Raw genomic sequence first — 41,779 nt, 5'->3', positions numbered from 1 at the left:
CCGCCCGCCAGCAACTGGTCGAGAAGCTCATTCGGTATCGCAGGTTCTTTGCGTCGGGACATATGGGATCTCCTCTTTACCCATTATGCCCGCCCACACACGGAAATCCTGACAGTCCCCCGGTGCCGGTCAGCGATACGCGGCCGCCGCTCGACCGGGATGGGGTGCGCAGGCCAGGTCAGTCGCACGACGTTCTTCCACACCCCTAGCGTATCGGCGGGTCGGCGTTTACATGGACCGCCACGACTCGCTCCCCACTACGCGCAGGACACGGCATCCCATGGACATTCGACTCGGCTTAACCTTCGACGATGTCCTGCTGGTGCCGGCGGAATCCGACATCGTACCGAGCCAGACCAACACCGCGACGCACGTGACCAAGGGTATCGCGCTCGATATCCCGATCCTGTCGTCTGCAATGGACACCGTGACCGAGGCGGACATGGCGATTGTGATGGCGCAATTGGGCGGCATCGGTGTGCTGCATCGCAATCTCGAGATTGACGAACAAGTCGCCGCAGTGCGAGCGGTCAAGCGCTTCGAAAGCGGCATGGTCGTCAACCCGATCACGATCGCGCCCGGTGCGACGCTCGCCGAGGCGCAGGCTTTGATGGTGCGCAACCGCATCAGCGGTATCCCCGTGGTCGAGGCCGATGGCAAACTCGTCGGCATCCTTACCAATCGCGACGTGCGCTTTGCCGAAAACCCGCATCAGCCGGTGTCGGAGCTGATGACCCACGAGAATCTCGCGACCGTCTCGACCGGCGTCGGCAAGGAAGAGGCGCGCCGTCTGCTCCATCAGCGCCGGATCGAGAAGCTGTTGGTGGTGGACGAGCAATATCGCTGCGTTGGCCTGATCACCGTCAAGGATATCGAGAAAGCTGTCACCTATCCCAACGCTACCAAGGATGCTGCCGGGCGCTTGCGCGTCGCCGCCGCAACGACGGTGGGCGACAAGGGGTTTGCCCGCACCGAGGCGCTGGTCGATGCCGAACTCGATCTGGTGGTGATCGACACCGCACACGGCCATAATCGCGACGTTGCGCGCGCGGTCGAGCGGGTGAAGAAGCTCAGCAATTCGGTGCAGGTGATTGCGGGCAACGTCGCCACTGCCGAGGCAACGCGCGCGCTGATCGATGCGGGCGCGGATGGCATCAAGGTCGGCATCGGGCCGGGCTCGATCTGCACCACGCGCGTGGTCGCAGGCGTCGGCGTGCCGCAATTGACGGCAGTGATGGATTGCGCCGAAATCGGCCTGAAGGCGGGCGTGCCGGTGATCGCCGACGGGGGCCTGCGGACCTCGGGCGACCTCGCCAAGGCGCTGGCGGCGGGTGCTTCGGCGTGCATGATCGGGTCGCTGCTGGCGGGCACCGAGGAAGCGCCGGGAGAGACCTTCCTGTATCAGGGGCGCGCGTACAAATCGTATCGCGGCATGGGTTCGGTCGGCGCGATGGGTCGCGGATCGGCTGATCGCTATTTCCAGGGCGACATCAAGGACCAGATGAAGCTGGTGCCCGAGGGCATTGAGGGCCAGGTGGCGTTCAAGGGCCCGGCCAAGGACGTGATCCATCAGCTCGTCGGCGGGATTCGCGCGGCGATGGGCTATACCGGCTCGGCCACGCTTAAGGACCTGCAGGAGCGCGCGCGCTTCGTGCAGATTACGGGTGCGGGGTTGAAGGAAAGCCACGTCCACGACGTCGATATTACGCGCGAAGCACCGAATTACCCGACGCGCTAACTGCATCTCCCTCTCCCCGCTTGCGGGGAGAGGGCTGGGGAGAGGGGCAATGTTGCGCCGCCTTCCCGTTGCGTCCCCCTCTCCCCGACCCTCTCCCCTGAAGGGGAGAGGGAGAAAGATGCCATGACCCCATCTGCCCGCACCCAAGCCGCGATCGAACTGCTCGACCAGATCATCGCGGGCGCACGCGATTCGGGGGCGGCGGCGGATACGATCGTCGCGCGCTACTTTGCGACGCGGCGTTATGCTGGATCGAAGGACCGGCGCGCGGTGCGCGAATTGGTCTATGCCGCGATCCGGGCACTCGGCGAACGTCCGGCCTCGGGCCGCGCGGCGTTGCTGGCGCTGGCCAAGGCGGACCCGGAACTTGCCGCGACCTTTGACGGCGTCGGCCACGGCCCGGCAGTGATCGGACCGAGCGAAACCCCGGCCAAGACCGGCATCGCGCCCAACTGGATCCTCGATCGCTTGCGCCAATCGGGGCTGGATGATTCCGAATTTCCGGCCCTGATCGACCGCGCGCCGCTCGATGCGCGGATCAACCGCGTGATCGACGAAGTGATCGAGATTGAGGGAGCCGAGCCGATTGCCGGGTTGCCAAACGGGTTGCGTCTGCCCTCTGGCACGCAGGTCGAACAACTCCCGGCCTACAATCATGGTGCGATCGAAGTGCAGGATGCAGGCAGCCAGTTCGTCACGCTCGCTGCGCGGGCCCAGCCGGGCCAGCGTATCGTCGATCTGTGTGCAGGCGCAGGCGGCAAGACGCTGGCGCTTGCGGCGGCGATGGGCGGGCAGGGGGCCCTGCTCGCCACCGATACTGATCGCGCCCGCCTCTCCCGCCTTGCCCCGCGGGCGGAACGCGCGCGCGCCGGGATCATCGAAACGCGGCTGCTCAATCCCGGACGCGAAGTCGAGATGCTCGACGATTGGCTCGGCAGCGCCGATTGCGTGCTGATCGATGCCCCCTGTTCGGGCACCGGCACGTGGCGGCGCAATCCCGAGGCGCGCTGGCGGCTGACCCCGGACAGGATCGAGCGGCTGGTCGAGACGCAGCGCCATGTCCTCGAAGTCGGCGCGACGCTGGTCAAGCCGGGCGGCACCCTCGTTTACATCGTCTGTTCGCTGCTCGACGAAGAAGGGGCTGGGCAAGTCGCGGCATTCCTCGCGGCCAATCCGGGGTGGCGCGCGCAGTCGGTCGATCTGGGAGCAGGACGCGCGCATGGCGCGGGCACGCGGCTGACTCCGGCACACGATGCGACCGACGGGTTTTTTGTCGCGCGATTGCAACACGCGTGATAGCTCTGTCGTCGTGCCAAAGCTGGAGTATCTCATGCGTTATACGTCTGTCGCCGTCGCCGCTGCGCTGACGCTGCTCACCGTTGCGACTGCGGTGCAGGGACAACGCGGTGAGGATACGATCGACGGGCGGTCGATGGCGCTGCTCGCGCGCGGTCGGGCGCTGCAGGCGGCGGGCAATCTCGACGCCGCGACCGACACGCTGGAAAGCGCGCTTGCGGTCGATCCGCGCAATCGCGGTGCGTTCGTGACGCTCGCGGAAGTGGCCAAGACACGCGGCCTGCCGGGCAAGGCGATCCGCTTGTATCGCGAGGCGTTATCGCTTGATCCCAATGACGTCGTTGCCTTGAGCGGGCAGGGCGAGGCGCTGGTCGCCAAAGGCGCAGTCGCGCGCGCGCGCGAAAATCTCGCGCGGATCAAGACGGTGTGTGGCAAGCGGCCTTGTCCCGAGGTAGCCGCGCTGACGGCATCGATCGCGAAGGGGCCACCCATCGTAACGGCCGCAGCAGCGGCACCGGCGGCAGCTCCCAAGAAAGACTGAACCCCGGAACGGGGAGGAGCGACTAGCCCAGCGCGCGCGCCAAGGCGACGAACTCGGTGACGCTGACGGTCTCGGCGCGCCGCGTTGGGTCGATGCCAACGCGCTCCAGCGCCTCAAGCGCGCCAGTAACGCCTTTGAGGCTTTGCCGGAGCATCTTGCGACGCTGCCCGAACGCAGCGGCCGTCAGCCGCTCCAGCGTCGCGAAGCGGACGCCCTCAGGCGCATCTGCGGGCACGATATGCACCACCGCCGACATCACCTTGGGCGGTGGGGTGAAAGCCGAGCGGTGGACCGGCATCGCCAGCGTGGCACGCGACCGCCACTGCGCGAGCACCGCAAGCCGCCCATACGCCTCGCCGTCGGTTGGCGCGACGATGCGGTCGGCCACCTCGCGCTGGAACATCAAGGTCAGGCTTTGCCACCACGGAGCCCACTCCGCCGACAGCCAGCGTACCAGCAACGCCGTGCCGATATTATAAGGCAGGTTGGAGGCGATGTGCGGCTTGCCCTCGAACAGCGATGCGGCGTCGATCTCCAGCGCATCGCCCTCGATCACGCGCAGCTTGCCGGGAAACGCCTCGCCCAGTTCAGCCAGCGCGGGGATACAGCGATGATCGCGTTCGATCGCCGTGACGCGAGCACCCGCCGCCAGCAAGGCGCGGGTCAAGCCGCCGGGGCCGGGGCCAATCTCCAGCACTTCGGCGTCGTTCAAGTCGCCGGGAATCCGTGCGATCCGCGCCAGCAATTGCGCATCGAGCAGGAAATTCTGCCCAAGCGCCTTGCTCGCATTCAGACCGTAGCGTGCAATAACGTCGCGCAGTGGTGGAAGGTCGGGGCGCGGGGGCACCGAAGCGGGCTGGCTCACGCGTCGGCGGCAGCGCGGCGCTCGGCTGCCTCGCCCGCCAGCCGGATCGCGGCGATCGTCGCGCCGGGCTCGGCAATGTTCTTGCCGGCAATGTTGAACGCAGTCCCGTGATCGGGCGACGTGCGCACGATCGGCAAGCCGAGCGTGATGTTCACGCCCGAGTCGAAATACAGCGTCTTGATCGGGATCAGCGCCTGATCGTGATAGCAGCACATCGCAGCGTCATAGGTCGCGCGGGCGCGGGCATGGAACATCGTGTCGGCAGCAAAGGGCCCGGTCGCGTCGATCCCTTCGCTTTGCAGGATCTCGATCGCGGGGGCGATCAGGTCGATCTCCTCGCGACCGATCGCACCGCTTTCCCCGGCATGGGGGTTGAAGCCGGCAAAGACGATGCGAGGCTTGAGGATCCCGAAATTGCGCATCAGCCCGCGCGCTGTCGCGCGCGCTTTCGATACGAGCAGTTCGATCGACAACAATCCGCTCACTGCAGCAAGCGGAACGTGGGTGGTGATCGGAACGACGCGCAAGTCAGGGCCAGCCAGCATCATCACCGCATTCTCGCCCGCTATGCCGCAACGTTCGGCCACGAACTCGGTCTGCCCCGGATGGTTGAAGCCGATTTTATACAGTTGCGCCTTCGACACCGGCCCCGTCACCAATGCGCGCGCGGCACCGGAACGCACCAGGCCCGCCGCGAGCTCCAGCGCGCGCAGCGCACAGCGTGCACCCTCGACATCGGGAATGCCGGGCATGATTTCGCCGCCATCCTCGACCGTCAGCACCGGCAACGCAGTCTCGAACACGCGGTTGGTATCTTCCGGGTGCGAGATCGGCTCTACCGGTCCATCCCACACCGCCGCGATCGCCCTGGCGTCGCCCGTGGCAAAGAACGGCGGCAATCCCTCCGCAACGCGCTGCGCCCAGGCTTTGGCGATGATCTCGGGGCCGATCCCGGCCGGATCCCCCATCGATATGGCGAGCGGCGCGAGCATGGCGTTTTCTCCCCGGTCAGCGATATTCGATGATCGCGTCGCGTCGCAAATCGCGGAGCAACTGGTTCGCGCGCAGGTTCACGCGTGAATTTTCCATCGAAGTTCGGACCTGCTCGACGCCGGGAATGCGCGGCCCAGTCGCTTCGTCGCGCCCGCACAGCACCAGCGAGCGGATGCCGTCCTTCGCCGACCCGAAGGGCGGGGTCGATTCGCCGACCTGCAGTTTCAGCATGATCTCGCGCAGCGGTCCCGGCAGATCCTTGATCCGCACCGAATCATTGTCGACCACGTCGGCACCGAGCGCGGTCGCAACCTTGGCGACTTCACCGCAACCGTGAATCGTCTGGCTCAGCTTGGCGAACTCGGTAACGCGCGCATCGGCCTGGGCCTGCGTCGTGCCGTCGGCAAAGCGCACGCTGAGCTGCTTGAGCGTCAGCTTGGCGTCCATCGGATCGGCGACGCCGACCTTGCGCGTGTCGACCAGATAGATGATCGAGAAACCGCCCGGCACCTCGATCGGGCCAGCCAGATGCTCGGGCGTCATCGACTTGATCGCCTCAACCAGCGTCGGCGGCAATTGCGCCAACTGCGTTTCGCTCAACCAGTCGAGATCGCCGTCGGTCGCACGCGTGGTGGCGTCGGACAGGCGCGCATAATAGCCGAACGTGTCCTCGCCCTTTTCGCGCTTCTGGATCGAACCGATAATCTGTTGCGCCTGGTTGAACACTTCCTGCGCGCGATCCGGATCTGCCTTCAGGTAGATTTCGCGCACGTGATATTCGGTCGTGCCCTGCTGCTTCTTCAGCTTCTCGATGATGGCGTTGACCTCTTCGTCGCCGACTTTGATGTCGACCTTGCGCCGCAAATAGCGGTTCCACGAAAGCTCGGCTTCGATCTGGCGCTTGAGCGACCGCTCCGAGGAACCGATACCGCGCAGATAGGCCCGCATTTCGGCGACGGATTTGCCGAAGTTGCGCGCGACGGTCTCATAGCTCTTGTTGACCTCGTCGGGCGCAATCTTGACCTCGGCGGTCTTGGCCTGCTGGATCTGCAACGTTTCGTCGATCAACTGGCGCGCGGTCAGCAATTTGTACTGCGCCATTTCCTCGGGCGACAGCTTCAGGTCGCGCGCCGCCACCAGCAAGGCGACGCGCTGGTCGATATCGGTGCCGGTGATGACCGCCCCGTTGACGATCGCAGTCGGCTTGCGAACGTTGGGATCGACCTTGCCGAAAATCTGCAGGTTCTTCGGAATGTCGAGCCCCACGGCGGGCGTCGCATCATCGGGTACGGTCTGAGCGATCGAACCGCCGCTGCTCGAAACAAGCGCGACGAGTGCCGCACCGAGCGCCAAACGGCGGCCGAGCGAACCGAGGCCGGTGGTGGTTGCGCCGGTCTTCTTGGTGATATCAGTCTTCACGTAGTTAAAATCCCATCCCGCGCGGTCTGCGTTTCTGCTCAGCCCAACGAGCCCTTGGAAAAGGCCGTGCAACAGGCCGCCTGAACCAGTGCTTAGCGGCCAAGATTTTTGAATGCCAGCGTCAACAGGAAGCTGTTGCCGGCACGCGCGTCGCCGGTGTCCTGATAATCGCGCTTCCACGTCACCCCCAGGCGGAGGCAATCATCCTCATATTGGAAACCCAAACGGTGCCGGACCGGATCGAAACCGTTGGCCAGCGACAGCGGATCTTCGTTGCGGTCGGTGAGGTCGATCACGGTCGATCCGAAGACCGACCAGAATTTGGTGACCTGCACGCGTGCGCCCAAGCGCACTTCCTCGCGGTCGCGCAGATCCTCCAGCGTCGGGTCGATGTTGCGATTGAGCCGGAGATAGCCGATGAGAACATAGGTGCTGCGCGAGCCGACCCTTGCGTCCACCTCGTTGCGGCGAATCGCCAGATTGCCCTTGTCGAGGCGATAGCGATGCGTGATCGAGACGAAATCACGATAGCGAATTTCCGTGCGCCCGACGATGTCGGAGACCCGGCCCGAAAGCCCCGTCCCATCGGGAAACAGCGTTTCGCGATTGTTCAGGCGATAGCTCTGACCGATATTGGTCGAAATCGAAAAACCGGGAAGATCGGCCGACCAATCGACCCCATAAGTGAAGCGAGTCGAATCCTCGAACCGGTCGTATCCCGGGAAGCGGTTCAGGGCGAACAGGTTGGAATCCTCGAGATCGACTGCCCGGGAATCTTCGTTCGGCACGGCAAGATTGGTCGTCTGCGGCGAAGCGACCACTTGAAACCGCGGGGTCAGGCGCTGCGTGCCGCCCAGGAAGGTGCCGATGAACGGCCACTTCACATCGATTGCGAATGCGCCGATCGCGCGCGCACTGATCCCTTCATTGCCGCGATAGCTCGCCACCGTCGTGGCCAGCGTGTCGTTGGCATTGTACACATCGCCGCGACCGAACGCTGTGAATGTCACCTCCTGGCCCCAGGGCGTCAATTTGCGCAGATCCCACTGCGCGCTGGCAAAGGCGCGTTGCGTATCCTGGCCCGCCGGACGCGAAATCGCGAGGCTGTTGGCTTGCAGTTCGAACGTGCCGCCCAGCAAGCTGTCGGTAAAACGGTGGCGGTAATCGATTTCGGGCAGCGCGATCGGTTGCAGGCCCTGGCGATCGCCGACGCGCATCGTCTGGACGTACCAGCCGGCGATCGAGAAATAGCTGTCGGTATCGATGCGCTCGACATTCGCGGTGGTGCGCAGGCGATCGTCCTGCGAAATGTCATAGCGACGCAGGAAGGTGCGATCGGTGGTCAAGCGCAGCGATCCGCTGACGCTCCAATTCTCATCGAGCTGGAAGCGGGCCACCCCATCCAGATAGCCGCGAAACGAATCGGGCGTGCCGGGCGCGGTCGGGGTGAGCAGATCGGCACTGCGCGGGCTGGCGGTGGCGTACGCCTTGATCGAATAGGAACCGAGCGTGTTGAGTTCCTGATACTCCGCCTTGAGCATCGGCAGCACCGCGCTGAAAAAGCGCGGGGTGATCGTCAGCCCCTTATTGGGGGCCAGCGCGAAGTGATACGGCTGCGCAAATTCGAAGCCATTGACTCGGCCGTAGCGGAAATCGGGTGAGAGCAGGCCGCTATTGTTGCCTTCGCCGACAGGATTGGAAAAGGCGGGCAGCGGCAGCGTCGGCAAGCCGAACAGGTTGATGCGCGCGCCCGTATAATAGATCCGGCCGCGATCGGGGCGATAGAGTACGCGAACCGCCGTGATCTTCCATGTCGGCTCTTTCGGGCAGTTGCTGGAATCGGTCACCGCGCACGGCGTGTACGCCGCATCCTCCAGCACGACGACTTCATCGAGCGAGCGCGTGCCCTTGCGTGCCGCCAGGCGTCCGCCCTTTTCCAGCACCAGCAACATATTGTCGACGACGCCGTCCTTCAGCGCATCGGTCAGTTCGATCGAATCGCCATAGGCCGTATCGCCACCCGGATTGACGACCGCGATGTTGCCGCTCGCGTGAACCTTCCCGGTCTTTCGGTTCCACACCACCTTGTCGGCGCGCAGGCGGTCGCCGGAGCGGTACATACGGACATCGCCCGTTGCGGTGACGATGTCCTCCTTGCTGTCATATTCCAGGTTGGTCGCGGTGAACTGAACCTGATCGTCGCTCGCGCTCGGCGTGCTCGATGGGGGCGGGGGCGTTACCGGACGCGTTTGCAAATCCTGCGCACACGCCGGATTGGCGAGCAGCACAGCGGGAAACACACAAGTGGCAAGGAGAACGGCACGCTTCACGTCGGAACAAGCACCCTGTTGCGAGAAGGCCCCGGATGTACCCCGGTTGCCGCTGGTCGATCCCGCCCTATCGCATCGACACCGCTTTGCTGCAATCGTGCTGCGGCGAATTCGGTGCCCCCGCTTTGCCAGCGACGCGTCGCTGTCCTAAGAACGCGCGACTCATCGCATTTTTTTCGTAACCGAGGCCTCCCCATAATGCAGATCGATTTTTCCAGCGCCGCCCCCGCGTCGGGTGCCGCCATCGCCCTTCTTGTCGAGAAAGAGGGGCTCGCGCGTCTCGCGACAACGCTGATCGACGCGGCTGCGCTCGATCTGGTGAAGGCGGCAGCGCAGGCGAGCCGGTTTGACGGGGAAGCGGCCGCTGTGGTCGAAACTTTTGTTGCCGATGGCACCGGTGGCGTGCGGCGTGTCCTGTTGCTGGGCACCGGGGCGGCAGGAGAGGCCGAGTATGAGCGGGCCGGTGGTGCATTGACCGCGCGCTTGCTGACTTCCGGCGTGCAGACGGTCAGCGTCGATTTCGGTAGCGCCGGGGCCACGCCAAAGGCGGCGGCGCGTTTCGCGGCGGCTGCCGCACAGCGCGGCTGGCGGCATGACATCTATCGCACCAAGCTGCCCGAGAAATCCAAGCCGACTCTGACCACGATCGTGCTGCACGGCGCGCCTGAGGGCACCGATGCGGCGTGGAGCAAGCAGAAGGCGCTGACCGAGGGCCTGGAACTGACCCGCACGCTGGTGGCCGAGCCGCCAAACGTGATCTATCCCGAAACCTTCGTCGCCAAGGTGCGCGCCGAGGTCGAGGGGCTGGGCCTGGAGATCACCGTGCTGGGCGAAGCCGAGATGCGCGAACTGGGCATGGGCTCCTTGCTCGGCGTGTCGCAGGGTTCGGCCAAGCAGGCGCAGTTGCTTGCGCTCAAGTGGAATGGCGCGGGCGCGGGCGATCCGGCGCTGGCGCTGGTTGGCAAGGGCGTGACCTTCGACACTGGCGGCATTTCGCTGAAGCCCGGGCCCGGCATGGAAGACATGAAGTGGGACATGGGCGGCGCGGGCGCGGTGGTCGGCGCGATGAAGGCGCTCGCCGGGCGCAAGGCCAAGGCCAATGTTATCGGCGTGTGCGGCCTGGTCGAGAACATGCCCGATGGCGACGCGATCCGCCCCGGCGACGTGCTAACCTCCATGTCCGGCCAGACGATCGAAGTGCTCAACACCGATGCCGAGGGGCGGCTGGTCTTGTGCGACGTCATCACCTGGGTGCAGCGCACGCACCACCCCAAGACGATCGTCGATCTCGCCACGCTGACCGGTGCGATGATCGTAAGCCTCGGCCACGAACATGCCGGCTGCTTCGCGAATGACGATGCGCTGGCAGACCAGTTGCTGGCAGCGGGCAAGGCCTCGGGCGACCTGTTGTGGCGCTTCCCGTTGTCGGATGCCTATAACAAGCTGATCGACAGCCCGATCGCCGACATGAAGAATGTCGGCCCGCGCGGGGCGGGGTCGATCACCGCGGCGCAGTTCATCCAGCGCTTCGTCGAGCCGGGCGTGAAATGGGCGCATCTCGACATTGCCGGTATGGTTTGGGCGGACAAGCCGGGTGCGACCTATGACAAGGGCGCGACGGGGTATGGCGTGCGTTTGCTCGACCGGTTCGTTGCGGACAATTTCGAGGGCTGAGCGTGTGTTCCCCTCCCGCTGTGCGGGAGGGGTTAGGGGAGGGCGGTGTTTCGGGTCGAACGGGTGCCAGCGATGGATTCCCCTCCCCCAGCCCAGTTCGGGGTCGGATGTGCCCCCAGCACATCCTCGACAGCGCGGGGCGCTGTCGACCCCGAGCTCGCAAGCGGGAGGGGAGTAGGTGCAAGTCGATTTCTACCATTTGACGCTCCAGCCGCTCGACCGCGTGCTGCCGCGCATTGCCGAGCGCGTGGTCGAGGGGGGCGGGCGGTTGCTGGTGGTGGCGGAGAGCGTCGACCAGCGCGCCGCGCTCGACCGCTTGTTGTGGACCTATGCCGCCGACAGTTTCCTGCCGCATGCGCAGGCCGACGGGGAGGGCGATGCGGCGCAACCGATCCTGATTGCCGAGCAGCCGGTCGCGGCGAACACCGCACGCAACATCGCGATTGCCGATGGCCTGTGGCGCGAGGAAGCGCTGGGCTTCGACCGCGCTTTCCATTTCTTCGACGAAGACCGCATCGGCGCGGCGCGGGTGGCGTGGAAAGCGCTGACCGATCGTCCCGGGATCGAACGGCGGTATTGGAAGCAGAATGACAATGGCCGTTGGGAGCAAGCGGCCTGAGGGTTGCCCAGAGGCTTGCCCAGAGACTTGCCCAGAGACTTGCTTTGCCGCGCCCCCGCGACTAGGGACACGCGACTTTCCAAATCCCCCACCTATCAACACAGGAGCTTCACGGTCATGGCCGCGAACCGCACGTTTTCGATCATCAAGCCCGACGCCACGCGCCGCAACCTGACGGGTGCCGTCACCAAGATGCTCGAGGAAGCCGGCCTGCGCGTCGTCGCCTCCAAGCGCATCCACATGACGCGCGAGCAGGCCGAAGGCTTCTACGCCGTCCACAAGGAACGCCCGTTCTTCGGTGAGCTGGTCGAGTTCATGATCTCGGGCCCGGTCGTCGTGCAGGTTCTCGAAGGCGAGAACGCGATGCAGCGTAACCGCGACATCATGGGCGCGACCAACCCCGCCAATGCCGAGCCGGGCACGATCCGCAAGGAACTGGCCGAATCGATCGAAGCCAACACCGTTCACGGTTCGGATTCGGACGAGAATGCGGCGATCGAAATCGCCTATTTCTTCAAGCCCGAAGAAATCGTCGGCTGATCATCTGATGCAATGGCGCGTGCGACAGGCAGGTGTGGCGGATGCCGACCTGCTGTCGCTTGTCGCCAATGCGACCTTCCTGGATACCTATGCGCCGTCTTTGGAGGGCGCGGACTTGCTCGCGCATTGTCTCAAGAACAATCGCGCTGAGGCCTTTGCGGTGTGGCTCGCCGATCCCGCGACCATCGTGACCGTTGCCGAGATCGAGCCGGGCCACGCACCGCTCGGGTACGCCGTTCTCACCGCACCGAATTTCCCGATTGCGCTGGAGCCGACTGATATGGAGCTCCGCCGCATCTATTCGTTGCGGCAGGCACATGGGACCGGCCTTGGGCCTGCGCTGATGGCGCGCGCGATCGAGGATGCGACGCGGATCGGCGCGCGCCGGCTGTTGCTCGGCGTGTGGGAGCAAAATGCGCGGGCGCGCGCTTTTTACGAACGGCACGGCTTCCGCGTCATCGGCACGCGCGAATTTCAGGTCGGCAGCGAAGTGCATATCGATCCGATTTACGCGCTGGACCTCTCGTCTAGGGTTTCGGCTTCGGCTTGACGTTGGCCCACACCGCATCGAGGCTCGCTTGCGTGCCGCCGAGTTCGTGCAGGTGCAGGCTTTCGAGCTTGAGCGAACGGCCGAACGGGAAACCGCCCTCTGCCTTCCAGCCAATATCATAGATGCCGCGCGTGGTGCGCGGGGTGTCGCCGTCCCAATAGGTGAGCGCGATGAGGACGGGCAGGCGGCCGGTTTTCTTTTCCGTGGCCCCATCGGTTGCCTTCAGCACTTCATGCTCGAACCAGCCGCGCTCGATCGTATCGCCGACGGTATCCTTGCTGCCGATGCCGAGCTCGCTCGGGAAGGTAACGGTGGCATCGCGGATCGGGTGGCGGTCGTCATGCTGGAGCAGCAAAGCCGTGCCGTTGGCCGCAGGCACCGCGCGCACGTCGAAGCGCGAGGAGTCGCGCTGCGCCTTGACCGCGGCGACCTGCTTGTCGGCCTGGTCGGCGCGGTGATCGGACCAATTGAGATACAGGCTACCGCCCGCGATCAGCAGGCCTGCGACCGCGATAAATTCGCCGAGGTTGATCCAACGCCGCCGCGTTGCTGCGGCTTCCGCCTTGGCGACGGCTTCGGTCGCCGCGATCTGGATCGCGGGATCGTGCGGGGGCGGGGTTTTCGTCATATCGTCGGTCATCGTCCACCCGCTTCCAGCAAGCGCCGCGGCGCCACCAATTCCCAACTGATCGCGATCCGATCGCCAACGCGGTCCCAATCGACCTCTTCGCGATCGAGCCGCATCGCAATCCAGCCAGATGGCCCGAGATAGGGCGGGCTATAATAACACTCCGGGTCCAGCTCGATCAGTATCGCTTGCTCGTCGCGGCCATTGGTCTTGACGATCACCACGGTTTCGCCGTCGCCATGATGGTTATGCCAGAAATAGGCGAAGAACTTGCCCTTTTCGAGCAGGAAGCCCGGCGACCCGTGCGATGCTCGCTCGACCGTTTCCGGCAGCGCGAGGGCGAGCGCGCGGACCTTGGCGAGCGGGATATCGGGATCGGGGCTCATCGCGTGACGAAGTCTGCCAGAACCGACGGGTAAAGACCATGCTCGGCCGCGAGCACGCGCGCGGCGAGGGTGTCGGCGGTGTCGCCGGGGAGGATCGGCACTTCGGCCTGGCCGAGCACTTCGCCGCCATCGAGCTCCTCGGTGACGACATGGACCGAGCAGCCCGCCACCGCATCGCCCGCCGCGATCGCGCGGGCATGGGTGTCGAGGCCCTTATATTTGGGCAGCAGCGAGGGGTGGATGTTGATGATCCGCCCACGCCAGCGCGCGACGAAATCATCGGACAGCAAGCGCATATAGCCAGCGAGCGCGATCACCTCGACCCCGGCGGCGCGGAGCGCAGCGTCGATCGCGGCTTCATAGTCGGCCTTGGGAATGCCCTTGGGCGATTGGGTGAAGGTGGCAAGGCCCCGGTCGCGCGCCCAGGCGATGCCGACGGCATCGGGCTTGTCGGACGCGACCAAAGCGACGTCATAGCTGCGTGCGTGCTCGACCAGCGCCATCATGTTGGAGCCGCGGCCCGAGAGCAGGATGCCGACCTTCCGGTTCAAGACTCCCCTCCCGCCTGCGGGATGGGTTGGGGGAGGGGCGTGTCTTCACGCGATGCGATGCTGTTGGAGGTCAGGCCCTCCCCCAGCCCCTCCCGCGTGCGGGAGGGGAGCAGGCGCGCGTCACCCATGATTGTGCGTCGCGGTCCAGGCGCTACGACCGCCCCAGGTTTCCAGCGAGCCCGTCACGGTGCAACCGCGCACGCCCGCTTGGACCGCGCCGATGGTGAACACGGTTTCGCCCGCCGCAGTCAACGCTGCCGTCACCGCCTCGACCTGATCGGGCGCGACGGCGGCGACCATGCCGATGCCGCAATTGAAGGTGCGCGCCATTTCCTCGGGCTCGATATTGCCCTGCGCTTGCAGGAACGCCATCAGCCGTGGCTGCGGCCAGGCATCGGCATCGATCCGCGCGTGGACGCCTGCGGGCAGCACGCGCGGCACATTCTCGAGCAAACCGCCGCCGGTGATATGGGCAAGGCCCTTGATCCGGCGCTCGGCCAGCAAGGGCAGCAGTGACTTCACGTAAATGCGCGTGGGTGCCATCAGCGCGTCGATCAGCAGCACGTCGGCATCGAACAGCGCCGGGCGTGCCAGCTTCCAGCCCTTGTCGGCAGCGAGGCGACGGACCAGTGAGAAGCCGTTCGAATGCACGCCCGACGAGGCAAGACCCAGCAGCACGTCTCCCGGCGCAATGTCCTGCCCGGTCAGCACGCGGTCCCGCTCGACCGCGCCGACGCAGAAGCCAGCGAGGTCATAGTCATCCGCGGCATACATGCCGGGCATTTCCGCAGTCTCGCCGCCGATCAGCGCGCAGCCCGCCTGGCGACAGCCTTCGGCAATCGAAGCGATCACGCGCTCCGCCACCGCCGGATCGATCTTGGCCGTCGCATAATAATCGAGGAAGAACAGCGGCTCGGCACCCTGCACGATCAGGTCGTTGGCGCACATCGCGACCAGATCGATTCCGACTCCATCATGCGCATTGTGGTCGATCGCCAGTTTCAGCTTGGTGCCGACGCCATCGTTCGCGGCGACCAGCAACGGATCGACGAAACCCGCCGCCTTGAGATCGAAAAAGCCACCAAAACCGCCGAGTTCGGCATCCGCGCCCGATCGTCGGGTCGACTTGGCGAGCGGCGCAATCGCCCGGACCAGGGCGTTGCCCGCTGCAATCGAGACGCCCGCTTGGGCATAGGTGTAGGACGTCGCGTCCGGGTTCGTATCGCTCATGATGACCGCCTAGCCATATCCTGCTTGGATTTCCACGCCTCCTTCGCCAAAAGGGCGCCGACATGTCGATCCGCCGCTTTTCCCGCCCCCTGCAGTTCGCCGCTGCGCTTGCCCTTGCGGCGACCGGTGGGCTTGTGCTCGCGCAAGTCGACGATCCCGATCAGGGGCTGGCGGCTGCCGACAGCTCGGGCAGCTATGAGGTCAGCGGCATCGCCGTGGATGTTGTCGGCAAAACCGCCGATGCCGCGCGCTATGCCGGCTGGCGGATCGCACAGCGCAAGGGCTGGGCAATGCTCGCGCAGCGCATGGGCCAAAGCGCCACGGCACTCTCCGACGGTGCGCTTGACGGAATGGTGTCGGGGATCGTCGTCGAGGACGAGCAGATCGGCCCCAACCGCTACGTCGCACGGCTCGGCGTGCTGTTCAGCCGTGCGAAGGCCGGTGCAATCCTGGGGATTGCGCCCGAGGCGGCACGATCGGCCCCAATGCTGACGATTCCGATCGAGATCAGCGGCGGCGTCGCCACGGGCTTCGAGCAAAAGACGGCGTGGCAGGACGCGTGGCGGCGCTATCGCACCGGCAACAGCACGGTGGATTATGTTCGGCCGAGCGGCACCGGCGGTGACGCGCTGTTGCTGACGCTGGGGCAGGTCGAGCGGCCCGGTCGCGGCTGGTGGCGCGTGGTGCTCGATCAATATGGCGCGAACGACGTGCTCATCCCCAAGGTCACACTGCGTCGGGAATGGCCGGGCGGGCCGATCATCGGCATGTTCGAGGCACGGCACGGCCCGGATAACCGGTTGCTCACGCAATTTTCGCTCCGCGTCGACCGGGCCGATGCGTTGCCCGTGCTGCTCGACGCCGGGGTCAAGCGGATCGACGATACCTATCAGGCGGCGCTGCACGCGGGGCTGCTGGGGACCGATCCCGGCCTCGCTTTTGTTGCGCCGGTCGTTGCCGCGACACCGACCGATACGCCAAGCGATGTCGGTACCGGCGACGTCGCGGCTGGCACTCAACCGGGTGCGAGCGGCAGTGTGATCACGATTCAAGTCGATACGCCCAGCGCGGGCTCGGTCACCGCGACCGAATCGGCATTGCAAGTGGTGCCGGGGGTGCGCTCGGCCGTCACCACCAGCCTTGCCATCGGTGGCGTGTCGGTGATGCGAGTCGGCTTCGATGCCGATCCCGCTGTGTTGCGCGCTGCGCTGGAGGCGCGCGGCTGGACCGTGGTTGCCAGTGGCGCGACGCTGCGCATACGGCGCTCGGGGCAGCCATCCGCAGGTGGGCAAGCAGCCCCGCCGGCTGATAACACGACGGGTTGACGGGATGCTTCCGGCCCAAATGGCATTGCCGCTCGACTGGCCTGCCGATCCGCGTGACGACGAATTTCTGATTGGTCCATCGAACGCCCGCGCGGTGCAGCAGCTCGAGCGCTGGAGCACCTGGCCGGTGATGGCCGTGGTGGTCACAGGCCCACGCAAATCAGGCCGGAGTCTGCTCGCCCGGATCTTCGCCGCCAAGACCGGTGGCGGTTTGATCGACGATGCCGAACGGCAGAACGAGACGGCGATTTTCCATGCCTGGAACCGCGCACAAGAGGATCGCCGCCCGGTCGTGATCGTCGCCGATGCGCCGCCGCCGGAATGGTCGATCAAGCTCCCCGATTTGCGCTCGCGGCTGAGCGCAAGCCCGACGATCCGGATCGGCGATCCGGACGAGAGCCTGATGCGCGCGCTGTTCGAGCGGCAGTTCCTGCGGCGCGGGCTCGATGCCCGGCCGGAGTTGATTCAATGGCTCGTGGTCCGGGTCGAGCGCACGCATGTTGCGCTGCTACGCGCGGTCGATGTGCTCGATCAAGTCGTGCTGGAAAGCCACAAACGCTTGTCGATTCCGCTCGCGCGGGCCACATTGGAGGAAGCGGGGTTGATCCCCGGTCGCGCACCCGAATCGATGGAAAACCCATGACCCGACCCGCCCATATTGCGAGCCTGGACCACGACGACGACCCCTTTGCGGGGAGCGAGGGTAGCGACCGGTATTTCAATCGCGAGCTGTCGTGGCTCGCCTTCAACCGGCGTGTGCTGGAGGAAGCGTGCAATACGGCGCACCCGCTGCTGGAACGGCTGCGGTTTTTGTCGATTTCGGGCTCGAACCTCGATGAGTTCTTCATGGTCCGTGTGGCTGGCCTGAAGGGGCAGCAGCTTCAAGATGTCGCCCGCTTGTCGAGCGACGGGCTCACCTCGGGACAGCAACTCGCCGCGATCGTCGCCGAAGCCGACGCTCTGGTGACGAGCCAACGCGACGTGTGGCGCGACCTGCGTCGCCAGTTGGCCGAGACCGGCATCGCCGTGCTCAGTTCGCGCACGATCGACGAAGCGCTGTCACCCGAAGACCTGCACTGGCTGGAAACGCAATTTCGCGAACAGCTCTTCCCGATCCTCACGCCGCAAGCGCTCGATCCGGCACATCCCTTTCCGTTCATGCCCAATAAGGGGCTGGCGGTGATGTTCGATCTGGTGCGGATTTCGGACGAGCAGCCGATCCGCGAACTGGTGATGATCCCGGCACCGATGCCGCGCTTCATCCGCTTGCCGGGGGAGAAGGCCCGCTATGTCGCGGTCGAATCGCTGGTGAAGCGCTTCGCGCCGTTGGTGTTCCCCGGCTACCGCGTCATCGGCGGTGCCGAGTTCCGCGTGCTGCGCGACAGCGACATCGAGATCGAGGAAGAGGCGGAGGATCTCGTCCGCTATTTCGCCAATGCCATCAAGCGCCGCCGCCGTGGCCGGGTCATCCGGCTCGAGCTGGAAAGCGGGATGCCCGAGGGGCTGGGCGCGGTACTGCGCGACGAGCTTGGCGGATCGGATGCCTTCGTCACTGAAAGCGGAGCGTTCCTGGGCGTCGGTGACTTGGAGGCGATCGTCGATGAGGATCGTCCGGACCTGAAATTCACGCCCTTCTCGCCGCGCTTCCCCGAGCGCATCCGCGAATATGGCGGCGACTGTTTTGCCGCGATCAGCGCCAAGGACATTGTCGTCCACCACCCGTATGAAACCTTCGACGTGGTGCTGGCCTTCCTCAAACAGGCCGCAGCGGACCCCGACGTGGTCGCGATCAAGCAGACGCTCTATCGCGCCGGCAAGCAGCCCGCCGTCATCAACGCGCTGATCGCCGCCGCCGAGGCCGGCAAATCGGTGACTGCGGTGGTCGAGCTGAAGGCGCGCTTCGATGAGGAGCAGAATCTGCTCTGGGCGTCGGCGTTGGAGCGGGCCGGGGTGCAGGTCGTCTATGGCTTCATCGACTGGAAGACCCATGCCAAGGTCTCGATGGTCGTCCGCCGCGAAAACGGGCAATACCGCACCTACTGCCATTTCGGTACGGGCAACTATCACCCGATCACAGCGAAGGTGTATACCGACCTCAGCTTCTTCACCGCCGACCCGCGGCTCGGGCGCGATGCCGCGCAGATGTTCAACTACATCACCGGCTATGTCGAACCCGAGAATATGACGCTGATCAGCCTGTCGCCGCGCGATTTGCGCCCGCGCCTGATGCGGTTGATCGACGCCGAGATCGCCAATGCGCGCGAGGGCAAGCCTGCCGCGATCTGGGCCAAGATGAATTCGGTGGTCGACCCCGCCGTGATCGAGAAATTGTACGAAGCCTCAAACGCAGGGGTCGAGATCGACCTGATCGTACGCGGAATTTGCTGTCTGAAGCCCGGCGTCCCCGGCATGTCCGAGAATATCCGTGTTAAATCAGTGATCGGGCGTTTTCTGGAACACAGTCGCATCTGGGCGTTCGGCAATGGCAAGGCCTTGCCCAATGACGGTGCCAAGTTGTTCATTTCCTCCGCCGACTGGATGCAGCGCAATTTCGACCGGCGGATCGAATATATGCTGCCGATCGAGAATCGGACTGTTCACAAACAGATTCTCGACCAGGTGATGGTCGCCAATCTGATCGACAATGAGCAAAGCTGGGAATTGCAGGCCGATGGCAGCTATGTGCGCGTCCAGCCGGGCGAGCGACCATTCAACCTGCACCGCTATTTCATGACCAATCCGTCGCTGTCCGGTCGCGGTGCCTCGCTCGCCGCAAGCGGGTCGGTGCCGAAGCTTTCGCTGCGAAACCGGCGTTAGTCGCCCGATGGCGACGCTTCTGTTCCGCAAGGCGAAACCCGAAATCACGGGAGAACCACGCACCGGCATCATCGACATCGGGTCCAACTCGATCCGTCTGGTCGTCTATCAAGGCCCGGAACGCTTGCCCGCGATCCTGTTCAACGAAAAGGTGATGGCAGGACTCGGTCGCGGCCTGGCCGAGACCGGGACGATCGCCGAATCGGGGCTTGCGGTTGCCAGTGACGCCCTGGCACGCTTCGCCGCCGTCGCGCGCGAGATGGAGGTGACGCGGCTGCGCACCGTTGCAACCGCTGCTGTGCGCGATGCGACCAACGGCAAGGTCCTGCTCGACACGGCGCGCGATCTCGGGCTTGAGGTCGAGCTCCTGTCCGGCGAACAGGAAGCGACGGCGGCCGGACACGGTGTCTTGTCGGCGATCCCGGCGGCCGATGGGATCGTCGGCGACCTTGGCGGCGGCAGCCTTGAGTTGATCCGCATCAGCGGCGGCAAGGTGGGCGAGCGCGTCTCTTTCCCGCTTGGCGTGCTGCGGCTCGGCGCGCTGCGCGACAAAGGGCAGGGCGCGCTGCAACGGCAAGTCGCGCGCTTGCTCGATGCCGCCGGGTGGACGGGCAAGGGCGCAGGGCTGCCGCTGTATCTGGTGGGCGGATCCTGGCGCGCGCTGGCGCGGCTTGACATGCATTTGGGCAGCTATCCGCTGCCCGTCATCCACGAATATGCGATGTCGGCCGAAGCGGTCGCGCGGATGGGGCGCACGATCAGCCATGTGAACAAGGCCTGGCTCCGCGCGATCCCGGGCCTGTCGGCGGGGCGCGCCGCGACGCTGGGCGATGCGACCGCCTTGCTGGTGGTGTTGCTCAAGCATTTGCAGATCGAGACGACGATCGTCTCGGCCTTCGGCTTACGCGAGGGGCTGCTGTACGGCGCGCTCGACGAAAGCGTGCGCGCGCAGGACCCGCTGATCGTCGCAACGCGTGATGAAGGGCGGCGGCATGGCCGCTTTGCCGAACATGGCGATTTGCTCGATGGCTGGATCGCGCCGCTGTTCACGCGCGATGCGCCGGACATGGCGCGACTACGGCTTGCGGCATGTTTGCTTGCCGATGTCGGCTGGCGTGCCAACCCGGAATTTCGCGCCGAACGCGGGGTCGAAATCGCACTGCATGGCAATTGGGTCGCAATCGATGCGCGTGGCCGCGCGCTGGTGGCGCAGGCGCTCTACACCAGCCTTGGCGGCGGCACCGAAACGCCCGCGCCGCTGGGCGTTCTCGCGACACCGGCGGACTTGCGCCACGCGGTGTTGTGGGGGCTGGCGATGCGGCTGGGCCAGCGAATGAGCGGTGGATTGGCCGGGCCGCTGCAACGCTCGTCGCTCGCCGATGATGGCAACACGCTCACGCTCAGCGTCGCGTCGGGGGATCTGGCACTTTACAGCGAAACGGTGGAACGTCGGCACTCGGCGCTTGCTACCGCGCTCGGGCGCAAGGCACTGATCCTGGCGCGGTAGCGCCTGCGGTCGCGTCAATGGTCGGTGCTGGGCTCCGATGAAGCGGTCGTCATTGCTTTCATCGCAGCGGTCATAGCGGCCTCAACCTGTGCTTGCGCAGCCGCGATCGCGTCCCGTTGCTGCTTCATGGCAACCTCGATCGCCGATTGCACAGCGCCCGTCGCGATGTGTTGCTGTTGTTGTGCGGCCTCCATCGCAGCTTGCACTGCGGCAATCGCGGCCTGGTGCTGTTGCTGGGCGGCGGCCATCCCTGCTTCTACCGCATCTTGCGCCGGTCGCTGCGAGTCGCCTTGCCCGGCGGGCGGTTGCGATGGATCCTGCTCAATCATAAGTGGTACTCACTTTGGGCGCGGCGGCGTCTGAACCCGAGGGGTGATCTTCGCCCACATAGTCCTGGGAGATCGCGACAACCATCCGCAGCGTTTCGATCGCTTTCGTAATCAGATGCTGCCCTTCCTTAGCAGCCTCCAGATAGATGCGATCGTTGGTTGCAAAAAAGCGCGCCAGCCCGGCTGCGGATGCCGCTGTGGCAATCATCGTGGAATTGCGCAGTGCATCGGTGGCATCCTGCACCGCGATACTAAGCGCCAGCCTGATTTGCGGGTCGGCATTCTGCATCATTGCTCAGCCGCTGCTGGCTTGGGCGAGGGAGCCGCCACTGCCGCCGCGATGCGCGCGAGCGCGGCGGTCGCCGCCTCCGCATCCTGACCGGCTTGCACAACGCGCGCCTTCAAGACGTCGACGGCCAACCGCGCCTGCTGCTCGTAAACCGCGACGATTGCCGAGTTTGGCGAGTGCGCGCCGGGACCGGGCGGGAGCGGTGCGCCCAGGATTTGGGCACAAGCCGCCGCCGTCGTCGCGGATGCGATCGTCGCATCAGCTTGCTGGCGGATCACGGCCTGAAGCTGCCCCAGCGCAATGGCCTGGGCGCTCGCCAGTTCGACCATCGCCGCGGCGGGATTGTCGGCTGCGCCTTTGGTCAGCGCCTGGATTGCCGCTAGGCTGTCCAACACCTGCGCGTTGACCGTAGCGAACGGTTCCGCGGCAGCCTCGGCCGCTGGATTTGTGTCGGTGTGGTCTTGCACTATCGTCCGCCTTTCAGGCTACGCCAGAAGCGACGGGACCAGCCGCCGGTTGGCTTTCGGCCACCGGGGCCATCGCGGCGGGACTGTGCAACGTGTTGGCCTGGGCGTAGATCAGGGCGACGCCCTGCGCCGTGGCGGCCTGGGCTGTGATATAGGCCTGTTGCTGCGCGAAGGTAGCGTTGTGCGCAGCCATCGCGATCGCCTGGGCGACTGCCTGATAAAGCGAGGCCAACGCCACGGCGGGGGCGGAACCAAGCGTGACCACGCCAGCTTGCGAAACAGAATCGGTGATCTGGCTGTTGACGGCGGTAGGATAAGCCATGGGTCGTGCTCCGGATTTGGTCGTTCGAGACGAATGTGTGGGGCGTTAAAGCCCCCTCACACGACCCGACTGCAAAATATCTTCCGTGGAGGCTCCCGTGCTTGCGGTATCGATCGAATATAGGGTGGCAACCCCCATCGTCGTGGCCGCTTGCGCTGTTACGTAGCTTTGTTGCTGTGCCGCTGTCGCATTGTGCGCGGCATTGGCCAGCGCCTGCGCGGTGGCCTGATACAGATTTCCCATCGCAATCGCCGGGCTCTCACCCAGAACCTTGACGTTGGCTTGTGTAACCGAGTCGGTGACTTGATCGTTGACAGAGGTCGGAAAGGCCATGAACGTTCTCCCGCTACAAAAAGTTTCGATATCGAAACTTTGCATGGCGAACGTTACCGGTCAATGAAACCCGGAACGAAAGAAACGGGGCTGGCTGATCGTCAAAATTATTGCGGATAGACCGGGGCGTCCTCGGTGCGCGTCATCTTCAACTTGCCGTTCACCACTGCAAAGGCCAGCCGCCCCTCGACCAGGTCGAGCGCATCGCGGCCGAATTGGTCGAAGCGCCAGCCCTCCAGGATCGACAAACCGCTGCGTTGACCCGCGGCCAACGCGTCGAGATCATCGGTGCGCGCAAGCAAGCGCGCCGCCACGTCGATTTCCTTGGAGCGGATCTTGAGCAGCAGCTTGAGCAAATCGGCGACCAGCGCGCCGTCCTTACCCATGCCGGGCTTGCGGTCGTCGCGCGAGGGCAGTTCGTCGGGCGACATCGGTTGCGCATGTTCGAGCGCCGCCATCAGCCGCGCGCCGATATCGTTCTGCGCCCATGTCGCGGAAAGCCCGCGGACCTTGGCGAGATCGGCCTGCTTGCGCGGGGCGTGACCCGCCAGATCGGCGATCGTCTCATCTTTGACGATGCGCCCACGCGGCAGATCCTTGCTGCGCGCCTCGATCTCGCGCCAGCGCGCCAGCGCCTTCAGGCGACCGAGCACTTCGGGCTTGCGGCTGGGCACCTTGATCCGGCGCCAGGCTTCCTCGGGATCATTGGCGTAATTCTTGGGGTCGCCGAGGCGCTCCATTTCCTGGTCGAGCCAGGCCCCGCGCCCGGTGCGGCGGAGCCGCTCGAGCATTTTGGGGAAGATCTTGGCGAGATGCGTCACGTCGCCAATCGCATATTCGATCTGGCGCGCGTCGAGCGGACGACGGCTCCAGTCGGTGAAGCGCGCGCCCTTGTCGACGGTGATGCCGAGATAGGCGTCGACCAGATTTGAATAGCCGACTTGCTCGCCTTGCCCCAGCGCCATCGCGGCGACTTGGGTGTCGAACAGCGGGTGCGGGGTGGTGCCGGTGAGGTTGTAGACGATTTCGAGATCCTGCCCGCCGGCGTGGAAGACCTTCAGCACGTCCTCATTATTGACCAGCAATTGCAGCAGCGGCGTCATGTCGAGGCCGGGGGCGAGCGGATCGATCGCGGCGGCTTCGTTCACATCGGCAATCTGGATCAGGCAGAGTTCGGGCCAGAAGGTGTTCTCGCGCATGAACTCGGTATCGACGCAGACGAAGTCGGCTTCGGCCAATCGGGTGCAGAGATTGGCGAGGGTGGCACTGTCGGTGATGAGCGGATGGATATGCATACAGCCCCCCATAGCGAGCGCCGGGCGGGTTGACAAAGGTGGGTGGGGGAGGGAAGCGCAGCGGCTATATTCGCCGTCACCCCGGCGGAGGCCGGGGCCGCTGCGTTGTCAGGCGTTGCGCTTCGATACACAGCGGCCCCGGCCTTCGCCGGGGCGACGAACATGAGAAGATTTATGCACGCCTATCGCACTCATACCTGTGCCCAGCTTCGCGCCTCCGATGTCGGGGCCTCGGTCAAGCTTTCCGGCTGGATTCACCGCAAGCGCGACCACGGAAACCTGCTGTTCGTCGATCTGCGCGACCATTATGGCATCACCCAGATCGTCACCGACAGCGACAGCCCGACCCATGCGGTGCTCGACAAATTGCGCCCCGAGTCGGTCGTCACCATCACCGGCGACGTGGTGGCGCGTTCGCCCGAGACAGTGAATGCGGCGCTGCCTTCCGGCGAAATCGAACTGCGCGCCCGCGATGTCGTGGTACAGTCGGCGGCGCAGGAATTGCCGATGCCGGTGTTCGGCGAGAATGAATATCCCGAGGAAATCCGCCTCAAATATCGCTATCTCGATTTGCGGCGCGAGCGGCTGCACGCCAACGTCCTGCTGCGCTCCAACGTCATTTCCTCGCTGCGCCAGCGGATGATCGGGCAGGGCTTCACCGAATTCCAGACGCCGATCCTGACCGCCTCCTCGCCCGAGGGCGCGCGCGATTATCTGGTGCCGAGCCGCGTGCATCCGGGCAAGTTCTACGCGCTGCCGCAGGCCCCGCAGATGTTCAAGCAGTTGCTGATGGTGGCGGGCTTCGATCGGTATTTCCAGATCGCGCCGTGCTTCCGCGACGAAGATGCGCGTGCCGACCGTAGCCCGGGTGAATTCTACCAGCTCGATTTCGAGATGAGCTATGTCACCCAGGACGACGTGTTCGCCGCAATCGAGCCGGTGCTGCACGGCGTGTTCGAGGAATTCGCAAACTGGCAGGGCAAGGGGCGCACCGTCTCCCCGCTGCCGTTCAAGCGCATTCCGTACCGCGAATCGATGCTGAAATATGGCAATGACAAGCCCGATCTGCGCAACCCGATCGTGATCAGCGACGTGTCGGAGCATTTCAAGGGCTCGGGCTTCGGCCGCTTCGCCTCGATGGTCGAAGCGGGCGATGTCGTGCGCGCGATCCCGGCGCCCGGCACCGCCGAAAAGAGCCGCAAGTTCTTCGACGAAATGAACAGCTGGGCGCAGTCCGAGGGCTTCCCGGGTCTGGGCTATGCCACGCAGAAGGATGGCGTGTTCGGCGGGCCGATCGCCAACAACCATGGGCAAGAGGGCATGCAGGCGATCGCCGCTGCACTCGGCATCGGGCCGAATGACGGCATCTTCTTCTCGGCGGGCAAGGCAGCGCAGGCCGCCAAGCTGGCGGGGCTGGCGCGCACCCGCGTTGCCGAGCAGCTCGAGCTGATCGACCAGAAGCGCTTCGAATTCTGCTGGATCGTCGATTTCCCGATGTTCGAATATGATGAGGACGCGAAGAAGGTCGATTTCAGCCACAACCCCTTCTCGATGCCGCAGGGCGAGATGGAAGCGCTGGAGACAAAGGACCCGCTCGACATTCTCGCGTACCAATATGACATCGTCTGCAACGGCATCGAATTGTCGTCGGGCGCGATCCGGAACCATCGCCCGGAAATCATGTACAAGGCGTTCGAGATTGCCGGGTACACGCAGGCCGATGTCGATACCAATTTCGCGGGCATGATCAACGCCTTCAAGTTCGGCGCGCCGCCGCATGGCGGCTCGGCACCGGGGGTCGACCGCATCGTCATGCTGCTGGCCGACGAGCCCAACATCCGCGAGGTCATCACCTTCCCGATGACGCAGAAGGCCGAGGATCTGATGATGGGCGCACCCAATTTCGCGACGCCAAAGCAGTTGAAGGAACTCAACATCCGCGTGACCGGTGACGGCGCGCGGGCACAAGAGGGCTGAGGATGCCCGCAAGCGAGCCAATGCCCCAGTGGAACCGCCGCGGCGTGATCGGCGCGGGGCTTGGCTTGCTGGCCGCACCGGTGATCGGCGCGGGGGTAGCTTCGGCGGCCGATGCCACGGTGACGCCGCATATCGTGCGGCTGGCACCGGGGCTCGACCGCTATCTGAGTGTCGACACGCCGATCGAGACGATCGCCACCGGTATCCGCTGGGCCGAAGGGCCGGTGTGGGTGCCGCGTGGGGACTATCTGCTGTTTTCGGACCCGCCCGCCAACGTCATCCGGCGCTGGTCGCGCGCGACGGGGACCGAGGTTTTCCTCTCGCCCTCGGATGCGGTCGCGCCTGACCCAGCCACGGTGCGCGAAGGCGGGTCGAACGGGCTGACGCTCGACCATGCGGGCAATTTGCTGATCGCCGGCAGCGGGTCGCGCGCGGTGGTGCGACTCGATCTCAAGACCAAACGCCGGACGGTGCTGGTCGATCGCTATCAGGGCAAGCGCTTCAACAGCGTCAACGATCTGTGCGTCGCGGCGGACGGCGCGATCTATTTCACCGATCCGCCTTATGGGCTGGTCGGGGGCGACCAATCGCCGCTCAAGGAACAGCCGCACAATGGCGTCTATCGCTGGACGCCCGGCGGCGAGGCGGTGCTGGTCGACGGCACGCTCACCCGGCCGAACGGCATTGCGCTGTCCCCCGATGGCAAGACGCTGTTCGTCTCGGTCTCGGACGAGCAGGAGCCACGCATCATGGCCTATGCGCTCGATGCACACGGTATGCCGACCGCGCGCACGCTGTGGCTCGATGCCAAGCCGATGCTTGCAAACGCCGCGCCGGGCCTGCCCGATGGAATGAAGATCGCGCGCGACGGTACGCATTTCAACAGCGTGCCCGGCGGGATGATGATCCTCACGCCGGACGCCGAGCCACTCGGACTGATCGCCACCGGCGCGCCGATCCCCAATTGTGCGTTTGGTGAAGACGGTCGCACGCTGTTTCTGACGGCGAATGACCGCATCCTGCGCCTGCGGTTGAAGGTTTCTGCGCTATGACGATCTCCCTGTCCGATTATGAGTCGGGCAAGCCCTATGCGGGCGATTACGAAGCGGATCTGATCGCGCTGCAAACCCGGCTCGCGCATATCCAGGTCGCGCATATCGTCCACCGCAAGCGCGCGATCGTTTTGCTTGAGGGTTGGGACGCGGCGGGGAAGGGCGGGATCATCCAGCGTCTTTGCGCCAATTGGGACCCGCGCAATTTCGAGGTGTGGCCGATCAAGGCACCGACCGAGGACGAGCTCGACCGGCATTTCCTGTGGCGCTTCTGGCAGAAACTTCCCGCCAAGGGCGACATCGCAGTGTTCGATCGTAGCTGGTACGGGCGCGTGCTGGTCGAGCGGGTCGAGGGCTACGCGACCGAAGCCGAATGGAAGCGCGGCTATGACGAAATCAACGAGTTCGAAGCGCAACAGGCCGATTCGGGCACGACGATCGTCAAGCTGTTCGTCCATGTGACGCAGGATGAGCAGGACAAGCGCCTAAAAGACCGGCTCGACCATCCTTGGAAACGCTGGAAAACCGGGCTCGAGGATTATCGCAACCGGGCCAAGCGCGCCGACTATCTCGATGCGATGCACGACATGTTCAAGCGCACCGATACGCGCTGGGGTCGGTGGACGATCATCGACGGCAACGACAAGAAAGCAGCGCGGATCACGGCGCTGACCACGATTGCCGAGCAGCTCGAAGCGCAGGTCGACATGACTCCGCCCGTGCTCGATCCCGAAATCGAGAAGGTCGCGCGCACCGCACTGGGGCTGCCACCGACGCCCGCCGCCTGAGGCGGAGCGCGGCGCGGCTAGACCCAGAGCAGGACGATCGGCACTACGGTGCCAAGCACCAGCAAGATGATCGAAATCCGCCGCATCGCGCGGCTGGCGAGCGCGATCACGATGCCCGTAATCGTCGACAGGCTGAGCGCGATCGACAGCAGAACGACGAAGATCTTGAGCGGCAGGGGCGAGGGGCGTTTGGCCGCGCCGGCGCTCGCTTCCGCACGCGGCTTCTGCGCTTCAGCGGCACCGGGTGCGGGCTTGGGCTTCTCCGCCTTGCGTTCACGCGGCGGGCCCTGATCCTTGTGCACGCTGGCGAGCCACACGATCCAGTTGGGCGGCGTGCCGCCATAGCCCTTGGCTTCCTGCAACCGGAAGGTCTGCAGCGCGCCGCTGATCGCGAACAGCAGGATCATCGGAGCGAAGAACAGCCCGAGATAATGGTGATAGCGGCGCAGCAGCCGAAGCGTGTTGGGTCTCATTCCGAACGGCTAGCCGACCGGTGCCGCGGGAGCAACCGCAACCGCGACACCTACGCCGTATCGTCCTATATGTTTTCCCAAAGAACGGGTTATGCGGCCGCGAAGACGCCGTCGTCGTCCATCACGTGCAACACGCCGTCAGCTATGGCAAAATAAGCCCCGCGAAGCTTCAGCGTGCCTGCGGCCTCGCGCTCGGGAATACAGGGGAAGGTTCGCAGGTTGGCGATGCTCACCCGCACCGTTTCCAGTTCCAGTTCATGGATCGCCTCGGGCCCGGAACCGTGTTCCGCCACGATCCGATCGCGCGCGTCGTCGAGCATGTCGACCCAGTGATCGATGAAGCCGCCTTCGCCCGGGGCCTTACCGGCGAAGGCCTGGGTCATCGCGGCGTGCACGCCGCCGCATTGGCCGTGGCCCATGACCACAACTTCAGACACTTCCAATTGTGTCACTGCGAATTCGAGCGCGGCCGAAACGCCGTGGCGTCGTCCATCCAGTTCGAACGGCGGCACCAGATTGGCGACGTTGCGCACGACGAAGATCTCGCCCGGCGATGTGTCGAACACCTGCGCGGGATCGACTCGGCTGTCGGAACAGGCGATCACCATCACCTTGGGGCTTTGACCCTTGGACAATTTGGCCCAGCGGTCGCGCTGGCGGGTCCATTCACTGTCGCGAAAGCGGCGATATCCGCCGATCAGATCTGAAAAATCGGTCATGGGGGCCGTGTATCCGCCCTCAGGGGGGGGTGGCAAGGGCGCGCGGCAGTCGCTATCTGCTCCGCCATGAACGAGATGTCCCCACTCGCCCGCCCGCGTCAACGCAAGCCCGACTGGATCCGCGTGAAGGCGCCAGGCGGCACCGCCTTTGGCGAGACCAAGGCGATGATGCGCCGCCTGAACCTCAACACTGTGTGCGAGGAAGCGGCTTGCCCCAATATCGGCGAGTGCTGGACCAAGAAGCACGCCACGGTGATGATCCTGGGCGACACCTGCACGCGCGCCTGCGCCTTCTGCAACGTGAAGACCGGTATGCCGCGTGCGGTCGACCCGCTCGAACCACAGCACACCGCCGATGCCGCCGCCGAGCTGGGGCTCGAACATATCGTCATCACCTCGGTCGATCGTGACGATCTGCCTGATGGCGGGGCCTCGCAATTCGTCAAGGTAATCGAGGCGCTGCGCCGCACCACGCCCAATACGACGATCGAGATCCTGACCCCCGATTTCCGCAACAAGACGCAAGCGGCGGTCGAGTCGATCGTGGCCGCGCGTCCGGATGTCTACAACCACAACCTCGAAACCGTGCCGCGTCTCTACCCGACGATTCGCCCCGGCGCGCGTTATTATGCGTCGCTGCGCCTGCTGGAGAGTGTGAAGCGTCACGATCCCTCGATCTTCACCAAATCCGGCGTAATGCTGGGTCTGGGCGAGGAACGGCTCGAAGTGCATCAGGTGATGGACGACATGCGCTCGGCCGAGATCGATTTCCTGACGATGGGGCAATATCTGCAACCGACCCCGCGCCATGCCAAGGTGATGGATTTCGTTACTCCCGCCGTGTTCGATGCCTATGCCGCGATCGCGCGCGCGAAGGGGTTCCTGCTGGTCGCGAGTTCGCCGCTGACGCGGTCGAGCTATCACGCCGGTGACGATTTCGCCCGCCTGCGCGCCGCGCGGGAGGCAAAGCTCGCCGCGCGCTGATGCCACGCCATTCCGAAACGCGGCGGCTGCCCTACACGCCAGAACAAATGTTCGATCTGGTTGCCGACGTCGCCCGCTATGCCGAGTTTCTGCCGTGGGTGTCGGCGATCCGGATGCGCTCGAACAGCGAGACGCAGATGGTCGCCGATATGATCGTCGGGTTCAAAGGCTTGCGCGAAACCTTCACGTCGAAGGTCGAGAAGCGCCGACCCGACCGGATCCAAGTCGAATATCTCGACGGGCCCCTCAAATATCTGCGCAACGAATGGGTGTTCCGGCCCGATGGGGCGGGCTGCGCGGTCGATTTCACGGTCGACTTCGCGTTCAAGAACCGCGTGTTCGAGATGCTGGCCGGCCAAGTGTTCGGCACCGCGCTGCGCAAGATGATCGGCGCATTCGAGGACCGCGCCGCCGTGCTTTACGGGGCTTCCTCGGCCTCAGGCGCGGTATCGTCTTCGGATGGCAGCAGCAGTTCGAGCGCGCACAACGCGGCCTGAAGCCGCACGCCGCCACGCCCCAAATCGCCGAAATCCTTGCGATCGGCGACAACATGGCCGGGATCGGCACCGCGTTCGGCGCGGGCAAACACCACCGTGCCGACCGGCTTCTTCTCGGTGCCGCCGCCGGGGCCTGCCACGCCGGTGATCGCGACGGCAACATCAGCACCGCTCGCTTCCAGCGCGCCCTGCGCCATGCTCCATGCAGTCGCGACAGACACCGCGCCAAAGGTTTCGAGCACGTCGGCGCTCACCCCCAGCATCTCCAGCTTGGCGTCGTTGGAATAGGTCACGAAACCGCTTTCGAACATTTCGGACGACCCGGCGATCTCGGTGATCGCGGCGGCCACCAGGCCGCCGGTGCAGCTTTCGGCCAGCGCGACGCGGCGGCCGGCAGCGAGATTGGCGGCAACCACCTTGCGGGCGGCCTCCACCAGTTCGGCGGGCAGGATGGTATCCATCGTTATCGCTCCCCTGGAACCCGGACGGTGGCGGCGGCCTGCGCCGCAATCCCCTCACCACGTCCGGTAAAGCCCAAACGCTCGGTCGTCGTCGCCTTGATGCTGACCTGATCCGCGTCGAGCCGCAAGAGGTCTGCGATACGATCGCGCATCGCGATGCGGTGCGGGCCGATCTTGGGGGCCTCGCAGATCAACGTCAGGTCGATGAAATCGATGATCCCGCCGCGCGCCGCGATCAGTGAGGCGGCGTGCTGCAGGAACTGCGCCGAATCGGCACCGCGCCATTGCGGGTCGCTGGGCGGAAAATGCGTGCCGATATCACCCGCCGCGATCGTGCCGAGCAGCGCATCTGTGATGGCGTGGAGTGCGACATCTGCATCGCTATGCCCCGACAGACCCTTGTCATGCGGGATCAGCACGCCGCCCAGCCACAATTCCTCGCCTGCCTCCAAGCGGTGGACGTCGAAGCCGGTGGCGGTGCGAGAGCGCATCGTGGTGGCAAGCCGCGCCTCGGCGGCAGCGAAGTCGGCGGGATGGGTGATCTTTTCGAGCATGGGGTCTCCTTCGACCAGCGCGACCCGGCAACCCGCCGCCCGCACCATTTGCGCGTCGTCGGTCGGTTCGTCGCCGGTCCAGCCGCGATGCGCGGCCAGGGCTGTGGCAAAGTGAAAGGCTTGCGGGGTCTGGATGCGGTGCAAGGCATCGCGGGCAACGGTTTCGCCCAGCTCGCTCTCGCCGCGCGCGAGCGTGTCCGCCACCGGCAAAGCGGGGACAGCGCCGTTATGCGTGTCGAGCGCCGCGATCAGCCGGTCGATCACGGCCGCGCCCAGGAACGGGCGAGCCGCATCATGGATCAGCACGCGGGCAGGGGTGTCGTCCGCCAGCGCCTCCAGCCCCGCCAGCACAGACATGCGCCGTGTTGCGCCGCCGGTGACATGCTCTGCCTCGCCGATGGCTTCGTATAGTGCGGCCTCCTGATCGGGACCGATCACCACGATGACGCGGTCGATCGCGGAATGGTTGCGCAAGGCGGCATAGCTGTGCGCGAGCACCGCCTTGCCGCCAAGGCGGGCATATTGCTTTGGAACGGTGCTGCCCGAGCGGACGCCGGTGCCGGCGGCAACGATGATGGCGGCGGTCTTGGTCGAAGTCATGCGGCGCGCCTAGCCCAAGCCGTGGCCGCCCGCCAGCCCGCCTTGCTGCAGGACGGGCTTTCGCCTATAGGCTGCCCGTTTTTCAGGCAGATCCCATCCCGTGACTTCGCGTACTCTTGCCCCTCTGAACGTCGGCCCCGTGACGATCGCGAGCCCGGTGATCCTGGCACCGATGACCGGCGTCACCGACATGCCGTTCCGCACGCTGGTGCGGCGCTATGGCTCGGGCCTCAACGTCACCGAGATGGTCGCGAGCCAGGCGGCGATTCGCGAAACGCGCCAGTCGCTGCAAAAGGCGGCGTGGCACCCGATCGAGGATCCGGTATCGATGCAGCTCGTCGGCTGCACGCCCTATGAAATGGGCGAAGCGGCGAAGCTGAGCGAGGATCGCGGTGCTGCGATCATCGACATCAACATGGGTTGTCCCGTGCGTAAGGTCACCAATGGCGATGCGGGCTCCGCGCTGATGCGCGATCTCGACAATGCCGGCGCGATCATCAAGGGCGTGGTCGAGGCGGTCAGTGTGCCCGTCACGCTCAAGATGCGCATGGGCTGGGATCACAGCAGCCTCAACGCGCCGCAACTGGCGCGCATCGCGCAGGACCTGGGGGTGAAGCTGGTCACCGTCCACGGACGCACGCGCAACCAGATGTACAAAGGCAGTGCCGACTGGGCGTTCATCCGCACCGTGAAAGACGCGGTGACGATCCCGGTGATCGCCAATGGCGACATCTGCTCGATCGAGGATGCCGAGGCGGCGCTCGACCAGTCGGGCGCGGACGGCGTGATGATCGGGCGCGGTTCTTATGGGCGGCCATGGCTGCTGGGCCAGGTGATGGAGTGGTTCGCCAGCGGCCGCCGCGTGGCCGATCCCTCAATCGAGGAACAATATACCGTGATTGCAGAGCATTACGAAGCGATGCTCAGTCATTACGGGAACGAGACCGGCGTCAATATGGCGCGCAAGCATATCGGTTGGTACACGCGCGGCCTGCATGGCTCTGCCGAATTCCGCAATCGCGTGAACCAGATCGCCGATCCGAAGGTCGTTCAGGCGATGCTCGCCGAATTCTACGCGCCCTGGTGCAGTCGCGCCGCCGCGTGAACACGGCCGCCGGTCCCGATTTCGCAGACTTGTTTGCCGCGCTGCCGGTGGCGGTGCTGGTGGTCGACCCCGAGTCACGAGTTGCCCATGCCAATGCCGAGTGCGAAGCGCTGCTCAATCTGTCCGAGCGCGCGATGCTGGGACAGCCATTGGCGTCGATCCTGAAGGCACCGGAGGACGAAAATCCGCGCGACAATCACGGTTTCGCGGCGTTCGATGTCGAGATCGCGCTCAAGCGCGGCGGCAAGGTGCGCGTCGATTATATCGAGTCGCGGATCGCCGATTATCCCGGCTGGCAGACGATCACGCTGCATCATGCCGCCACCTCGCGCCGGATGGGGCACAATGCCGATCGCGCGTCGGCTGCGCGCGCCGCAATTGGCGCGGCAGCGATGCTGGCGCATGAAATCAAAAACCCGCTCTCGGGCATTCGCGGCGCGGCGCAATTGCTGTCCAAGGGCAAGGGTGCGGCGGAACTGACCACGCTCATTACCACCGAAGTCGACCGGATCGCGGCGCTGATCGACCGGATGCAGGATTTCACCGATACGCGCCCGTTGCAGCTTGTGCCCGAGAATATCTATCCCCTGCTGGATCATGCCCGGCGCGTCGCGCTCGCCGGTTTCGGGCGGCATGTGGTGATCGAGGAACGCTTCGATCCGTCGCTGCCGCCGGTCCAGATCGACCGCGACGCGACGCTGCAAGTGGTGCTCAATTTGCTCAAGAATGCGAGCGAGGCCGTGCGCGACCAAGCCGATGCGCGGATTACGCTGGCCACCGCCTATCGCCACGGCATGGCAATTGCGCCCGCCCCCGGCAAACCCCGCCGACCACTCCCGATCGAAATTTGCGTGATCGACAATGGCCCTGGACCACCCGCCGATATTGCCGAACATCTGTTCGACCCGTTCATTTCGGGCAAACCCGAAGGGCAGGGGCTTGGCCTTGCGCTTGTCGACAAACTGGTGCGCGATATGGGCGGGATCATCCAATTTGCGCGCGAAGGAACCCCGCCGATGACCGTGTTTCGCATCATGCTGCCGCGTGGGGGTGCATGACCCGCACCGGACGGATCCTCGTCGTCGATGACGATGCCGCCATCCGCACGGTGGTTGGGCAAGCGCTGAAACGCGACGGCCACCGCGTGATCGTCGTGGCGACGGTCGCCGAGGCCGAAGTGCACCTTGCCGCGACAGCGCCCGACGTATTGGTCACCGACGTGGTCCTACCGGACGGTAACGGCCTCGATCTGGTCGAGCGCGTTGTTCAGGCGCATCCGGGCTTGCCGGTGATCGTGCTGTCGGCGCAGAACACGTTGACGACGGCGGTGCGCTCGACCGAAGTCGGCGCGTTCGATTATTTGCCCAAGCCATTCGACCTCGACGTGCTGTCCCGCACCGTCCAGAGCGCGCTCGCCCGGGGGGCGGGGGCTGTGGCCGATCCGATCGAGGCCGAAGATCGCGCGCTGCCGCTGATTGGGCGGTCGCCGGCGATGCAGGATGTCTATCGCATCATCGCGCGCGTCGTTTCGAATGACCTCACCGTGCTGATCTCGGGCGAATCGGGCACCGGCAAGGAACTGGTTGCGCGCGCGATCCATGATTTGGGGCCGCGCCGCCGTTCGCCCTTCATTGCGCTCAACATGGCCGCGATCCCGCGCGAACTGATCGAAGCGGAGCTGTTTGGCCATGAGCGCGGTGCCTTTACCGGCGCGCAGGCGCGGTCGGCCGGGCGGTTCGAGCAGGCGGCGGGCGGCACGTTGTTCCTCGACGAAATCGGCGACATGCCGATGGAGGCGCAAACGCGGCTGTTGCGCGTGCTGCAATCGGGCGAGTTCACCACCGTCGGCGGTGCCCGCACGATCCGCGCCGACGTGCGCATCGTTGCGGCCACCAATCGCGATCTCGCGCAGTTGGTGACGATCGGCCAGTTTCGCGAGGATCTGTTCTATCGCCTCAACGTCGTGCCGGTGCTGCTGCCTGCCTTGCGCGCGCGGCGGCAGGATATCGCGCTGCTCGCGCGCCATTTCCTCGACCGCGCAGCCGAGGACGGCTTGCCGCGCAAGCAGCTCGATCCCGACGCGATCGCCGTGATCGAGGCCTATGACTGGCCGGGCAATGTCCGCGAGCTGGAAAATATGATGCGGCGCATTGCCGTACTGGCGCGCGACGAGCGGATCGATGCCGATGAGATGCGCGCCATGTTGGGTGGCGCGCTGCCGTTGGTGCCGATGATTGGCGATGCGGGAATCGAAGCGGCCATTCGCGCTCGGATCGAGCGGCTGGCGATAGAGGAACCCGCCGCGCTTGACGATGGAACGCTTTATGACCGAATCATCGCCGAAGTGGAGCGGCCGCTGATCGAGGCGCTGCTGGCGCGTCACGGCCAGAACCAATTGCGAGCTGCGCGCGCCTTGGGAATCAATCGCAACACGCTGCGCAAACGTTTGGATATGCTCGGTATTGCCCCCTGAACGGGCGACGAGCCGGGCTCACCCGGTTCGAACTTGAGATCGGCGGCGTCATTTGTGTGTTTTCCTTGCAACGCGGGCGTTGTAGGAATGTCACGATGAGTGAGTCTGTGCTTTCGGTTCCGTTAAGGGGCGGCGTGCCGCCCCGGTTCCATGTCACGCGCTTTCTGGAGCTGGCGGTGCTCGCCATCGCGATTGTAATCGCGGCAGCCAGCTATCTGTTCATCGCGCGCGGGAGTAGCGCGGATGCGCTGTTAAGCCCGGCTCTGGTGGCTTCACTGTTGCTCGCCAATTTGCTGCCCGGCATTGCATTGCTGGTGCTGATCGGGCGCCGCATCGCGATGCGGCGTGCCTCGCGTTTGCCGATCGGCGGGCGTGGTCGGTTGCACGTACGGCTGGTTGCGCTTTTCTCGATCATTGCGGCGGTGCCAACACTGTTCGTGGTCATCTTCGCCTCGCTGCTGTTTCAATATGGCGTGCAATTCTGGTATTCCGATCAGGCGCGCAGCATGATCGAAAATGCTACTGGCGTTGCAACGACCTCGTATCAGCAAATGCTCCAACGTTGGCAGGTTGCTACGGTTACCGCCGCGCAGGATATTTCCGAGAATTTTTCAGAAAAGGTAAGATCTCCAGATTTTCCCGAATATTTTGGAAAATACCAGATTTTTTACAGAAGCTTTTCGGATGGTTTTCTTTTTATATATTCCCCGGACGGCAAATTTCATGAAATCGTCAACCTGAACCCGGACAAGCTCGATCTGGCGCGGGAGGTGACGCGTGGAGACATTCTGGATGTCCAACAGAAGGTGCCCAGCATTACCACGGTGAACGGCAACCGCATCAAAACGCTGGTGCCGATCCCGGGGACGACCAATGTCTATTTGCTGACCGTCGCGATTTCGGACGTCCGCGTGATGGAAGCGCAGTCGAAGCGCAGCGCGGCAGTGCTGTCCAGCTATCGCGACTTTCTCGCGCGTTCGCGATCGCTGCAGCTGAAGTTCAACGCTGCGTTGCTCGGAATTTCGCTACTGATCATCGCCATCGCCGTATGGATCGCGCTGGAAGTTGCCGATCGCATCGTGCGTCCACTCGGCGCGCTGGTGGCAGCGGCGGATCTGGTTTCTACAGGCGATTTTACCGCGCGCGTGCCGACGCCCAAAACCGACGACGAGATCGGCACGTTGACCAGCGCCTTCAACCAAATGACCGAGCGCCTGCAAGCGCAGACCGGTGCGCTGGAAAGCCGTCGCGCCTTGATCGAGGCGGTGATGTCGGGGGTCACTGCCGGCGTCATCTCGGTCGCGCCCGACGGGACCGTCCGCCTGATCAATCGTTCGGCCATCACGCTGCTGGATGGTCCTGACGATATGCCGGTCGGCAAACCGCTGAAGCTGATCGCGCCCGAATTGGCGGCGCTGCTCGACGGACAGGATCGCGAAGCGATCATCGAGATCGGCACCGGTAATGACGCGCGCACGCTGGCGGTCAAGGTCACGCGGGCACACGAAGGGCCGATCCTGACCTTCGACGACATCACCGGGCAACTGCTCGACCAGCGCCGTGCCGCCTGGTCCGACGTCGCACGCCGCATCGCGCATGAAATCAAGAACCCGCTGACCCCGATCCAGCTCGCCGCGGAACGGCTCCAGCGGCGCTATGGCAAGCAGATCGACCCGGACGACACCACCTTTGCGCGCCTGACCGATACGATCATTCGCCAGGTCGGCGACTTGCGACGCATGGTCGATGAATTCTCCTCCTTTGCGCGGATGCCCAAACCGGTGTTCCGGGAGGAGTCGCTGGTCGATCTCGCTCGCCAGACACTGTTCCTGCACGAAGTCGCGCACCCCGGCGTCGTGTTCAGCCTGGCGCATGAAGAGCCGAGCATCATGCTGGTGTGCGACCGCCGCCAGATTAGCCAGGCTCTCACCAACATCGTCAAGAATGCGGTCGAGGCGGTTGAAGCCAATCCGGGCGCAGCCGAGGCGAGCATCACGATGACGCTGGAGGAGCGGGACGGCCGCACCACCATCACCGTCGCCGATACCGGCATCGGCTTGCCCGCCGCGCGCGACCGTATCGTCGAGCCCTATGTCACGACGCGGGCGCGCGGCACCGGCCTTGGCCTGGCGATCGTCAAGAAGATCGTGGAGGAGCATTTCGGCACGATGACCTTTGCCGACCGCCCCGGCGGCGGCACGATCGTCACCGTCAGCTTCGACACGGCGATGCTCTCCAATCTCGACACCGGCGACGGAGGCGATGGGGGCATCGCCGAAGCGCCACCCCAGCAACTCTCGCAGAACCGGACCTGAACCCATGCCCCTGGACATCCTTGTCGTTGATGACGAACGCGATATTCGCGATCTGGTCGCCGGTGTGCTCGAAGACGAAGGCTATGGCGCGCGCGTCGCGGCCGACAGCGATTCGGCCCTGGAAGCCATTTCGGTGCGGCGGCCGTCGCTCGTGCTGCTCGACGTGTGGCTACAGGGCTCGCGGCTCGACGGCCTCGAGTTGCTTGATGAGATCAAGCGGCGCGACCCGTCGATCCCGGTGCTGATGATTTCGGGGCATGGCAATCTCGATACCGCCGTTGCTGCGATCCGGCGTGGTGCGGCCGATTTCATCGAAAAACCGTTCGAGGCCGAGCGGCTGCTGCTGATGGTGGCACGCGCGACCGAGACCGAGAGCTTGCGCCGCGAGATCGCCAGCCTGCGCGCGGTGGTGGGCCGCGATACCGATTTGACCGGCAATTCCGGTGCGATCAACGGCGTGCGCGCAACGCTGAAGCGCGTGGCCGCGACGGGCAGCCGCGTGCTGATCATGGGCGCGGCGGGCGTCGGCAAGGAAGTGGCTGCTCGGCTGCTGCACGGCTGGAGCCAGCGCGCCGATGCGCCGTTCGTCGTCGTCAGTGCGGCGCGGATGACGCCCGAGCGAGTCGAGGAGGAGCTGTTCGGCATCGAGGAGGGGGGGCAGCTCGTCCGCTCCGGCCTGCTCGAACAGGCGCACGGGGGCACGCTGTTCCTCGATGAAATCGCCGACATGCCGCTGGCAACGCAAGGCCGCATCCTGCGGGTGCTCACCGACCAGAGTTTCAGCCGCGTCGGCGGGCAGCGCGTGGTCAAGGTCGATGTGCGCGTGGTGTCTGCCACCGCACGCGATTTGACGCATGAAATTGCCGAAGGCCGCTTCCGCGAAGATCTCTATTACCGGCTCAACGTCGTGCCCGTCACCATTCCGGGGCTGGCGGAGCGGCGCGAGGATATCCCTGCGCTGGTCGATCATTTCATGGCGCATTACGCGTCCGAACGGCGCGTTCCCACGCCAGCCGTCGCGCCTGACGCCATGGTGGCGCTGCAATCCTATGAATGGCCCGGCAATGTGCGCCAGCTCCGCAACATTGTGGAGCGCACGATCATCATGGCACCGGGCGACCGGATCGGGCAGATCGATCTCGATATGCTACCCCCCGATATTCTCGGCGATCCGGGCGAACTGGGCGGCGGGGCGACCGCGATTATGGGTGCGCCGCTCCGCGAAGCGCGCGAGACCTTTGAGCGGGAATATCTGCGCGTGCAGATCCGCCGCTTCTCCGGCAACATCTCCCGCACCGCCAATTTCATCGGGATGGAGCGGTCGGCACTGCACCGGAAGCTGAAGCTGCTCGGCATTACCGAGGTGCGCGAGGATTAATCGACTGGATCGGTGGACGAAACGATCGTGCATCCCTAGATTAGAGGACGGGTACACCACCTAACTCGACGCCGGAACCGGCGCGCTGCGGGAATCCCCCGCCAAGAACAAAGGATCGACCGATGGCCGACAAGCACACCTCTCTGCAAGACCTGTTCCTCAACGCCCTGCGCCGCACCAAAACCCCGATCACGATGTTCCTCGTGAAGGGCGTCAAGCTGCAGGGCATCGTCACCTGGTTCGACAATTTCTCGGTGCTGCTGCGCCGGGATGGGCAGTCGCAGCTGATCTACAAGCATGCCATTTCGACGATCATGCCGGCCAACACGGTCGACATCGACGCGATCGTCAACGCGATCGGCGAGGCGCAGAAGAAGCAGCCGCTGCTGCAGGAAATCTTCCTCAACGCGGTGCGCAAGTCCGAAGACAATGTCACCATGTTCCTGGTGAATGGCGTAATGTTGCAGGGGCAGATCGCGGCGTTCGACCTGTTCTGCATGCTGCTCCAGCGCGATGGCATGGCGCAGCTCGTCTACAAGCATGCGGTCTCCACCATTCAGCCCGCCCATCCCCTTAATTTGGCTGATGAAACAGCAGGTTCGGACAACGATTGACCACAGGTTTTGAACGGGACCGCGACGATGTCGCGCGGGGTGCCAAGGCCGTTGTCGTCTATCCCGACACCGGTATTTCGTCGCGGGATGCCGATGCCCGGCTGGCCGAAACCGCCGGGCTCGCCATGGCGATCCATGTCGAAGTGGTCGATCGAGTCGCGATCAAGGTGCGCGCGCTCCAGCCCTCGACACTGATCGGCAAGGGGCAACTCGAGGCGCTGGCTGCCACGGTGCGGATGGCCGAGGCCGAACTGGTCGTGTTCGACGCCAGCCTGACGCCGGTACAGCAGCGCAACCTCGAAAAGGCGCTGTCCGCCAAGGTGATCGATCGCACGGGCTTGATCCTCGAGATTTTCGGCGAACGTGCGGCGACCGCCGAAGGGCGTTTGCAGGTCGAACTGGCGCATTTGGATTATCAGGCTGGGCGGCTGGTGCGCAGCTGGACCCACTTGGAACGCCAGCGCGGCGGGTTTGGCTTCCTCGGCGGCCCGGGTGAAACGCAGATCGAGGCCGATCGGCGCTTGATCCGCGACCGCATGGCGCGGTTGAAGAAGGAATTGGAGCAGGTTTCGCGCACGCGTGGGCTTCACCGCGACCGACGCCAGCGCGCGCCCTGGCCGGTGATCGCGCTCGTCGGCTACACCAACGCCGGAAAATCCACGCTGTTCAACCGCATGACCGGCGCTGACGTCATGGCGGAGGATCTGCTGTTCGCCACGCTCGACCCGACGCTGCGGCAGATCGCTTTGCCCGGCATCGACAAGGCGATCCTGTCCGACACCGTCGGTTTCGTGTCCGAACTGCCGACTCAGCTGGTCGCGGCCTTCAAGGCGACGCTCGAGGAAGTGGTGTCGGCCGATTTGCTGATCCATGTCCGCGACATCGCGCATCCCGATACGATTGCGCAGAAGGACGATGTCGAGGCGGTGCTGCGCGATATCGGTGTCGACCTCTCGGTCCCGCGGATCGAGGCGTGGAACAAGCTCGACTTGCTTGATGCCGATGACCGCGCCGAATTGCTGGGCGAAGCCGCACGGCGCGACGATGTCGCGGCGATTTCGGCGCTGAGCGGGGAAGGGGTGTCGGCCTTGCTCGACACCGTCGCCGCGCTGCTGACCTCGAGCCATCGCCGCTACACCATCCTGCTCGATGCCGGCGACGGTGCCGGTGCCGCCTGGCTCCACGCGCATGGCGAGGTGCTGGAACAATCGGTCGAGGGCGAACAGGCGATTTATGAAGTCCGCATGGCCGAGCGCGATTATGAACGGTTCTGCCAGCGCTGACGCCGTCGATCGCGAGCTGATCGCAGGCTGGCTCCATGCCCGTTCGGTCGCGCGCGCTGCCGACGCCAGTGGCCGATCACGGCGGCTGGCGGGTGGATACGCGGTCGGAGCAGGAATGGTGCCGCTATGTCTTCGCGGATCCGGCACCCGCGATTGCCGAGCTGGCGCAGAGCATCACGCAGCCAAGAGTGTATGTGAAGCTTTGCCAGGACGATGCTGTTTTAAAGGGGTCGGTTCCGGTTGAGGGCGAAATGACACCCTAAGCGTGGGGCACGAAGCACGTGGTCTGAGTTTATGGTCGAGCCGGCCGTTCATCGGGCATTCGCGCCGCGATGCGGTTTCGCCGCTGCCGGATCTTCAGCGGCACCGCGACCACAACGAACAGCCCCGCAGCACAGTAGAACCAGACCAACCCTGTATCGCGTTGCCGCAGGGCAATGCAGATGAGACAGGAAACCGCGA

Annotated in this window: 41 protein-coding genes and 1 pseudogene; 24 read left to right on the top strand and 18 right to left on the bottom strand. The window is 64.9% G+C overall.

Features of this window, described 5'->3' with window-relative positions; translation table 11 throughout:
- Positions 1-280 precede the first annotated feature (280 nt).
- The 3 genes from guaB to ACP7BL_RS16060 all read left to right on the top strand — a co-directional run bounded on the left by guaB (position 281) and on the right by ACP7BL_RS16060 (position 3,575).
- Positions 281-1,738: an IMP dehydrogenase gene (guaB, locus tag ACP7BL_RS16070; protein WP_033963199.1), complete on the top strand. Its 1,458-nt coding sequence runs from the start codon at positions 281-283 to the stop codon at positions 1,736-1,738.
- A 123-nt stretch (positions 1,739-1,861) separates the two neighbouring features.
- Positions 1,862-3,034, top strand: coding sequence for an RsmB/NOP family class I SAM-dependent RNA methyltransferase (locus ACP7BL_RS16065; RefSeq protein ID WP_126847347.1), 1,173 nt, complete (start codon positions 1,862-1,864; stop codon positions 3,032-3,034).
- A 34-nt stretch (positions 3,035-3,068) separates the two neighbouring features.
- Complete coding sequence (locus ACP7BL_RS16060) at positions 3,069-3,575, top strand: tetratricopeptide repeat protein (protein ID WP_081988865.1); 507 nt, start codon at positions 3,069-3,071, stop codon at positions 3,573-3,575.
- A 22-nt stretch (positions 3,576-3,597) separates the two neighbouring features.
- On the opposite strand, the gene rsmA is transcribed toward ACP7BL_RS16060, so the two are convergent.
- From rsmA to ACP7BL_RS16040, 4 genes are all read right to left on the bottom strand, one after another.
- Complete coding sequence (gene rsmA / locus ACP7BL_RS16055) at positions 3,598-4,440, bottom strand: 16S rRNA (adenine(1518)-N(6)/adenine(1519)-N(6))-dimethyltransferase RsmA (protein ID WP_137902331.1); 843 nt, start codon at positions 4,438-4,440, stop codon at positions 3,598-3,600.
- Positions 4,437-5,432, bottom strand: coding sequence for a 4-hydroxythreonine-4-phosphate dehydrogenase PdxA (gene pdxA, locus ACP7BL_RS16050; protein WP_126847353.1), 996 nt, complete (start codon positions 5,430-5,432; stop codon positions 4,437-4,439). Before pdxA ends, rsmA begins: the two co-directional genes overlap by 4 nt.
- 16 nt (positions 5,433-5,448) lie before the next feature.
- On the bottom strand, positions 5,449-6,852 hold the full coding sequence (locus ACP7BL_RS16045) for a peptidylprolyl isomerase (protein ID WP_426258814.1): 1,404 nt from the start codon (positions 6,850-6,852) through the stop codon (positions 5,449-5,451).
- A gap of 92 nt (positions 6,853-6,944) precedes the next feature.
- A complete protein-coding gene (locus tag ACP7BL_RS16040; RefSeq protein ID WP_137902330.1) occupies positions 6,945-9,182 on the bottom strand; it encodes an LPS-assembly protein LptD in 2,238 nt (745 codons plus the stop codon).
- Positions 9,183-9,380: 198 nt separating this feature from the next.
- Here ACP7BL_RS16040 and ACP7BL_RS16035 point away from each other — a divergent pair, with 198 nt between their 5' ends.
- From ACP7BL_RS16035 to ACP7BL_RS16020, 4 genes are all read left to right on the top strand, one after another.
- Positions 9,381-10,856, top strand: a complete 1,476-nt coding sequence (locus ACP7BL_RS16035) for a leucyl aminopeptidase (RefSeq protein WP_426258813.1) — start codon at positions 9,381-9,383, stop codon at positions 10,854-10,856.
- A 178-nt stretch (positions 10,857-11,034) separates the two neighbouring features.
- A complete protein-coding gene (locus ACP7BL_RS16030) occupies positions 11,035-11,475 on the top strand; it encodes a DNA polymerase III subunit chi (protein ID WP_126847362.1) in 441 nt (146 codons plus the stop codon).
- Between the two features lie 117 nt (positions 11,476-11,592).
- Positions 11,593-12,015 carry a nucleoside-diphosphate kinase gene (gene ndk / locus ACP7BL_RS16025; RefSeq protein ID WP_126847364.1) on the top strand — a complete coding sequence of 141 codons (423 nt, stop codon included), beginning with the start codon at positions 11,593-11,595 and terminating at the stop codon, positions 12,013-12,015.
- Positions 12,016-12,034: 19 nt separating this feature from the next.
- Positions 12,035-12,565 (top strand): GNAT family N-acetyltransferase, encoded by a 531-nt coding sequence (locus tag ACP7BL_RS16020; RefSeq protein ID WP_312845341.1) that lies wholly within the window; start codon positions 12,035-12,037, stop codon positions 12,563-12,565.
- Here ACP7BL_RS16020 and ACP7BL_RS16015 read toward each other — a convergent pair.
- The 4 genes from ACP7BL_RS16015 to purM form a co-directional block, all read right to left on the bottom strand.
- Positions 12,543-13,205 carry a hypothetical protein gene (locus ACP7BL_RS16015; RefSeq protein WP_426258812.1) on the bottom strand — a complete coding sequence of 221 codons (663 nt, stop codon included), beginning with the start codon at positions 13,203-13,205 and terminating at the stop codon, positions 12,543-12,545. The genes ACP7BL_RS16020 and ACP7BL_RS16015 overlap by 23 nt on opposite strands.
- Positions 13,202-13,579, bottom strand: a complete 378-nt coding sequence (locus ACP7BL_RS16010) for an MmcQ/YjbR family DNA-binding protein (RefSeq protein WP_426258811.1) — start codon at positions 13,577-13,579, stop codon at positions 13,202-13,204. Before ACP7BL_RS16010 ends, ACP7BL_RS16015 begins: the two co-directional genes overlap by 4 nt.
- Entirely contained in the window at positions 13,576-14,085 is a 510-nt protein-coding gene (purN, locus tag ACP7BL_RS16005; RefSeq protein ID WP_426258815.1) for a phosphoribosylglycinamide formyltransferase, read from the bottom strand. Before purN ends, ACP7BL_RS16010 begins: the two co-directional genes overlap by 4 nt.
- A 165-nt stretch (positions 14,086-14,250) precedes the next feature.
- A complete protein-coding gene (purM, locus tag ACP7BL_RS16000; protein WP_033967191.1) occupies positions 14,251-15,360 on the bottom strand; it encodes a phosphoribosylformylglycinamidine cyclo-ligase in 1,110 nt (369 codons plus the stop codon).
- A 62-nt stretch (positions 15,361-15,422) separates the two neighbouring features.
- On the opposite strand from purM, the gene ACP7BL_RS15995 reads away from it, so the two are divergent.
- From ACP7BL_RS15995 to ACP7BL_RS15980, 4 genes are read left to right on the top strand one after another with little or no spacing between them, the layout of a single operon-like run.
- Positions 15,423-16,685 carry a heavy-metal-associated domain-containing protein gene (locus tag ACP7BL_RS15995; RefSeq protein ID WP_426258810.1) on the top strand — a complete coding sequence of 421 codons (1,263 nt, stop codon included), beginning with the start codon at positions 15,423-15,425 and terminating at the stop codon, positions 16,683-16,685.
- 19 nt (positions 16,686-16,704) lie between these two features.
- Entirely contained in the window at positions 16,705-17,328 is a 624-nt protein-coding gene (locus ACP7BL_RS15990) for an HdaA/DnaA family protein (RefSeq protein ID WP_033967193.1), read from the top strand.
- Positions 17,325-19,502, top strand: coding sequence for an RNA degradosome polyphosphate kinase (locus tag ACP7BL_RS15985; RefSeq protein ID WP_033967194.1), 2,178 nt, complete (start codon positions 17,325-17,327; stop codon positions 19,500-19,502). The genes ACP7BL_RS15990 and ACP7BL_RS15985 overlap by 4 nt, the downstream gene beginning before the upstream one ends.
- Positions 19,503-19,509: 7 nt before the next feature.
- Positions 19,510-21,009 carry a Ppx/GppA family phosphatase gene (locus tag ACP7BL_RS15980; protein ID WP_126847376.1) on the top strand — a complete coding sequence of 500 codons (1,500 nt, stop codon included), beginning with the start codon at positions 19,510-19,512 and terminating at the stop codon, positions 21,007-21,009.
- 14 nt (positions 21,010-21,023) lie between these two features.
- Here the strand turns inward: ACP7BL_RS15980 and ACP7BL_RS15975 are convergent, their stop codons facing one another.
- The 6 genes from ACP7BL_RS15975 to rnd form a co-directional block, all read right to left on the bottom strand.
- The gene (locus tag ACP7BL_RS15975; RefSeq protein ID WP_426258809.1) at positions 21,024-21,257 is read right to left on the bottom strand and encodes a hypothetical protein; all 234 of its coding nucleotides are present in this window, start codon (positions 21,255-21,257) and stop codon (positions 21,024-21,026) included.
- A gap of 73 nt (positions 21,258-21,330) precedes the next feature.
- Complete coding sequence (locus ACP7BL_RS15970; protein ID WP_426258808.1) at positions 21,331-21,630, bottom strand: hypothetical protein; 300 nt, start codon at positions 21,628-21,630, stop codon at positions 21,331-21,333.
- Positions 21,627-22,094, bottom strand: coding sequence for a RebB family R body protein (locus ACP7BL_RS15965; protein ID WP_185867635.1), 468 nt, complete (start codon positions 22,092-22,094; stop codon positions 21,627-21,629). The genes ACP7BL_RS15970 and ACP7BL_RS15965 overlap by 4 nt, the downstream gene beginning before the upstream one ends.
- A 13-nt stretch (positions 22,095-22,107) precedes the next feature.
- Positions 22,108-22,416, bottom strand: a complete 309-nt coding sequence (locus ACP7BL_RS15960) for a RebB family R body protein (protein WP_126847384.1) — start codon at positions 22,414-22,416, stop codon at positions 22,108-22,110.
- A 45-nt stretch (positions 22,417-22,461) separates the two neighbouring features.
- Positions 22,462-22,749: a RebB family R body protein gene (locus ACP7BL_RS15955; RefSeq protein WP_033967199.1), complete on the bottom strand. Its 288-nt coding sequence runs from the start codon at positions 22,747-22,749 to the stop codon at positions 22,462-22,464.
- A gap of 107 nt (positions 22,750-22,856) precedes the next feature.
- Positions 22,857-24,044 carry a ribonuclease D gene (rnd, locus tag ACP7BL_RS15950; RefSeq protein ID WP_426258807.1) on the bottom strand — a complete coding sequence of 396 codons (1,188 nt, stop codon included), beginning with the start codon at positions 24,042-24,044 and terminating at the stop codon, positions 22,857-22,859.
- Positions 24,045-24,218: 174 nt separating this feature from the next.
- Here rnd and aspS point away from each other — a divergent pair, with 174 nt between their 5' ends.
- The 3 genes from aspS to ACP7BL_RS15935 are packed head-to-tail and all read left to right on the top strand — an operon-like array spanning position 24,219 to position 27,861.
- Entirely contained in the window at positions 24,219-26,021 is a 1,803-nt protein-coding gene (gene aspS / locus ACP7BL_RS15945; RefSeq protein WP_426258806.1) for an aspartate--tRNA ligase, read from the top strand.
- Positions 26,022-26,041: 20 nt separating this feature from the next.
- Positions 26,042-27,073, top strand: a complete 1,032-nt coding sequence (locus tag ACP7BL_RS15940) for an SMP-30/gluconolactonase/LRE family protein (protein ID WP_426258805.1) — start codon at positions 26,042-26,044, stop codon at positions 27,071-27,073.
- Positions 27,070-27,861 (top strand): polyphosphate kinase 2 family protein, encoded by a 792-nt coding sequence (locus ACP7BL_RS15935; protein WP_033967202.1) that lies wholly within the window; start codon positions 27,070-27,072, stop codon positions 27,859-27,861. Before ACP7BL_RS15940 ends, ACP7BL_RS15935 begins: the two co-directional genes overlap by 4 nt.
- A gap of 17 nt (positions 27,862-27,878) precedes the next feature.
- Here the strand turns inward: ACP7BL_RS15935 and ACP7BL_RS15930 are convergent, their stop codons facing one another.
- Positions 27,879-28,334: a hypothetical protein gene (locus ACP7BL_RS15930; RefSeq protein ID WP_052192544.1), complete on the bottom strand. Its 456-nt coding sequence runs from the start codon at positions 28,332-28,334 to the stop codon at positions 27,879-27,881.
- A gap of 89 nt (positions 28,335-28,423) precedes the next feature.
- Entirely contained in the window at positions 28,424-29,053 is a 630-nt protein-coding gene (locus tag ACP7BL_RS15925; RefSeq protein WP_126847394.1) for a carbonic anhydrase, read from the bottom strand.
- Between the two features lie 66 nt (positions 29,054-29,119).
- On the opposite strand from ACP7BL_RS15925, the gene lipA reads away from it, so the two are divergent.
- Together lipA and ACP7BL_RS15915 are read left to right on the top strand one after the other, a co-directional pair.
- Complete coding sequence (gene lipA / locus ACP7BL_RS15920) at positions 29,120-30,037, top strand: lipoyl synthase (protein WP_426258804.1); 918 nt, start codon at positions 29,120-29,122, stop codon at positions 30,035-30,037.
- The gene (locus tag ACP7BL_RS15915) at positions 30,037-30,534 is read left to right on the top strand and encodes a type II toxin-antitoxin system RatA family toxin (RefSeq protein WP_426258803.1); all 498 of its coding nucleotides are present in this window, start codon (positions 30,037-30,039) and stop codon (positions 30,532-30,534) included. Before lipA ends, ACP7BL_RS15915 begins: the two co-directional genes overlap by 1 nt.
- Here the strand turns inward: ACP7BL_RS15915 and ACP7BL_RS15910 are convergent.
- Positions 30,456-30,995 carry a CinA family protein gene (locus tag ACP7BL_RS15910; RefSeq protein ID WP_033967209.1) on the bottom strand — a complete coding sequence of 180 codons (540 nt, stop codon included), beginning with the start codon at positions 30,993-30,995 and terminating at the stop codon, positions 30,456-30,458. The genes ACP7BL_RS15915 and ACP7BL_RS15910 overlap by 79 nt on opposite strands.
- A gap of 2 nt (positions 30,996-30,997) precedes the next feature.
- A complete protein-coding gene (locus tag ACP7BL_RS15905; protein ID WP_426258802.1) occupies positions 30,998-32,149 on the bottom strand; it encodes a bifunctional 2-C-methyl-D-erythritol 4-phosphate cytidylyltransferase/2-C-methyl-D-erythritol 2,4-cyclodiphosphate synthase in 1,152 nt (383 codons plus the stop codon).
- Positions 32,150-32,249: 100 nt separating this feature from the next.
- Here ACP7BL_RS15905 and dusB point away from each other — a divergent pair, with 100 nt between their 5' ends.
- The 8 genes and pseudogenes from dusB (at position 32,250) to ACP7BL_RS15865 (ending at position 41,580) form a co-directional block, all read left to right on the top strand.
- Entirely contained in the window at positions 32,250-33,254 is a 1,005-nt protein-coding gene (gene dusB / locus ACP7BL_RS15900) for a tRNA dihydrouridine synthase DusB (RefSeq protein WP_126847400.1), read from the top strand.
- Positions 33,230-34,312, top strand: coding sequence for a two-component system sensor histidine kinase NtrB (locus tag ACP7BL_RS15895; protein WP_052192547.1), 1,083 nt, complete (start codon positions 33,230-33,232; stop codon positions 34,310-34,312). Before dusB ends, ACP7BL_RS15895 begins: the two co-directional genes overlap by 25 nt.
- Positions 34,309-35,727 carry a nitrogen regulation protein NR(I) gene (gene ntrC, locus ACP7BL_RS15890; RefSeq protein ID WP_126847402.1) on the top strand — a complete coding sequence of 473 codons (1,419 nt, stop codon included), beginning with the start codon at positions 34,309-34,311 and terminating at the stop codon, positions 35,725-35,727. Before ACP7BL_RS15895 ends, ntrC begins: the two co-directional genes overlap by 4 nt.
- Before the next feature lie 95 nt (positions 35,728-35,822).
- The gene (locus ACP7BL_RS15885) at positions 35,823-38,042 is read left to right on the top strand and encodes a sensor histidine kinase (protein ID WP_249340787.1); all 2,220 of its coding nucleotides are present in this window, start codon (positions 35,823-35,825) and stop codon (positions 38,040-38,042) included.
- A 4-nt stretch (positions 38,043-38,046) separates the two neighbouring features.
- Positions 38,047-39,420, top strand: coding sequence for a sigma-54-dependent transcriptional regulator (locus ACP7BL_RS15880; RefSeq protein ID WP_137902325.1), 1,374 nt, complete (start codon positions 38,047-38,049; stop codon positions 39,418-39,420).
- A gap of 98 nt (positions 39,421-39,518) precedes the next feature.
- Positions 39,519-40,034 (top strand): annotated as a pseudogene (hfq, locus tag ACP7BL_RS15875) (RNA chaperone Hfq); the annotation flags it as partial.
- Positions 40,031-41,317 (top strand): GTPase HflX, encoded by a 1,287-nt coding sequence (hflX, locus tag ACP7BL_RS15870; RefSeq protein WP_426258801.1) that lies wholly within the window; start codon positions 40,031-40,033, stop codon positions 41,315-41,317. The pseudogene hfq and the gene hflX, both read left to right, overlap by 4 nt.
- A gap of 35 nt (positions 41,318-41,352) precedes the next feature.
- Complete coding sequence (locus tag ACP7BL_RS15865) at positions 41,353-41,580, top strand: hypothetical protein (RefSeq protein ID WP_339500417.1); 228 nt, start codon at positions 41,353-41,355, stop codon at positions 41,578-41,580.
- The last annotated feature ends 199 nt before the right edge of the window (positions 41,581-41,779 follow it).

It is taken from the genome of Sphingomonas sp. DC1600-2 (assembly GCF_049897605.1).
Classification (GTDB): Bacteria; Pseudomonadota; Alphaproteobacteria; order Sphingomonadales; family Sphingomonadaceae; genus Sphingomonas.
Note: the sequence above shows the minus strand (reverse complement) of the source record. Positions and strands in the feature narration are given on the sequence as shown.

Coding starts and splice junctions, on each gene's coding strand:
- guaB (WP_033963199.1), top strand. CDS start 281: ATGGACATTCGACTCGGCTTAACCTTCGACGATGTCCTGCTGGTGCCG.
- ACP7BL_RS16065 (WP_126847347.1), top strand. CDS start 1,862: ATGACCCCATCTGCCCGCACCCAAGCCGCGATCGAACTGCTCGACCAG.
- ACP7BL_RS16060 (WP_081988865.1), top strand. CDS start 3,069: ATGCGTTATACGTCTGTCGCCGTCGCCGCTGCGCTGACGCTGCTCACC.
- pdxA (WP_126847353.1), bottom strand. CDS start 5,432: ATGCTCGCGCCGCTCGCCATATCGATGGGGGATCCGGCCGGGATCGGC.
- ACP7BL_RS16035 (WP_426258813.1), top strand. CDS start 9,381: ATGCAGATCGATTTTTCCAGCGCCGCCCCCGCGTCGGGTGCCGCCATC.
- ndk (WP_126847364.1), top strand. CDS start 11,593: ATGGCCGCGAACCGCACGTTTTCGATCATCAAGCCCGACGCCACGCGC.
- ACP7BL_RS16015 (WP_426258812.1), bottom strand. CDS start 13,205: ATGACCGACGATATGACGAAAACCCCGCCCCCGCACGATCCCGCGATC.
- ACP7BL_RS16010 (WP_426258811.1), bottom strand. CDS start 13,579: ATGAGCCCCGATCCCGATATCCCGCTCGCCAAGGTCCGCGCGCTCGCC.
- purN (WP_426258815.1), bottom strand. CDS start 14,085: ATGATGGCGCTGGTCGAGCACGCACGCAGCTATGACGTCGCTTTGGTC.
- purM (WP_033967191.1), bottom strand. CDS start 15,360: ATGAGCGATACGAACCCGGACGCGACGTCCTACACCTATGCCCAAGCG.
- ACP7BL_RS15995 (WP_426258810.1), top strand. CDS start 15,423: ATGTCGATCCGCCGCTTTTCCCGCCCCCTGCAGTTCGCCGCTGCGCTT.
- ACP7BL_RS15990 (WP_033967193.1), top strand. CDS start 16,705: ATGGCATTGCCGCTCGACTGGCCTGCCGATCCGCGTGACGACGAATTT.
- ACP7BL_RS15985 (WP_033967194.1), top strand. CDS start 17,325: ATGACCCGACCCGCCCATATTGCGAGCCTGGACCACGACGACGACCCC.
- ACP7BL_RS15980 (WP_126847376.1), top strand. CDS start 19,510: ATGGCGACGCTTCTGTTCCGCAAGGCGAAACCCGAAATCACGGGAGAA.
- ACP7BL_RS15975 (WP_426258809.1), bottom strand. CDS start 21,257: ATGGCCGCCGCCCAGCAACAGCACCAGGCCGCGATTGCCGCAGTGCAA.
- ACP7BL_RS15970 (WP_426258808.1), bottom strand. CDS start 21,630: ATGATGCAGAATGCCGACCCGCAAATCAGGCTGGCGCTTAGTATCGCG.
- ACP7BL_RS15960 (WP_126847384.1), bottom strand. CDS start 22,416: ATGGCTTATCCTACCGCCGTCAACAGCCAGATCACCGATTCTGTTTCG.
- ACP7BL_RS15955 (WP_033967199.1), bottom strand. CDS start 22,749: ATGGCCTTTCCGACCTCTGTCAACGATCAAGTCACCGACTCGGTTACA.
- rnd (WP_426258807.1), bottom strand. CDS start 24,044: ATGCATATCCATCCGCTCATCACCGACAGTGCCACCCTCGCCAATCTC.
- aspS (WP_426258806.1), top strand. CDS start 24,219: ATGCACGCCTATCGCACTCATACCTGTGCCCAGCTTCGCGCCTCCGAT.
- ACP7BL_RS15940 (WP_426258805.1), top strand. CDS start 26,042: ATGCCCCAGTGGAACCGCCGCGGCGTGATCGGCGCGGGGCTTGGCTTG.
- ACP7BL_RS15935 (WP_033967202.1), top strand. CDS start 27,070: ATGACGATCTCCCTGTCCGATTATGAGTCGGGCAAGCCCTATGCGGGC.
- ACP7BL_RS15930 (WP_052192544.1), bottom strand. CDS start 28,334: ATGAGACCCAACACGCTTCGGCTGCTGCGCCGCTATCACCATTATCTC.
- ACP7BL_RS15925 (WP_126847394.1), bottom strand. CDS start 29,053: ATGACCGATTTTTCAGATCTGATCGGCGGATATCGCCGCTTTCGCGAC.
- lipA (WP_426258804.1), top strand. CDS start 29,120: ATGAACGAGATGTCCCCACTCGCCCGCCCGCGTCAACGCAAGCCCGAC.
- ACP7BL_RS15915 (WP_426258803.1), top strand. CDS start 30,037: ATGCCACGCCATTCCGAAACGCGGCGGCTGCCCTACACGCCAGAACAA.
- ACP7BL_RS15910 (WP_033967209.1), bottom strand. CDS start 30,995: ATGGATACCATCCTGCCCGCCGAACTGGTGGAGGCCGCCCGCAAGGTG.
- ACP7BL_RS15905 (WP_426258802.1), bottom strand. CDS start 32,149: ATGACTTCGACCAAGACCGCCGCCATCATCGTTGCCGCCGGCACCGGC.
- ntrC (WP_126847402.1), top strand. CDS start 34,309: ATGACCCGCACCGGACGGATCCTCGTCGTCGATGACGATGCCGCCATC.
- ACP7BL_RS15885 (WP_249340787.1), top strand. CDS start 35,823: ATGAGTGAGTCTGTGCTTTCGGTTCCGTTAAGGGGCGGCGTGCCGCCC.
- ACP7BL_RS15880 (WP_137902325.1), top strand. CDS start 38,047: ATGCCCCTGGACATCCTTGTCGTTGATGACGAACGCGATATTCGCGAT.
- ACP7BL_RS15865 (WP_339500417.1), top strand. CDS start 41,353: ATGCCCGTTCGGTCGCGCGCGCTGCCGACGCCAGTGGCCGATCACGGC.